The organism is Arthrobacter sp. UYEF20, from assembly GCF_040546335.1.
Taxonomy (GTDB): domain Bacteria; phylum Actinomycetota; class Actinomycetes; order Actinomycetales; family Micrococcaceae; genus Arthrobacter.
The window spans coordinates 112999-170669 of the sequence record NZ_JBEPNP010000005.1 but is presented as its reverse complement, the minus strand read 5'-3'; the positions used below and the strand labels follow the sequence as shown (position 1 = coordinate 170669).

Annotated in this window: 52 protein-coding genes (1 of these 52 running past the window's edge); 18 read left to right on the top strand and 34 right to left on the bottom strand. The window is 66.5% G+C overall.

Annotation, left to right across the window (positions count from 1 at the left end):
- The 3 genes from ABIB26_RS08100 to ABIB26_RS08090 form a co-directional block, all read right to left on the bottom strand.
- Positions 1 to 10: the beginning of a universal stress protein gene (locus ABIB26_RS08100; protein WP_354241212.1), read on the bottom strand. The gene continues 860 nt to the left of window position 1, outside the view; the window shows 10 of its 870 coding nt (coding positions 1-10); the start codon lies at positions 8 to 10; the stop codon falls past the left edge of the window.
- A gap of 145 nt (positions 11 to 155) precedes the next feature.
- Positions 156 to 1283 carry a hypothetical protein gene (locus ABIB26_RS08095; protein WP_354241210.1) on the bottom strand — a complete coding sequence of 376 codons (1128 nt, stop codon included), beginning with the start codon at positions 1281 to 1283 and terminating at the stop codon, positions 156 to 158.
- A 93-nt stretch (positions 1284 to 1376) separates the two neighbouring features.
- The gene (locus ABIB26_RS08090; RefSeq protein ID WP_354241208.1) at positions 1377 to 3575 is read right to left on the bottom strand and encodes a multicopper oxidase family protein; all 2199 of its coding nucleotides are present in this window, start codon (positions 3573 to 3575) and stop codon (positions 1377 to 1379) included.
- A gap of 363 nt (positions 3576 to 3938) precedes the next feature.
- Between ABIB26_RS08090 and ABIB26_RS23745 the strand changes: the two genes are divergently transcribed.
- Positions 3939 to 4211: a hypothetical protein gene (locus tag ABIB26_RS23745; RefSeq protein WP_502913638.1), complete on the top strand. Its 273-nt coding sequence runs from the start codon at positions 3939 to 3941 to the stop codon at positions 4209 to 4211.
- A 129-nt stretch (positions 4212 to 4340) separates the two neighbouring features.
- On the opposite strand, the gene ABIB26_RS08080 is transcribed toward ABIB26_RS23745, so the two are convergent.
- The 3 genes from ABIB26_RS08080 to ABIB26_RS08070 all read right to left on the bottom strand — a co-directional run bounded on the left by ABIB26_RS08080 (position 4341) and on the right by ABIB26_RS08070 (position 9269).
- Positions 4341 to 5192, bottom strand: coding sequence for a hypothetical protein (locus ABIB26_RS08080; RefSeq protein ID WP_354241206.1), 852 nt, complete (start codon positions 5190 to 5192; stop codon positions 4341 to 4343).
- Between the two features lies 1 nt (position 5193).
- Entirely contained in the window at positions 5194 to 6891 is a 1698-nt protein-coding gene (locus ABIB26_RS08075; protein WP_354241205.1) for a multicopper oxidase family protein, read from the bottom strand.
- Positions 6892 to 7010: 119 nt separating this feature from the next.
- Positions 7011 to 9269: a beta strand repeat-containing protein gene (locus ABIB26_RS08070; protein WP_354241203.1), complete on the bottom strand. Its 2259-nt coding sequence runs from the start codon at positions 9267 to 9269 to the stop codon at positions 7011 to 7013.
- A gap of 368 nt (positions 9270 to 9637) precedes the next feature.
- Here ABIB26_RS08070 and ABIB26_RS08065 point away from each other — a divergent pair, with 368 nt between their 5' ends.
- On the top strand, positions 9638 to 11995 hold the full coding sequence (locus tag ABIB26_RS08065) for an FdhF/YdeP family oxidoreductase (RefSeq protein WP_354241377.1): 2358 nt from the start codon (positions 9638 to 9640) through the stop codon (positions 11993 to 11995).
- Positions 11996 to 12208: 213 nt separating this feature from the next.
- Here the strand turns inward: ABIB26_RS08065 and ABIB26_RS08060 are convergent, their stop codons facing one another.
- On the bottom strand, positions 12209 to 14386 hold the full coding sequence (locus ABIB26_RS08060; protein WP_354241201.1) for an elongation factor G-like protein EF-G2: 2178 nt from the start codon (positions 14384 to 14386) through the stop codon (positions 12209 to 12211).
- Positions 14387 to 14543: 157 nt separating this feature from the next.
- Positions 14544 to 15020, bottom strand: a complete 477-nt coding sequence (locus ABIB26_RS08055; RefSeq protein ID WP_354241199.1) for a VOC family protein — start codon at positions 15018 to 15020, stop codon at positions 14544 to 14546.
- 130 nt (positions 15021 to 15150) lie between these two features.
- On the opposite strand from ABIB26_RS08055, the gene ABIB26_RS08050 reads away from it, so the two are divergent.
- The 3 genes from ABIB26_RS08050 to ABIB26_RS08040 all read left to right on the top strand — a co-directional run bounded on the left by ABIB26_RS08050 (position 15151) and on the right by ABIB26_RS08040 (position 16631).
- Positions 15151 to 15783, top strand: coding sequence for a LysE family translocator (locus ABIB26_RS08050; protein WP_354241197.1), 633 nt, complete (start codon positions 15151 to 15153; stop codon positions 15781 to 15783).
- Between the two features lie 36 nt (positions 15784 to 15819).
- Positions 15820 to 16248, top strand: a complete 429-nt coding sequence (locus ABIB26_RS08045; RefSeq protein WP_354241195.1) for a DUF3054 domain-containing protein — start codon at positions 15820 to 15822, stop codon at positions 16246 to 16248.
- Positions 16249 to 16349: 101 nt separating this feature from the next.
- Entirely contained in the window at positions 16350 to 16631 is a 282-nt protein-coding gene (locus tag ABIB26_RS08040) for an Lrp/AsnC family transcriptional regulator (RefSeq protein ID WP_354241193.1), read from the top strand.
- Positions 16632 to 16692: 61 nt separating this feature from the next.
- Here the strand turns inward: ABIB26_RS08040 and trpD are convergent, their stop codons facing one another.
- Positions 16693 to 17751 (bottom strand): anthranilate phosphoribosyltransferase, encoded by a 1059-nt coding sequence (gene trpD / locus ABIB26_RS08035; protein ID WP_354241191.1) that lies wholly within the window; start codon positions 17749 to 17751, stop codon positions 16693 to 16695.
- A 112-nt stretch (positions 17752 to 17863) separates the two neighbouring features.
- Here trpD and ctaE point away from each other — a divergent pair, with 112 nt between their 5' ends.
- The 4 genes from ctaE to qcrB all read left to right on the top strand — a co-directional run bounded on the left by ctaE (position 17864) and on the right by qcrB (position 22259).
- Positions 17864 to 18538, top strand: a complete 675-nt coding sequence (gene ctaE / locus ABIB26_RS08030; RefSeq protein ID WP_502913637.1) for an aa3-type cytochrome oxidase subunit III — start codon at positions 17864 to 17866, stop codon at positions 18536 to 18538.
- Positions 18539 to 18640: 102 nt separating this feature from the next.
- Positions 18641 to 19429, top strand: coding sequence for a cytochrome bc1 complex diheme cytochrome c subunit (gene qcrC / locus ABIB26_RS08025; protein ID WP_354241187.1), 789 nt, complete (start codon positions 18641 to 18643; stop codon positions 19427 to 19429).
- 102 nt (positions 19430 to 19531) lie between these two features.
- On the top strand, positions 19532 to 20602 hold the full coding sequence (gene qcrA, locus ABIB26_RS08020) for a cytochrome bc1 complex Rieske iron-sulfur subunit (RefSeq protein ID WP_354241185.1): 1071 nt from the start codon (positions 19532 to 19534) through the stop codon (positions 20600 to 20602).
- The gene (gene qcrB, locus ABIB26_RS08015; RefSeq protein WP_354241183.1) at positions 20580 to 22259 is read left to right on the top strand and encodes a cytochrome bc1 complex cytochrome b subunit; all 1680 of its coding nucleotides are present in this window, start codon (positions 20580 to 20582) and stop codon (positions 22257 to 22259) included. Before qcrA ends, qcrB begins: the two co-directional genes overlap by 23 nt.
- 150 nt (positions 22260 to 22409) lie before the next feature.
- On the opposite strand, the gene ABIB26_RS08010 is transcribed toward qcrB, so the two are convergent.
- Positions 22410 to 23198, bottom strand: a complete 789-nt coding sequence (locus tag ABIB26_RS08010; protein ID WP_354241181.1) for a GntR family transcriptional regulator — start codon at positions 23196 to 23198, stop codon at positions 22410 to 22412.
- A gap of 140 nt (positions 23199 to 23338) precedes the next feature.
- Here ABIB26_RS08010 and ABIB26_RS08005 point away from each other — a divergent pair, with 140 nt between their 5' ends.
- Positions 23339 to 23632, top strand: a complete 294-nt coding sequence (locus tag ABIB26_RS08005; protein ID WP_354241179.1) for an HPr family phosphocarrier protein — start codon at positions 23339 to 23341, stop codon at positions 23630 to 23632.
- 133 nt (positions 23633 to 23765) lie between these two features.
- On the opposite strand, the gene ABIB26_RS08000 is transcribed toward ABIB26_RS08005, so the two are convergent.
- From ABIB26_RS08000 to ABIB26_RS07980, 5 genes are all read right to left on the bottom strand, one after another.
- Complete coding sequence (locus tag ABIB26_RS08000) at positions 23766 to 24167, bottom strand: cytochrome c oxidase subunit 4 (protein WP_354241177.1); 402 nt, start codon at positions 24165 to 24167, stop codon at positions 23766 to 23768.
- Complete coding sequence (gene ctaD / locus ABIB26_RS07995; protein ID WP_354241176.1) at positions 24164 to 25888, bottom strand: aa3-type cytochrome oxidase subunit I; 1725 nt, start codon at positions 25886 to 25888, stop codon at positions 24164 to 24166. Before ctaD ends, ABIB26_RS08000 begins: the two co-directional genes overlap by 4 nt.
- Positions 25889 to 25898: 10 nt before the next feature.
- The gene (gene ctaC / locus ABIB26_RS07990) at positions 25899 to 26771 is read right to left on the bottom strand and encodes an aa3-type cytochrome oxidase subunit II (protein ID WP_354241174.1); all 873 of its coding nucleotides are present in this window, start codon (positions 26769 to 26771) and stop codon (positions 25899 to 25901) included.
- 204 nt (positions 26772 to 26975) lie between these two features.
- Positions 26976 to 27365: a HesB/IscA family protein gene (locus ABIB26_RS07985; protein ID WP_354241172.1), complete on the bottom strand. Its 390-nt coding sequence runs from the start codon at positions 27363 to 27365 to the stop codon at positions 26976 to 26978.
- 173 nt (positions 27366 to 27538) lie between these two features.
- Positions 27539 to 28969 (bottom strand): dipeptidase, encoded by a 1431-nt coding sequence (locus ABIB26_RS07980; protein WP_354241170.1) that lies wholly within the window; start codon positions 28967 to 28969, stop codon positions 27539 to 27541.
- A 105-nt stretch (positions 28970 to 29074) separates the two neighbouring features.
- Here ABIB26_RS07980 and ABIB26_RS07975 point away from each other — a divergent pair, with 105 nt between their 5' ends.
- Complete coding sequence (locus ABIB26_RS07975; RefSeq protein WP_354241169.1) at positions 29075 to 29674, top strand: DUF3043 domain-containing protein; 600 nt, start codon at positions 29075 to 29077, stop codon at positions 29672 to 29674.
- A 95-nt stretch (positions 29675 to 29769) separates the two neighbouring features.
- Here the strand turns inward: ABIB26_RS07975 and ABIB26_RS07970 are convergent, their stop codons facing one another.
- Positions 29770 to 30843, bottom strand: coding sequence for a quinone-dependent dihydroorotate dehydrogenase (locus ABIB26_RS07970; protein ID WP_354241168.1), 1074 nt, complete (start codon positions 30841 to 30843; stop codon positions 29770 to 29772).
- A gap of 67 nt (positions 30844 to 30910) precedes the next feature.
- Here ABIB26_RS07970 and ABIB26_RS07965 point away from each other — a divergent pair, with 67 nt between their 5' ends.
- The gene (locus ABIB26_RS07965) at positions 30911 to 31900 is read left to right on the top strand and encodes an alpha/beta hydrolase (RefSeq protein WP_354241167.1); all 990 of its coding nucleotides are present in this window, start codon (positions 30911 to 30913) and stop codon (positions 31898 to 31900) included.
- Between the two features lie 29 nt (positions 31901 to 31929).
- On the opposite strand, the gene ABIB26_RS07960 is transcribed toward ABIB26_RS07965, so the two are convergent.
- The 3 genes from ABIB26_RS07960 to leuA form a co-directional block, all read right to left on the bottom strand.
- Positions 31930 to 32787, bottom strand: a complete 858-nt coding sequence (locus tag ABIB26_RS07960) for an isoprenyl transferase (protein WP_354241376.1) — start codon at positions 32785 to 32787, stop codon at positions 31930 to 31932.
- 8 nt (positions 32788 to 32795) lie between these two features.
- Positions 32796 to 33551 carry a DNA repair protein RecO gene (gene recO / locus ABIB26_RS07955; RefSeq protein WP_354241166.1) on the bottom strand — a complete coding sequence of 252 codons (756 nt, stop codon included), beginning with the start codon at positions 33549 to 33551 and terminating at the stop codon, positions 32796 to 32798.
- Positions 33552 to 33648: 97 nt separating this feature from the next.
- Positions 33649 to 35388: a 2-isopropylmalate synthase gene (leuA, locus tag ABIB26_RS07950; RefSeq protein WP_354241165.1), complete on the bottom strand. Its 1740-nt coding sequence runs from the start codon at positions 35386 to 35388 to the stop codon at positions 33649 to 33651.
- 251 nt (positions 35389 to 35639) lie between these two features.
- Between leuA and ABIB26_RS07945 the strand changes: the two genes are divergently transcribed.
- Positions 35640 to 37592, top strand: a complete 1953-nt coding sequence (locus ABIB26_RS07945) for a M13 family metallopeptidase (RefSeq protein ID WP_354241164.1) — start codon at positions 35640 to 35642, stop codon at positions 37590 to 37592.
- Between the two features lie 29 nt (positions 37593 to 37621).
- On the opposite strand, the gene ABIB26_RS07940 is transcribed toward ABIB26_RS07945, so the two are convergent.
- From ABIB26_RS07940 to ABIB26_RS07895, 10 genes are all read right to left on the bottom strand, one after another.
- Positions 37622 to 38626, bottom strand: a complete 1005-nt coding sequence (locus ABIB26_RS07940; RefSeq protein WP_354241162.1) for an Rv1681 family radical SAM protein — start codon at positions 38624 to 38626, stop codon at positions 37622 to 37624.
- Positions 38620 to 39432, bottom strand: coding sequence for an Rv1680 family SBP-like protein (locus tag ABIB26_RS07935; RefSeq protein WP_354241160.1), 813 nt, complete (start codon positions 39430 to 39432; stop codon positions 38620 to 38622). The genes ABIB26_RS07940 and ABIB26_RS07935 overlap by 7 nt, the downstream gene beginning before the upstream one ends.
- Positions 39429 to 40580 carry an Rv1679 family acyl-CoA dehydrogenase gene (fadE16, locus tag ABIB26_RS07930; protein WP_354241158.1) on the bottom strand — a complete coding sequence of 384 codons (1152 nt, stop codon included), beginning with the start codon at positions 40578 to 40580 and terminating at the stop codon, positions 39429 to 39431. The genes ABIB26_RS07935 and fadE16 overlap by 4 nt, the downstream gene beginning before the upstream one ends.
- Positions 40555 to 40971 carry an Rv1678 family membrane protein gene (locus tag ABIB26_RS07925; protein ID WP_354241156.1) on the bottom strand — a complete coding sequence of 139 codons (417 nt, stop codon included), beginning with the start codon at positions 40969 to 40971 and terminating at the stop codon, positions 40555 to 40557. Before ABIB26_RS07925 ends, fadE16 begins: the two co-directional genes overlap by 26 nt.
- Positions 40968 to 41489, bottom strand: coding sequence for a DoxX family protein (locus ABIB26_RS07920; protein ID WP_354241155.1), 522 nt, complete (start codon positions 41487 to 41489; stop codon positions 40968 to 40970). The genes ABIB26_RS07925 and ABIB26_RS07920 overlap by 4 nt, the downstream gene beginning before the upstream one ends.
- Positions 41490 to 41648: 159 nt before the next feature.
- The gene (locus ABIB26_RS07915; RefSeq protein WP_354241153.1) at positions 41649 to 43217 is read right to left on the bottom strand and encodes an LCP family protein; all 1569 of its coding nucleotides are present in this window, start codon (positions 43215 to 43217) and stop codon (positions 41649 to 41651) included.
- A 121-nt stretch (positions 43218 to 43338) separates the two neighbouring features.
- Positions 43339 to 44298: a GTPase Era gene (gene era, locus ABIB26_RS07910; protein WP_354241151.1), complete on the bottom strand. Its 960-nt coding sequence runs from the start codon at positions 44296 to 44298 to the stop codon at positions 43339 to 43341.
- Positions 44282 to 45613, bottom strand: coding sequence for a hemolysin family protein (locus tag ABIB26_RS07905; protein WP_354241149.1), 1332 nt, complete (start codon positions 45611 to 45613; stop codon positions 44282 to 44284). The genes era and ABIB26_RS07905 overlap by 17 nt, the downstream gene beginning before the upstream one ends.
- The gene (ybeY, locus tag ABIB26_RS07900) at positions 45610 to 46083 is read right to left on the bottom strand and encodes an rRNA maturation RNase YbeY (protein ID WP_354241147.1); all 474 of its coding nucleotides are present in this window, start codon (positions 46081 to 46083) and stop codon (positions 45610 to 45612) included. The genes ABIB26_RS07905 and ybeY overlap by 4 nt, the downstream gene beginning before the upstream one ends.
- The gene (locus ABIB26_RS07895) at positions 46080 to 47168 is read right to left on the bottom strand and encodes a PhoH family protein (protein ID WP_354241145.1); all 1089 of its coding nucleotides are present in this window, start codon (positions 47166 to 47168) and stop codon (positions 46080 to 46082) included. The genes ybeY and ABIB26_RS07895 overlap by 4 nt, the downstream gene beginning before the upstream one ends.
- Positions 47169 to 47625: 457 nt before the next feature.
- Here ABIB26_RS07895 and ABIB26_RS07890 point away from each other — a divergent pair, with 457 nt between their 5' ends.
- Positions 47626 to 48525 carry a GerMN domain-containing protein gene (locus ABIB26_RS07890; RefSeq protein WP_354241374.1) on the top strand — a complete coding sequence of 300 codons (900 nt, stop codon included), beginning with the start codon at positions 47626 to 47628 and terminating at the stop codon, positions 48523 to 48525.
- Positions 48526 to 48548: 23 nt separating this feature from the next.
- Here the strand turns inward: ABIB26_RS07890 and ABIB26_RS07885 are convergent, their stop codons facing one another.
- The 3 genes from ABIB26_RS07885 to hrcA all read right to left on the bottom strand — a co-directional run bounded on the left by ABIB26_RS07885 (position 48549) and on the right by hrcA (position 51603).
- Entirely contained in the window at positions 48549 to 49355 is an 807-nt protein-coding gene (locus ABIB26_RS07885) for a 16S rRNA (uracil(1498)-N(3))-methyltransferase (protein ID WP_354241144.1), read from the bottom strand.
- Between the two features lie 2 nt (positions 49356 to 49357).
- A complete protein-coding gene (gene dnaJ / locus ABIB26_RS07880; RefSeq protein WP_354241142.1) occupies positions 49358 to 50485 on the bottom strand; it encodes a molecular chaperone DnaJ in 1128 nt (375 codons plus the stop codon).
- Between the two features lie 104 nt (positions 50486 to 50589).
- Positions 50590 to 51603, bottom strand: a complete 1014-nt coding sequence (gene hrcA / locus ABIB26_RS07875) for a heat-inducible transcriptional repressor HrcA (RefSeq protein ID WP_354241140.1) — start codon at positions 51601 to 51603, stop codon at positions 50590 to 50592.
- A 239-nt stretch (positions 51604 to 51842) separates the two neighbouring features.
- On the opposite strand from hrcA, the gene ABIB26_RS07870 reads away from it, so the two are divergent.
- Together ABIB26_RS07870 and ABIB26_RS07865 are read left to right on the top strand one after the other, a co-directional pair.
- The gene (locus tag ABIB26_RS07870) at positions 51843 to 52691 is read left to right on the top strand and encodes a DUF3097 family protein (RefSeq protein WP_354241138.1); all 849 of its coding nucleotides are present in this window, start codon (positions 51843 to 51845) and stop codon (positions 52689 to 52691) included.
- Between the two features lie 129 nt (positions 52692 to 52820).
- Complete coding sequence (locus tag ABIB26_RS07865; protein WP_354241136.1) at positions 52821 to 53240, top strand: DUF4870 domain-containing protein; 420 nt, start codon at positions 52821 to 52823, stop codon at positions 53238 to 53240.
- A 60-nt stretch (positions 53241 to 53300) separates the two neighbouring features.
- Here the strand turns inward: ABIB26_RS07865 and hemW are convergent, their stop codons facing one another.
- Both hemW and lepA read right to left on the bottom strand, forming a co-directional pair.
- The gene (hemW, locus tag ABIB26_RS07860; RefSeq protein WP_354241134.1) at positions 53301 to 54539 is read right to left on the bottom strand and encodes a radical SAM family heme chaperone HemW; all 1239 of its coding nucleotides are present in this window, start codon (positions 54537 to 54539) and stop codon (positions 53301 to 53303) included.
- A 42-nt stretch (positions 54540 to 54581) separates the two neighbouring features.
- Positions 54582 to 56435 (bottom strand): translation elongation factor 4, encoded by a 1854-nt coding sequence (gene lepA / locus ABIB26_RS07855; protein WP_354241133.1) that lies wholly within the window; start codon positions 56433 to 56435, stop codon positions 54582 to 54584.
- 184 nt (positions 56436 to 56619) lie between these two features.
- On the opposite strand from lepA, the gene ABIB26_RS07850 reads away from it, so the two are divergent.
- Positions 56620 to 57192: a type II toxin-antitoxin system PemK/MazF family toxin gene (locus ABIB26_RS07850; RefSeq protein WP_354241131.1), complete on the top strand. Its 573-nt coding sequence runs from the start codon at positions 56620 to 56622 to the stop codon at positions 57190 to 57192.
- A 182-nt stretch (positions 57193 to 57374) separates the two neighbouring features.
- Entirely contained in the window at positions 57375 to 57635 is a 261-nt protein-coding gene (gene rpsT / locus ABIB26_RS07845; protein ID WP_090581023.1) for a 30S ribosomal protein S20, read from the top strand.
- The last annotated feature ends 36 nt before the right edge of the window (positions 57636 to 57671 follow it).

The following is a 57671-nucleotide window of genomic DNA, read 5'->3' as shown; positions in this document are numbered from 1 at the left end:
GTTTACTCATTGCGAATCCTGCTCTTCCCGTGGCGTGACGGCTCCGCCAGCCCACGACCCGAGCAGCAGTGCCCAACGGTCCGCTGACACTTCAGTGTGCGCCGCCCGCCAAGGACCCGGTTAGGGCCTTAAGCCCCTCACATGCCTTGTGCGTCTCAATGCGGGGAAGTTCTCACCGATTCTTCCCCCGGGCTTCCCGGGTTGTCGAACGAGGCCAGGCCGGTTCCGGCGAGTCCCAGGACGCTGACGGCGATCGCCGCCACAACCGGGAGCGAGCGGAGGTGGGATGACGCCGGTGGGCGTCTGGGGAGCCGGCCTTTTTCGCGGAGCAGGACGACGGCGGCCACCAACGTGCTCAGCTCCAGGACGCCGGCAGCCCAGTCCGACGGTCCCGACGGTTCGGGTACGCCGGCTGCGGGTCCGAAAGGCAGTCCGACTGTACGGGAGCATAGCCACAGCGCCAGCGGCACGATCGAGACTGCCGCGACGGACAGGAGCATGGTGCGGTGCGGCCGTCCGATGGACAAGAGGCCAACGGCAAGCTGTGCTGCGGCGAGAATAATGAAGAAGGCACCGGCGGCGGCCCATTCGCCAAGATGCTCGGGTACGACGGCAGCATGGATGGCAGCGCTGCCGAACAGCGCGGCAGCCAGAAACAGCCGCCGGTGGTCAATCTGGCCGCCGCGGGCCGTTCGCCGTCGGGTCCTGCTGATGTCCAGCCGGCCGCCCCGGATCGCCGCGACCCAGCCGACGAGGACGAGGTTGGTGACCAGGAGTATCCCGCTGCCATAGCCCACGGCGCGCACCTGGAGCCCGAGCGACGCCTGCTGTTGCAGCGCCAGGCAGTTCCCTTCCGTGCAGGTACGACTCATCGAGTCCATCAGCTGCAGCTGGCTTGACTGCAGGTCATAGTCGTACGCCGAGCTGACCGCAATTTCTGCGATGCCGACGGCGGTGCCAGCCGCAGCGACCAGCAGCGCCGCCAGGACCGTCCTCGACGGGCGCAGCACCGGCCCGAAAAGATGGAGCGCCAGCGCCAGGGCCCCGAGCACAGCGAAGACGAAAACCGGCAGGACCAGGGTGGACTCACGCAACCAGCTCGCGAATGGCTCCTCCGTGCGTTCAATGGCGCCGACGGCACCCCGCAGAGTCATCATCCAGAAGCCGTCAGCGTAGGCCATCACGACAGCCATTGATGCAACCGTCAGCCACGGGACGGCTGGGCCCGGGATCGCGCCGCTGCGCTCGTTGACGGAGTTGCCGAGCATGGTGTTCTCGATCATCTTGCGTTGCCTCGCATATCAGTTGCCGGAGCCGGGGCTTGTCTGGTGCGACAAGCCCCGGCCGCTCGGTTCATTAGGGGAGGCGGCAGGCAGTCACGGTGTGATCTCCCAGCCGAACATCATGGCGTGGTCCTCGTGCGCCAGATTGTGACAGTGCGCCACGTACGGTCCGACGAAGTCGCGGAATCCGCGGTAGATGATCACCGACTCGTCCGGGTCGAGCGCCACCAGGTCCTCCCGGGAGACGTCGTCCGGATGGGAGGGGTCTCCGCCGCGGGTCACGTCCTTGCCATTGCGCATGACGGTGCGGTGTTCCTCCATGTGCAGGTGGAAGGGGTGTACCCAGCCGCCTCCGCCGTTGCGGACCTCCCAGAGGTTAAAGCTGTTCTTCTTCTGCTGGGCCAGCGGCGTCGCGCCGGCCGGGTTTTTCAGGCACTTCAGCACCGTCGTCGGGTCGAAGGGCTTGCCGTTGATGAGCCATTCGGTCTCCCCGCCCAAGCTGCCGCGCTTCACCTCGAAGATCAGGCGGTTGTCCAGAAGGTTCTTCCAGTTCCCCGGCAGCGGCGGGAGCGGACGAAGGGGCATTTGGGGCGCCGGGATCTGGCTGTCATCCGGGGCGTCGTCGCCGATCACGAACTTCAGCACCGGCACCTTGTACTTCGGATCGGGGAAGAAGCGGGACGAGTTGGACCACATCCGCCCGTTGGGCATCTTCATGACGTTCGTGAGGTAGATGACATCGCCCTTGGTAGTCGGCGTGCCGTCCTGGTATCGGGTGAAGTCGACGATCACCTCGCGGCGCTTGGCCGGCCACAGTTCGAACGAGTCCCGCTTGATCGGGAACGGCAGGAGCCCGCCGTCCGAGGCGATCTGGGTGAACTGAATGCACTGCTGGCCGTCCTCGATGCGGTACTGGCCCTCAAGCTCGTCATCCTTGTAGCCGAGTGACGCCGATGACTTCGGGCCCAGCGTCGAGCTCATCAGCTTGAACTCGTAGATCCTCGAGATCGAGGCGTCAAGGAACCGGAAGCGGTACTTGCGGCGCTTCACCTCCAGAACCGGGGAGGCCGTGCCATTGACAGTGCAGATGTCGCCGACAAAGCCGTGGTTGGGAAAGTGCTTGTAGAACGTCTTACCCCACCACTCGGGGTGCTTGGCCGGGTTCTTGGCGGCCGGGAACTGGCCCAGCCCGTCGTGGATGTCCTTGTGCACCGTGTCGCCGTCGTCAAGGCGGAAGTCGGAGAAGGCCAGCGGGATGTCGTATTTGACGTCGAAGGACCCGTCCGGGTTGTTGGTGCGGACGCCGGGCAGCCGGAGGCCCTGCCGCTCGTCGCCCATGTCCAGACCGTATTTCGGGTCGTAGATGGGGTACAGGCCGACCAGGCCCTTGTAGACGTTAGAGCCGGTGTGGTCCATCGTGTGGTCGTGGAACCAGAAGAAGCTCTGCTTCTCCCGGTCGTCTCCACCAGCCGGCCAGTTCAGGTACAGGTTGTCGACCCACATCTGCGGCCTGAAGCCCGGATGCTTCGGCCCGGCCACCATCGAGTAGTGCGGGTTGCCGTCGCTCTCCGGTGCGGTGTGGCCGTTGTGCAGGTGGGTGAGGAAGGACAGGTCCGGAGAGCCGAAGTCCTGGCGATCGAGGTTGAGCGGGTTCTCATCCAGGTGGTTCTCGAAGCGGACCAGCGCCGGCTTGCCGTATTCAGCGTTGATCATCGGCCCGGGGAAGGTGCCGTTGAAACCGTAGATCGTACTGAGAGGCAAGGTCCGCTTCGTGCCCGGGGAATAAGTCTTGCCGGCTGAGTCGAACGAGACAGTCGGCTTACCATCTGCGTCGATCGGCAGCACCTGCGACGTGGTGAAGGCGTGGGTCCGAAGCAGTACGTCGACCTTGTAGACGATCGGGTCTGGATAGCCGATTTGACCGGGCCAGATCTGGTGCCGCTCGTTGCGCAGCGAGTTCTGCTGGCCCGTCCCAGGTCCCGGCGGATTCCGCCAGGCGCTGTACACCGACCTCGGGACCGGGGCGAGCGCCCTCGGGATCGGCAGGGGATCGGTAAACGGGTAGATGATCAGCGGGCTCGTCGGGAACTTCTCAAGGTAGAAAAGCCCATCACTAAGCGCTGTCGATGTGGCGGCAAAAGCGCCGTCGGCCGAGAGCAGCCCCCTCTGAGCCAGTAACGGGGCTCCCCACCCCTGCGCGGCGACCAGCGCGGCTCCGGCTCCCCCAGCTGCCCCCAACCGCAACAGCGTGCGCCGGGACAGCCCGGCCGTCTCAGCAGATTTCTCGGCCATCAGTCCTCAGCTCCCCCGCGTACGGCCGATAGGTAGCCCTGCGGCCCCGGTTCGCCGTCGATCGCACAGCGTTCCCCAGTTTGAGGTTTGATCATGACGAAACTCCTTGCTTTGTCCACTCAGCTTCGTGATGCGGTTCCCCCGCGGACAGTGTGAGTCGCAGACCTTGGGAAAAACACTGGCCTTTTCCGGCCCGGATTCTTCCATAACACCGGATCGCGGCCGTGTCCGGGCGCACACCCGGGCCCCTCCTCCAGCTAGCAATGGGACCCCGGAGCACCTGCATGAGCCCTGGCCGACGCACGGATACCCCTATATACGGACCGGGAGCTGCGCCACCAGTCCGAAGACCACGGCGCCACCGTGGCGATCGTCTGGGACAAGGCGGTGCAGCGGGTGAGTCAGTTGCCGCCCGGCGGCGGCGGAGCGTGGCGTCGGGCCGGAGAGCATCCGCTTCTCCAGTCCGGGGCCATGAACCTCCCGACGGCGACAGTGCAGACCTGGGAGAAGGCTACCGGTGGGTACCAAGGCGGCTGGTTCCGCACCGGCGACATCGTCTCTGTAGATAAGGACTACTTCGTGACGATCCGGGACCGGATTAAGGAAATGATCTTCACGCGAGGGTTAAACGTCTAGCCCAGCGAGGTCGAAGACGTGCTCGTCACCTTCCCGGGCCTTGAGGAGGTTTCCGTCGTCGGGTTGCCCCGGGACAGGCTCGTGGCCGGCCGGTAGGCGGGTACTCCCTCCGGCCGGCCACGAACGCAGTCAATGCCCGGAATCGCCGTGGCCCGAAGCGTGCGCGCCCTCGGTCTCCGCCGGCTCGGGCTCCGCGGACAGGTCCACGCCTTCTCCGCTTGTTGAGCGTGGCGCCAGCTCGACCTCCCCAATGTCAACACCCGCGCCGCGGGCCATGCCGTCCCGCACCGCCTCCACCAGCGCGTCGCTGAGCAGCGGGCCGGTGTAGCCCACCGTCAAGGCGCCGCCGTCAAGCGACGTGGCGTAGTTTCCGAGCGCGTCCGAGAGGATCCCCTCGCTGGCGATCGTCTCCGCCAGCGCGGCCGGGTCCGCGGACCCGATCCTGAACTGCAGGTCGTGGACGAGCACCGACGCGACGTGGACATGCTCGACGCCGGCGAAGGAACCCTCAGTTCCGAAGGCAAGCCCGGCCAGCTCGTTGGCCTGCTCCGGGGTGCTTTCGGCTGGCAGTGCAACGATCACCTCCGGGACGACGTGTTCCAGGACGACGGGATCGAGTACATCGGGCGAGATATCGGACAGGGGCATGCCACGCTCCGCCGCGGCACGGTCAAGTTGCCGACGCAACGCCCCCAGATCTGCGTCCGGAGTGGGATGGACGGCGATGACCACGCGGCGCCGCACCATCAGCCCGTCATGGCTGCTGGCCGGGCGCCCGTTCCCGACGTCGGTACCGGTCTCGAGGGAGACAGCCTCGCCGCTCGCCTGCCCGGCCGGCTCCGCTGCGGTGGAGTTGACAGCGCCGGCCGGTGCCGCCGCCGTCGGGCCCGGAGATGCCGCCGGGTCCGGCGTCCCGCCTGTGCAGGCACTGAGTGCCGCCACGAGCAGGACCGCCGCTGCCGTTTTTAAAGTGCGGCCCATCTCAGGTCCCGGGCGGCAGGTCAGGCCGGTAAACCGGCGGGAACGAGCCTGCGGGGGTGGTGTCCAGTACGGGCGGATCGGACGTGATGGGGTCGTTGTTCCTCAAGTCGCCGACGGAGAACTGCGTCATCATGTCGTGGTCCTCGTGTACGAGGTTGTGGCAGTGGATCATGTACCGACCGCCCGCGTCGGCGCCGGTGTCGAATTGCATGAGTGCCGTGATCGACTCGTTCTCGCCCGCGTAGAAAACGTCCTTGGGCCCGGTTTCCCACGCGAACGGCTTGCCACCATTGGTGTTCCTGGCGATGATCTTGGCGTCAATCAGGTGGATGTGGACCGGGTGGAACCAGCCCCCGGAGGCGTTGGTGATGGTCCATTGCTCGATGTCGTAGGGTTTGGGGTTGCCGAACAGCTTGGTGAAGCCGGACTTCTCCACGTCCGCCCACGTGACACCGTTGATGGTCCACTGTCCGTTCGCCCGGAAGAATTTCAGCTCCCGCTTCGCCGTGGCCATCTCCGGCGTCAGGCTCATGGTGGCGATGCCGCCTCTGGACGCATTCAGCGCCCCGCCGTCGTCGAGCGTCGTCGGGATTCTCGTGTAGCTTGCTGCCGGCCCCGAGTCCTCTACGACCTGGAAGCGCATGATCTTGTTGGTATTCGCAAAGTCGATGTTGTTCTTATTGCTCAGGTTCCGCAGCTCGATCGTCTGACCCACCCGGTATTTGCGGAAGTCGATCAGGACCTCGTAACGCTCGGCGGTGCCCTGCCGCCAGGATTTCACCGCCTGTACTTTCGGTACCATGCCGGCGTCGGTCCCCACCACGTAGATCGGATCACCGGTGGAAAGGGTGGGGCGGTAGGAGCGCGAGATGGACGCGTCGAGCACCCGAAACCGGTAGATCCTCGGCTTGACCTTCATGGTGGGCCACGGCACGCCGTTGACCATGATGATGTCACCCCAGAGGCCCTTCCGGTCGTTGTCGTTGTAGGCCAGGGATCCGTCAGCGTTGAACATGGCGTCGGAGATCATCAGGGGCACGTCGAACTCCCCCTGGGGCAACTGGGCGCGCTCGAATTTGTCTGAAAGAGGATAGAAGGCGGCCAGTCCCGAATACACGTTTTGGGCCGTGACGTGGTGTTTGTGGTCGTGGTACCAGAGGGTCCGAGCCGTCTGCCAGTTGGGGTAGTGGTAGTTCTTGACATTGCCGGGGGCAGTGAAGTCATTGGCGTAACCATCGTACTGCGGCAGCGACGCCGAGCCGTGCAGGTGGGTGACTGTGTTAAAGGCACCGGGCTGCAGGAGCCCGAGCGGGGGCAGTCCGTTGCGGATCCGTACCTCGATCCTCGTGCCCTGGGTGGCGCGGATGGTGGGGCCGGGGAAGATACCGTTGTACCCGGCGACGGTCGTGTTCAGCCCGGGGACGAACTGCGCCTGGCCCAGCTGCTGGGTGAGGGCGTACCGTTCAAAGGGCCGTGCGGGGTCGCCGCCGTCGTAGCCCGTTTCAAAGGGAGTCAGCTCCGGCGGACGCCGGAAGACTCCGGCGTACGGGACGGGCATGTTCTGGGGTGCCAGCTGGCTGGCCCTCACCGGGGCGGTCGCCGGGGCCGTCGAGGGGGCGCCGTCGTCGCCGCCCTTCATTCCTGCCAGGCCGAGTGCGCCCACGGCACCCAGTTTCAAGAGTTCTCGTCGTGTCGTCATGACCCCTCCAATGTGGGGAATAGGACTGAATAACGTGCCGAACATGAACCTTCGGACAAGTGAGGATGCCGGCTGGCGGGCCGTTGGGGACCCGCCAGCCGGCAATCTCCTACTGCTGGTTAGAGCGCCGTTCCTGTTGTGAAGGTCCACGTCCGGGTAACCAGCGGGTTACCGGCTGTATCCCGTACCGCGGCCGTGCCACCAGTGACCTGGACGCGGTACTGCGTGGTCGCGGCCAGGGTTGCGGATGGATTGATCGTCAGCACCCTTGTGAGGGGGTTGAACGTTACCGTCGAGGTGACAACCGCCCCGGTAGCGACATTCGTGACCCGCACCGTGCTCGTCGAGTACCCGGTGACGATCTCACTGAAGGTAGCCGTCACGTTGCTGTTCCGGAGGACCCCGGTCAGGGCCGACTGGCCCGTGATCCTTGGCGCCGGGCCGGTGAGGAACGACCAACTGCTCGCCGTCATCGTGTTGCCCGCAACGTCACGGACTCCGGACACAGTGGCCGTGTACGTCCGGTCGGCAAGCAGCGTCACGGACGGGTCCAACGTTGCGACCCGGGTGGTGGTGTCGTAGGTCACGACGGCGGGGATCACCGTTGTGCCGAGCCGGAGTACGAAGCTGGTGCCATTGACTCCGGTGCCAAAGCCTCCGGTGACCGGCTCGCTGAAGGTTACCCTGAGGTTGCCTGCCTGGCTGACCGAATTGGCACCCGTTGCCGGGGTCCGTGCCGTAATCGTCGGAAGCACAAACTCGGTGCGGGGGGTTACGGCCGTAGCCGTCCGCCCCGAGGCGGCTCCCGTTCCGACGCCGTTGATGGCTGCCACGTCGAACGTGTACGCCGTGCCGTTGGTGAGCCCGATAACCACGACGGTGCCGACGTTCCCGGTGACCGTCTGCGTCCTGGCCGCCGTTATGCCGGTGCCGGTGAAGGCCCGTACCCGGTAGCCGGTGATCGCCGAACCGCCGTTGGAGGCCGGGGCGGTCCAGGTCAGGGATGCCGAAGCATTCCCGGCCGTAGCCGTACCGATCGTCGGGGTCCCGGCGATGGTCGCCGGAGTGACGAGGTTGGAAGCAGCCGAGGCGGCTCCCGTCCCCACGGCGTTGATGGCTGCCACGTCGAACGTGTAAGCCGTGCCATTGGTGAGCCCGGTGACCGAGACGGTGCCGACGTTCCCGGTGACCGTCTGGGTCCTGGCCAGCGTTGTTCCGGCGAAGGCCCGCACCTGGTAGCCGGTGATCGCCGAACCGCCGTTGGAGGCCGGGGCGGTCCAGGTCAGGGTAGCCGAAAGGTTTCCGGCCGTAGCCGTACCGATGGTCGGGGTCCCGGCGATGGTCGCCGGGGTCGCAAGGTTGGAAGCAGCCGAGGCTGCTCCCGTGCCGACGCCGTTGGTGGCGGCCACATCGAACGTGTACGCCGTGCCGTTGGTGAGCCCGGTGACGACGACGGTGCCGACGTTTCCGGTGACCGTCTGGGTCTTGACCACCGTGGTTCCGTCGAAGGCTTGGACCCTGTAGCCGGTGATCGGGTTTCCGCCGTCGGAGGCTGGTGCGGTCCAGGTCACGGTTGCCGAGGCATTCCCGGCCGTGGCCGTACCGATCGTCGGAGCCCCGGCGAGGGCAGCCGGTGTCGCAAGGTTGGAAGCAGCCGAGGCGGCTCCCGTCCCTACGGCGTTGATGGCGGCAACGTCGAACGTGTACGCCGTGCCGTTGGTGAGCCCGGTGACGACGACGGTGCCGACGTTCCCGGTGACCGTCTGGGTAGCGGCCACCGTTGCTCCGGCGGAGGCCCGGACCTGGTAGCCGGTGATCGGGGATCCGCCGTCAGAGGCGGGAGCCGTCCACGTCAGGGTTGCCGAAGCATTCCCGGCCGTGGCCGTACCGATCGTCGGAGCACCCGGGGCGGTTGCTTCCACAGTCGGCGCCGGAGTCACCGAGTTGGAAACCGCCGAGAACGGGCTGTCACCGACTGCGTTGGTGGCTAGGACCTGGAACTGATAGCTGGATCCGTTGGTCAGACCGTCTACCAGCAGGCTGGTGGCGCCGCCCGCGGCGGGACGGAGAGCCCCGACCTGGACGCCGGCCGGGTCCGTGGTTACGTCCAGTACCTTCACGGAGAAGCTGCTGGCAATGCCGACGGTCGGAGCCGTCCAGGTAGCCGTTGCCCGGCCGTTGCCGGCGGTTGCGACGCCGATGACGGGTGCGTTGGGAAGTACGGTGTCGGCGAACTGGAGGAATTCGATGTTGCGGAGGGTATCGGTACCATCGGTGCCGACGTTGTCGACCACCGTGGTGGTCGAGCCCGGCGAGCCCAGCGTACCGTCGCCACCGGTCGTGGTGACCGTGTAGTTCGCCTGCGGGCCGGAGAACACTGCGGTGTCACGGTTCCCGGCAACGTCGGCCGCGCTGGGAGTAATGATCTCCCGGACGGCTACCAGGTTCCCGGGGTCGATGACCGGCTACTTGGAGCCCGCGGCCCGGCCACGCGGGAAAGTTAATTGCCGTGGGGGTATCCGGATTCCGGAGCGCGGTGCTCAAATCGGTCGTCGGTGCCGGCACGGCGCCCGTTGCGAAACCAGGCATCCTTACGGAACCGCCGGCACGTCGTCGCCGTCGCCGGCGGATTCCTTGCGGCACTCCGGACAAGCTGGTAGGCCTGTAATAGCCCTGAAGGTAAGGTGCGTAGTGGTAGATGAGCGCACCATCCAAACCCGTGGTGTTTGCAGAAGGGAAGTTCGACGTGACGCGCAAGAACCCTCCGGTCGAGGAACCTGATGAAAAGGACCTGGTAGTCGGTGATGGCCCGAAGGACTGGGCCGCCGGTATCCCCGGGGTCCTGCACTCCATGAAGCCCGCGATCGAAGATATGGGCCTGAACCGCACCCGCAAGACCGTGATGGCGATGAACCAGAAGGACGGCTTCGACTGCCCCAGCTGCGCCTGGCCGGATCCGCACCACCGCAAGGCGTTCGAGTTCTGCGAGAACGGTGCCAAGGCCGTCACCTGGGAGGCAACACCGGTGGTCATCGCCTCAGACTTCTGGGCGGAGCACTCCGTCACCGAACTGCGCAGCCGCTCGGAGTACTGGCTCGGCATGCAGGGCCGGCTCACCGAACCGGTCCACAAGCCCGCCGGCGAGGACCACTACAAGCCGGTCAGCTGGGACGAGGCGATCCGGATCATCGCGGACAAACTCACCGGCCTGGACTCCCCGGACGAAGCCGCCTTCTACACGAGCGGGAGGACCTCCAACGAGGCCGCGTTCCTCTACCAGCTGTTCGTCCGCGGCTACGGCACCAACAACCTGCCGGACTGCTCTAACATGTGCCACGAATCCTCAGGCTGGGCAATGGGGCAGACCATCGGCATCGGCAAGGCCACGGTCTCCTTTGACGACTACGCCAAAGCGGACCTGATCATCATCATGGGCCAGAACCCGGGCACCAACCACCCGCGCATGCTCACCGAGCTGGAGGTGTGCAAGGAAAACGGCGGCGAGATTGTCGCCGTCAATCCCCTGCCGGAGGCCGGCCTTCGCCGCTACAAGAACCCCCAGAAAGTCAAGGGCATCATTGGCCGCGGCACCGAGATCGCGGACCAGTTCCTGCACATCCGCATCGGCGGGGACATGGCCCTGCTGCAGGCCATCTCCAAGCGCGTGCTCGACGCCGAAGACCGGAATCCGGGGACCGTCCTGGACCACGCCTTCCTCTCCGAACACTGCGAGGGCCTGGCGGAGCTCAAGGAGCACCTCAGCGAGCTGGACGAGCAGGCGGTGCTGGAAGCGACGGGGCTTCGCACTGAGGAAATCGATGAGCTCGCCGCCCGGTACCTGAAGGCAGAGAAGGTCATCATCACGTGGGCCATGGGCATCACGCAGCAGAAGAAGGGCGTGGCCACGATCAAGGAGATGATCAACCTGCTCCTGCTGCGCGGCAATATGGGCAAGCCCGGGGCGGGTGCCTCCCCCATTCGAGGCCACAGCAATGTCCAGGGCGACCGCACCATGGGCATCTGGGAGCAGATGCCGCAGTCCTTTATGGAGGCCCTGGGTGAGGAGTTCGGTTTCGATCCGCCGCGCGAACACGGCGTGGACGCGGTGGAAACCATCAACAAGATGGCCGACGGCGGGATCAAGGCCTTTGTCGCGCTCGGCGGCAACTTCGTCGGTGCCATCTCGGACACCAACGCGGCGGAGTCGGCCATGCAGAACACCGAGCTCTCCGTCCAGATCTCCACGAAACTCAACAGGTCCCATACCGTGACCGGTGCGGAAGCACTGATCCTGCCCACGATGGGCCGCACCGAGATCGATATCCAGGAGTCGGGGGAGCAGTTCGTGTCCGTCGAGGACACCGTCTGCGCCGTTCACGCTTCCAGGGGCAGCGTGGAGCCGGTGTCCCACCAACTGTTGTCCGAGCCGGCGATCGTCAGCCGCCTCGGCAAGGCGGTTGTGGGCAGCCGGATCAAGGCCGACTGGGACGGCTTTGAGAAGAACTACGACCTCATCCGGGACCACATCTCGCGGGTCGTGGGCGGCTGTGAGAACTACAACGAGCGGATCCGGCAGGAAGGCGGCTTCGTCCTGGCGAACGGGCCGCGCGATTCCCGTACGTTCCCGACGCCGACCGGCAAGGCCGTGCTCACCGTCAACGAACTCGAGCACGTGGAGAGGCCGGAGGGCACGCTGATTCTGCAGAGCATGCGCTCCCACGACCAGTTCAACACCACGATTTACGGCCACGACGACCGCTACCGCGGCATCAAGAAGGGCCGCCACGTGGTGTTTGTGAATCCGGACGACATTGTCGAGCTGGGCGTGGCCGACGGAATGTTCGTGGACATCCGCGGCGAGTACAAGGACGGCGTGGAACGCATACTCCGCAAGTTCCGGGTGGTCTCCTATCCCACCGCCCGTGGCTGCGCGGCCACTTACTACCCCGAAGCCAACGTGCTGGTGCCGCTGAACCATACGGCCGAAGGCAGCAACACGCCGGTTTCCAAGGCGGTGATTGTCCGGCTCGAGCCCAGCGAGGACCAGATCCCGGACGGTTCGGCCACCGTAGCGGCAGCGGCGGCGGCGCCGGCGTCGTCCTGACGCTCCGCGGGACATGCCCAGTCCCGGCCGCGTGCACTGGACATAATGCCAACATGCCCATCCCCCCGCCCGAGGGGAGGGCATGTCCCACCCGGCCACTCACCGGCTCCGCGGGACATGCCCAGTCCCGGCCACGTGCACCGGACATAATGCCAACATGCCCTTCCCCTCACCCGAGGGGAGGGCATGTCCCACCGGGCCCGCATGCCGGGTTCAGGCCTTCGCGGCGGCACGGGCCGTGGTTGCCGGCACCGGTTCGTGCCGCAGGTAGCTCCGGCTGAAGCGGCCGCTCCCGGACGTCAGGGCGCGTAGCTCGATCGAGTACCGCAGGAGTTCCTGGTCCGGAACTTCGGCTCCGATCTCGGTGACGTCTCCCCCGGCGGACGTCGTCCCGGTCAGGCGGGCACGGTGGGAGGACAAATTACTCATCACGGCACCCACGTGCTCGTCCGAGACGCTGATTGTCACGGCGGAGACGGGTTCCAGCAATTGGATGCGCGCGGCCGCTGCAGCCTCCCGCAAGGCCAGCGCCCCGGCAGCCTGAAAGGCCGCATCCGAGGAGTCCACACTGTGCGTCTTGCCGCCGACCAGCGTCACCCGGATGTCGACCACCGGAAAGCCGGCGGAGACCCCTTTCTGCATCTGGGTCCGCACACCCTTTTCCACCGAGGCGATGAACGGTCCCGGAATCACCCCTCCCACGGTCTTGTCGACGAACTCGAAGCCGGCCCCGCGTTCGAGCGGTTCGACTTCGATGTCGCAGACGGCATACTGGCCGTGGCCGCCGGATTGCTTGACGTACCGGCCGTGGCCCGCCGCCGGCGCGGCAAACGTCTCCCGCAGCGGTGTCACCACCTCGACCGTCTGCAGGCTGACACCCTGGTCCCGCAGCCTGCCGAGGACCACCTCCGAGTGAGCCTCGCCCATGCACCACAGGATCAGTTGATGGGTCTCGGAGTTGCGCTCCACCCGGAGCGTCGGGTCGCCGGCCGCGACCTTGCCCAGACCCTTGGCCAGGGCATCCTCGTCACCGTGCGAGGCCGCCTCGACAGCGACGGGCAGCAACGGTGCGGGCATCTCCCACGGCTGGACCAGGAGCGGCATCTCCTTGGCCGAAATGGTGTCCCCGGTCTCGGCGACACCCAGCTTGGTGAGCGCGCAGATGTCGCCGGCCACGCAGTACGGCACCGGACGCAGGCTCGAACCCAGCGGAGAGTACAGGTGCGTGACGCGCTCGTCGCTGTCGTGGTCCTCGTGTCCCCGGTCGGCCAGGCCGCGCCCGCCCACGTGGACGGCCGAATCTTCCCGCAGCGTGCCGGAGAAGAGGCGGACGAGGCAAACCCGGCCCAGGAACGCATCAGTGGTGGTGCGCACCACCTCGCCGGCGAGGGGCCCCCCAGGGTCACAGCCCAGGGGGCCCGCCGGGGCGCCGTCGAGCTCCGTCACCGGCGGCAGTTCCCGCCCAGCCGGGGACGGAAAGGCCCGCGTCGCCACCTCCAGCACTTCTGCCAGACCGACGCCGGTTTCCGCGGAGGTCGGCAGCACCGGGTGGAACGAGCCCCGGGCCACGGCCGTCTCCAAATCGCTGACCAGGGTTTCCGGAGGGATGTCCTCGCCCCCGAGATACCGGTCCATCAGCGTCTCATCCTCGCTCTCGGCGATGATGCCCTCAATGAGCGCGCTCCGCGCAGCCTCTGCGGCGGCACGTTCGGCGTCGCCGGCGTTCCGGAATGCCGGCATCGGATTGTCCGGCCGCTGCTCCGACACGGTGCCGGAGAGCAGCCCCAGCAATCCGGTAACGGCCGCTCCGGTGCGGACCGGCAGGTAGAGGGGCACCACTGAGTCGCCGAAGGCCCTGCGGCACCTGGCGAGGGCAGCGTCGAAGTCCGCCCGGGGATGGTCCAGGCGGCTGATCACGACCGCCCGCGGCATCCCCGCCCGCTGGCACTCGGCCCAGAGCGCGGTGGTGGCCGCGTCGATATCGTCCAGCGCCGAGACGACAAAAAGCGCCGCGTCGGCGGCCCGCAGTCCGGCGCGCAACTCGCCGAGGAACTCCACATACCCGGGGGTGTCGAGCAGGTTCACTTTGACGCCGCCGGCCCCGATGGGCACCACGGAGAGCGCGACCGAGCGTTGCTGGTGGATCGCGGCCGGCTCCGAGTCGCTGACGGTGGTGCCGTCCGCGATCGAGCCCTTGCGTGCGATGGCACCGGTGGCGGCGAGCAGCGCCTCGGTCAGCATGGTCTTGCCGGATCCTGAGCGGCCCACCAGGGCGACGTTCCGGATTTGTTCGGGCCGGTCCGGTGGGAGGCCCTCGGATGCGTCGGCCCGCCGGAGGTCGGCGCTGCGGCCGGGATTCTTCGCCGGGACCTTTACGTCTTTCGTCGGCATGAGTACCTCCTGGCGTTTGTATCCAGCATCCGCGGGGCGGGGGCCCCTCTTAAGGATTTGACACCCTGCGGGGCGCGGACAGCAAGATGCGCGGCCAATCTCCGGCCGCGGAACCCCCGGAGGTCCCGGTCCACCCGCGGCTCAGTCCACCCGCGGCTCAGCGCCCGTCGTAGGCCTTCTGCAGCGCGGCGATGTCAAGTTTCCCCATCGCGAGCATGGCCTGCATGGCCCGTTGGGAGCCTTCCGGATCGGGGCCGCCGATGAGCTGGCCCAGCACAGACGGTATGACCTGCCACGAGACCCCGTACTTGTCCTTGAGCCAGCCGCATTGGCTTTCGGAGCCGCCCTGGCTCAGCTCCGCCCAGTAGCGGTCCATTTCCTCCTGCGAGGAACAATCGACGACGAATGACACAGCCTCGCTGAAGGTGAAGGCCGGTCCTCCGTTCAGTGCCGTGAAGGAGCGGCCCTCGATCTCGAAGCGCACAGTTATCGCCTGGCCAGCCGGTCCCGGACCACCTTCGCCGTAGCGTGCCACGTCAAGGACCTTGCCGCCCTCAAAGACGGAAGCGTAGTACTCGGCGGCTTCCTCGGCCTGGTTGTCGAACCAGAGACAGGTGGTAATTTTTTCGCTCACGGCAAACTTCTTCCGTTCTGCCCGTGCCGCGCGGCGGTGTCCGGCGGCGATGCGGGTTTGAGCCCGAGCCTAGACGTGCCGGATTGACGGCACAACGGTTGCCCCATCCGGACGCCGCTACGATTGCCCTATGAGCATCCCCGACGCCCTCCTGCAGTTCGCCCTCGTGGCGGCGCTGTTGACCCTGATTCCGGGGATGGACACCGTCCTGGTGCTGCGCACGGCCATCAGCCAGGGCCATGCGCCCGCCTTCGCCACGGCGGCCGGGATCTGCACCGGAACAGCGGCGTGGGGCCTTGCCGCAGCCATCGGGGCTTCCGCCCTGCTGGCCGCCTCGGAAACAGCCTTCACGGTGCTGAAGATCGCCGGAGCCTGCTACATGGCCTGGCTGGGAATCACGATGGTCCTCAAGAGCTTCAGGAACGGATCGATACCCGACGCCCGGCCGGCCCCCGGCGCCGGAAGCGTCGGGAAGAACCTGCTCACCGGCGTCACCACGAGCCTGCTGAACCCCAAAGTGGGCGTCTTCTACATGGCGATGATCCCGCAGTTCCTGCCACCGGAGGCGCCGCCACTGCTGATGGGGGCGCTGCTCCCGCTGGTCCACAACGCGGAGGCGATGATCTGGTTCGCCGTCATCATCCTTGCCACCCACTATGCCCGGCGCTGGCTGCAGTCCCCCGCGGTGGGCAGGGCGACAGACCGGATCGCCGGCGTCGTCCTGCTGGGTTTTGCCGCGAGGATTGCGACGACGAAGGGCTGATGCGCTCAGCCCGGCCTGCCGGGCTAGGCTTGAACCATGACGTCGCCAACTCCCCCGCTCCCCCGTCCCACCGCCAGGAACTCAAGCATCAACAGGGCGGCCGTGGTGGCCGCTGTGGCCGACGTGGCGCTGATCCTCCTCTTTGCCGCCATCGGCCGGGACGCGCACCAGCGCGGCGGGATCCTTACGGGGGTCCTTGGCACGGCCTGGCCGTTCCTCGCCGGCGCCGCCGCCAGCTGGCTCGCGCTGCGCGTCTGGCGCGCCCCCCTGGCGGTGTGGCCGGCCGGCGTCGGCGTCTGGCTCGGCACGGTGGCCGTCGGCATGCTGCTGCGCGCCCTCACCGGCCAGACGGTGGTCCTGCCGTTCGTGATCGTGGCCCTGCTTGCCCTGGGTGTTTTCCTGCTGGGATACCGGCTGCTGGCAGCAGGGGTACGCCGGTTGCGGGCACGCCGCCGGCAGGGCTGATGTACTAGGCTTGCAGGGACATGGCCGGGTCCGCACCGGCCATTAAACACGGGCCATAAAACCGGCCCGCAACGGCGCAACAGATCCGGAAAGGAACAGACGTGGTCACCGCCTTCGTCCTGATCAAGACAGACGCTTCCCGCATCCCGGAAACCGCGGAAGAAATTTCCGCCATCCAGGGCATCAGCGAGGTCTATTCCGTGACCGGGGAATGGGATCTCATTGCCATCGCCAGGGTGCCGAAGCATGAGGATCTCGCCGACGTCATCGCGGACAAGCTCTCCAAGGTTCCCGGGGTTGGGCACACCACCACCCAGATCGCCTTCCGCGCCTACTCCCAGCACGACCTCGACGCGGCCTTCGCCCTCGGCTTCGAACAGTAACGCAGCCAGAACAGTAACGCAGCTCAGGCCCATTCCGGGGCCTGTCCAGGGCGCGCTAACGTCAGCTCTGCGAGAGAGCGACCCACCTGTCCAGCACGGCGGCCGCAGCACCGGAACCGATGGATTCTTCGGCCCGCTTCAGCGCCGCGGCCATCCGGTCCTTGAGCGGGCCCACCGCGTCGAGGTCGAACGCCACCAGACCGGCGGCAGCGTTCAGCAGCGCAGCATCGCGGGCCGGCCCCGGGGCTCCTGACAGGACAGCACGGACGACGGCGGCATTGGCCCCGGCGTCCCCGCCGCGCAGTTCTTCCAGCGTCGCCTGACGGATGCCCAGCTCACGCGGATCGAACATCACCTCGGTAACCCCGCCGCTCCGGATTTCCCAGACGTGGGAAGGGCCGGTGGTGGTCAGTTCATCCAGCCCGTCGCTGCCGCGGAACACCAGTCCGCGGCTGCCGCGCTTGGCCAGCACTCCGGCGACGAGGGGCGCCATCCGCTCATTGGCGACGCCGACGGCCGAGGCCTGGACATGTGCGGGATTGATCATGGGGCCGAGAAAGTTGAACGCCGTGGGCACGCCGAGTTCCCGGCGGGCGACGGCGGCATGCCGCATCGAGGGATGGAACACCTGGGCAAAGCAGAAGGTGATTCCGGCCTCGTCGGCGTTGAGGGCAACGCGCGGAATCGGCAGGTCCAGGCGGACGCCGAGGGCTTCCAGGACATCGGCGGACCCCGAGGTCGAGGACGCCGCGCGGTTGCCGTGCTTGACCACCTTGGCACCGGCGCCGGCGGCGATCAGGGCAGCCATGGTCGAGATGTTAACGGTGTCCTGCTGGTCCCCGCCGGTACCGACGATGTCCAGCTTCTCGCCGGCAATGTCGATCGGGTTGGCGTTGGAGATCATCGCCTCAACGAGCCCGGCCAGCTCATCCACGGTCTCCCCTTTGGACCGCAGCGCAACGAGGAATCCCGCTACCTGCGCCGGTGTGGCCTCCCCGGACATGATCGAATTCATCGCCCACTGCGTGCTGCCGGCCGTTAGGTCAGTGCCGTCTATGAGTGCGCCGATGAGCCGCGGCCAGGTGTTGCCTGCCGCCTGTGCGGATGCCTGAGAAGTCACCTGCTGATGCTATCGAGGTGCGTACTGCAATGACCAATGTGAACGGGGCCGGGAACTTTTCCGCGCGAATTCGCGTCTTTGTAGAAAAAGTCCTCCGAAAACGCGGTTTGCGTTGGGCAGGACGGACTTTTATAGACATAATGTCTATGTGACATCTGCGACCCATGCCCCCAGTACCCCGGCGCACCCGACGCTGAATCGCCCGAATATGGTTTCTGTTGGAACCGTAGTCTGGCTGTCCAGTGAGTTGATGTTCTTCGCCGGTCTCTTTGCCATGTACTTCACGCTCCGTTCGACTTCCGGACAGATGTGGGCCGAGGAGACAGCCAAGCTCAACTTCCCCTTTGCGCTCGTTAACACGATCGTCCTCGTGTCAAGTTCCTTTACTTGCCAGATGGGCGTCTTCGCCGCTGAGCGGCTCCAGCCGCGCCGAAGCGGCGGACCCCTCAGCTTCACCCGCTGGGGAATGAACCAATGGTTCACCCTGACCTTCATCATGGGTGCCTTCTTCGTTGCCGGCCAGGCGACCGAGTACGCCATGCTCGTTTCCGAGCATGTCTCGCTCTCGTCCAACGCCTACGGCTCAGCTTTCTACATGACCACAGGCTTCCACGGCCTGCACGTCATCGGCGGCCTGGTTGCCTTCCTGCTCATCATCGGCCGCTCTTTCGCAGCGAAGAAGTTCGGCCACTTTGAGGCAACGTCCGCAATCGTCACCTCGTACTACTGGCACTTCGTCGACGTCGTGTGGATCGGCCTCTTCCTGGTCATCTACGTCCTCCAGTAGCCGCAACTTGACTCTTTTTCTACAAAATCTTGGTCTACAAGAGGCAGAATTTCTAGAAGTGGCTCCCCGAGCCAACGCAGGATCGAATAAAGGAACCACCACGTGAAGGTACTCTCGCAGAAGCGACGTCACCCACTGGCAGCAATTGCACTGCTGCTGATGGGCCTCCTGGTCACTGGTGGGCTGTACGCCGTTGCCACCACCGTCAATCAGGCCAAGGCCGACACCACAAGCTTCAGCGCAAGCGACGCAGAAGAAGGCGGCAAACTCTTCGCCGCCAACTGCGCCACCTGCCACGGCATGGGTGCCAGCGGGTCGCAGGCCGGACCGTCGCTCGTCGGCGTCGGCGCTGCCGCCGTTGACTTCCAGGTTGGCACCGGCCGTATGCCCATGCAGATGAACGGACCGCAGGCCAACAAGAAGCCCGCCCAGTTCAATGAGCAACAGACCAGCCAGCTGGCCGCCTACGTTGCCTCCCTCGGCCCCGGCCCGTCCATCCCCGAAGCGGGTGTCCTCGATGAGAAGGGCGACGCCGCAAAGGGCGGCGAGCTGTTCCGGACGAACTGCGCCATGTGCCACAACGCCGCAGCCGCCGGCGGGGCACTCACCCGGGGCAAGTTCGCCCCGGCCCTGGCGGATGTCTCCGGCAAGCACATCTACGAAGCAATGGTCACCGGCCCGCAGAACATGCCGGTCTTCAATGACGCCAACGTCTCCCCCGAGGGAAAGCGCGACATCATCACCTTCCTGAAGCAGATCGAAGCCAACGGTTCACCCGGTGGTGCTGATCTTGGTGCTTTGGGTCCCACATCCGAAGGTCTGTTTGTCTGGATCGCCGGCATGGGCGTCATCATCGCCTTCACCATCTGGCTGACGTCCCGGACGTCCTGACAGACCCTGTTGCACCTGTAAGAATTTTCTGCTGACCCGTCAGCAGTTTGAATTGAAAGCTAACCCGGCACTTGCCGGAACGAGAGAGGGATGAGGCGAATTATGGGCAACCATAGTGACGGCAGTCCGAACCACTCGGGCACCGTAGCTACGGCTGGTCAGAATGAGGTGGAGAAGTTCCAGGATCCTGGAATTCCCCCGCATCGTTTGCGCCTGGCTGACACGGACCCGAGGGCCGCCAAGCGAGCAGAACGGCAGGTAGCCCTTCTTTTCGGGAGCTCGGTGGTCGGCACCCTGATATTCCTGGTGGCGTACTTCGCCATCGATCTGGGAGATGACTCCTCGATCGCCACCATCCGGCTGCAGAACGCACTGCTGGGCATCGGCACCGCCTTCGCGATGCTGGGCATCGGCACCGGGATCGTCCACTGGGCCAAGGCCCTCATGCCGGACCATGAAGTCTCGGAAGAGCGCCATGCCATCCGCACCGAGGAAGACCGTCTGGCTGCCGTCCGCATTGTCGACGACATCGTGGAGGAAACCGGCATCAAGCGCCGGCCGCTGATCCGCAATACCCTTCTCGGCGCCGTCGCGCTGGCTCCCCTGCCGGCACTGGCCGTCTTCGGTGACCTCGGTCCCCGCCCGGACGACAAGCTGGCCCACACCATGTGGGCCCCGCAGGAGGGCAAGCTCAAGCGCCTGACCCGCGACCCTGACGGAACCCCCATCAAGGCCTCGGACGTCACCATCGGCTCGGCCTTCCACGTGATCCCGGAAGGCCTCAACGAGCTGCACGAAGGCAAGCTGAACGAAAAGGCCAAGGCCGTCGTCCTGCTGATGCGCCTGAACCCGGATTCCCTCAGGCCTTCCGCAGGCCGCGAGGACTGGAGCTACAACGGCATCGTTGCCTACTCCAAGATCTGCACCCACGTCGGTTGCCCTGTTGCCCTGTATGAGCAGCAGACCCACCACCTGCTGTGCCCGTGCCACCAGTCAACCTTCGACCTGACCCAGGAATGCAAGGTTATCTTTGGCCCGGCCAGCCGTCCTCTCCCCCAGCTTCCCATTGCGGTTGATGCCGAGGGCTACCTGGTCGCTACCAGCGACTTCCATGAACCTGTTGGACCTAGTTACTGGGAGCGTGATGAGCATGAGCGCAACAACAACGCCTAATGCCCCCACCTTCGTCGCCAAGACCAAAGGCGGCCGCATCACCGACTTCGTTGACGAACGCGTTGGCGGATCCGGAATCCTCCGTGAATTTGGCCGCAAGGTCTTCCCGGACCACTGGTCCTTCATGTTTGGCGAAGTGGCCCTATACTCCTTCGTCATCCTGCTCATGTCAGGCACCTTCCTGACGTTCTTCTTCGATCCGTCCATGGTGGAAACCCACTATGCGGGCTCTTACACGCCGCTGAAGAACGTCGAAATGTCTGCCGCGTTCAACTCATCCCTGAACATTTCCTTTGATGTCCGCGGCGGGCTGTTCATGCGCCAGGTCCACCACTGGGCGGCGCTGCTGTTCGTGGCGTCCATCGGTGTTCACATGCTCCGTGTCTTCTTCACCGGTGCCTTCCGCAAACCCCGGGAAATGAACTGGGTAGTCGGCGGAGTCCTGCTGATCCTAGCCATGGCTGAAGGCTTCACCGGGTACTCCCTTCCCGACGACCTGCTGTCGGGCAACGGCCTGCGCATCATCGACGGTGTCATTAAGGCCATTCCGGTCATTGGAACGTACATTTCCTTCTTCCTCTTCGGCGGAGAGTTCCCCGGTACTGCCATCATTGGCCGCCTCTACATGCTGCACATCCTGCTGGTGCCGGCACTCATCCTGCTGATGATCGTGCTCCACCTGTTCATGGTGGTGGTGCACAAGCACACCCAGTACCCCGGCCCGGGACGCAACGACGGCAACGTCGTCGGCTACCCGCTCGGCCCGGTGTACGCGGCCAAGGCCGGCGGCTTCTTCTTCATCGTCTTCGGCGTGATTGCGCTCATGGCCGGCTTCTTCACGATCAACCCGATCTGGAACTACGGTCCCTATGACCCCTCCCCCGTTTCGGCAGGCACCCAGCCTGACTGGTACATCGGATTCGTTGACGGTGCTTTGCGCCTGATGCCGGGTGTCATTGGAAACTTCCATTTCGAGTACGTGATCTTCGGCCACGTGCTGACGCTGAACGTGCTGCTGCCGGCGCTCGTACCGGCAGGCATCATCTTCACCGTGCTGTTCACCTACCCGTGGATCGAACGGTGGATCACCAAGGACAACCGGGAGCACCACGTCCTGGACCGTCCGCGGAACGCGCCGACGCGTACCGCGATCGGCGTGGCCGGCTTCACCTGGTACTGCGTCATGTGGGCCGCTGCCAGCTCGGACCTCATCGCCACGACTTTCCACGTGTCCCTGAACGATGTCACCTACTGGCTCCGCACGCTGTTCTTCGTCGGCCCGGTCATCGCGTTCGCGGTAACGAAGCGAGTCGCCCTGGCCCTGCAGCGCAAGGACCGCGAGATCGCCCTTCACGGCCGCGAAACCGGCCGCATCGTCCGGCTGCCGCACGGCGAGTTCATCGAGGTTCACGCCCCGCTGGACGAGTACAAGCGGTACAAGCTGGTCGGTTTCGAATCTCCGTCCCCGCTCCCCGCTGTGCCGAACGCCAACGGCGTTGTCGACAGCAAGGAGAAGCGCCGTGCGAAGCTCTCCCAGTGGTTCTTCGAGGACCGGGTTGCCCCGGCCACCCCGGCTGAGCTCGAGGCGGCCCATGGCCACCACGGCGGGCATGAGGCAATCGAAGCGACGGAGTCGCAGAAGACCCTCAGCCACTAGATCCAAGGCATAGCGCAGAAAGGCCCGGCCCGCCAGGACCGGGCCTTTCCTGTACCCCAAGAACAGCACACCGCAAACAGCACCCCCGTGGTCACTTCTGACTCTTGATCCCTATCGGGATGGGCGCGACGTGACCCCCGCGTTACCCCTTTATGGACGGTACCCCGAGGCGTAGTTGCGCGTCGGCCGGACCCCGGGCCGCTGCAGGGGCACCCAGAGCTTGTAGCGGTCAGCCCGGTAGTAGGACACCGAGTAGTCCACCATGGCCCGTGCCACAAAGGCGTGGCGCTGGATCTTCAGCAGCGGCGAACCCACGTCGACATTCAGCAGCCTTGCCGTGGACGGTGAGGCCGCGGTTGCCTCGATCATGTCCTCGCCCCACTCCATCACTAGGCCGTAGCGCTCGCTCAGCACGTTGTAGAGCGAGGTGGGCGGTTCGCCATCAAGCAGGCCGGGCACCCGGTGTGCCGGGATGAAGTTCTCGTCCACGCTCATCGGCTCGTTGTCGGCCAGCAGCAGGCGGCGGAACCGTACCAGCGGCGTCCCCTCCTCCAGCTGCAGTTCGCGGGCCAGGAAGGCGCTTGCCCCGATCTGTTCAAAGCTAAGCACCTTGGCCGCCGGGACCATGCCGCGGCGCTGCATTTCCTCGCTGTAGGAGGTCAGCTTGACCTGCAGGTCCAGCTTGGGCTTTCGGACAAAGGTACCCAGGCCCACGACGCGCTCAATGACCTCTTCCCCCACGAGGGCATCGATGGCCTGGCGCACCGTCATCCGTGCCAGCCCGAAGCGTTCGGCGAGGTCCCGCTCGGACGGCAACGCCGAGCCGGGCGGACACGCCTTCGCGATGTGGGCCCGGAGGATTTCCCGGAGCTGGACATAGATCGGGGAGCCGCTGTGACGGTCAATCTCGCCCGCCATGGCCGATGCGTTAGATCCCATGGCTCCGCCTGGTGCTTTCGTACATGCATTAAGCGTAGGCCACCCAGGTATCAGGTCTAGACCACCGCATTCCCGGTTCGCCCGCTGCGGCACCCCCCGGCTAGGCTTAAATCACACCCGCCAGAAACGAAGGAGTCCCGTTGCCAGTACGAAAGGCAATCGTCCAGGCGGCCATCGGCCTGCACGCCCGGCCGGCGGCGGTGTTTGTCCGGGCCGTTACGGAAACGGGGCTTCCGGTCACCATCAGCAAGAACGGCAAGCCGGGCGTTGATGCCCGCTCACTGCTGGAGGTCATGATCGAGGATTTCTCCTGCGGCTGCGAAGTCGAACTCGCCGTTGCGCCGGACGCGATCCCTGCCCGTTACAGCCTCGCCGAGGCCGAGGACGCCTTGGAGGGCTTGCGGCTCCTGCTCGAGTCTGCACAGGCGCGCTGAGAGCCTCCGGGACCCTCCATACCTCTCGGGGAAGCTGCCGGTCCGGCAGAGTCCCCCGCGGAACGCAGACGACGGCGGGCCCCACCAAAAGGTGGGGCCCGCCGTCGTTGTTCGCGGCAGTGCCTACACGGCGTTAGTGCGCGTGGTCACCGCGGCTGTACTCGTAGACCCAGCCGATCAGGGCCACGACTGCCATGCCACCGGCGATGAACACGAGCCAAAACCCCAAGGCCAAGCCGAGGAAGCCGGTGGCGCAGGACAGACCCAGGACCATCGGCCACCAGCTCCACGGGCTGAAGTGACCCTGTTCGCCGGCGCCTTCGTGGATCTCGGCATCGTTGCGGTCCTCGGGGCGCATCCCGACGCGTTTGCCGGTGAAGCCGAGGTACGCGCCGATCATGCCGGCGAGGCCGCCGACAAGCAGCACACCGAGGATTCCAACCCATTCAGACCATTTCGTCAAGAAGCCGTAGACGAGGGCCACCGGGACGAAGAAGAAGACTCCGAGTCCAAAAATCCTTGATTCGATCTTCACTGGGCAGCGTCCTTCTGGTCGGCGTTACCGAGCGCTGCTGCTGCCGGGGCAGGAGAATCGACGGTGTAGAACTGGGAGAGCTCGGGGTGGTGCAGGTCCAGGGCAGGACGTTCCGAGCGGATCCGCGGCAGCGAGGTGAAGTTGTGACGCGGGGGCGGGCACGAGGTTGCCCATTCAAGCGAGGCGCCGAAGCCCCACGGGTCGTCCACTTCCACTCGTTCGTTGCTGCGCCAGGTGATGTAGACGTTCCAGAAGAACGGGATCAGCGAAGCGCCCAGGAGGAATGAACCGTAGGTGGAGAACTGGTTCATCCAGGTGAAGTTGTCCTGCGGCATGTAGTCCGCGTAGCGGCGGGGCATGCCGCTGACGCCGAGCCAGTGCTGGATCAGGAACGTGGCGTGGAAGCCCAGGAACAGCATCCAGAAGTGGATCTTGCCGAGGCGCTCGTTGAGCATCTTGCCGGTCCATTTGGGCCACCAGAAGTAGAATCCGGCGAACATGGCGAACACCACGGTGCCGAAGACCACGTAGTGGAAGTGTGCCACCACGAAGTAGGTGTCGGAGACGTGGAAGTCCAGCGGCGGGGAGGCCAGGATGATGCCTGTCAGGCCGCCGAAGAGGAACGTAGCGAGGAAGCCGATGCTCCAGAGCATCGGGGTTTCGAAGGTGATCGATCCCCGCCACATGGTGCCGATCCAGTTGAAGAACTTCACCCCGGTTGGGACGGCAATCAGCATCGTCATGAACGAGAAGAACGGCAGCAGCACGGAGCCGGTGACGTACATGTGGTGGGCCCACACAGTCACGGACAGGGCGGCGATGGAAATCGTCGCGTACACCAGGCCCTTGTAGCCGAAGATCGGCTTGCGGCTGAAGACCGGGAAGATCTCGGAGACGATGCCGAAGAACGGCAGGGCGATGATGTACACCTCCGGGTGGCCGAAGAACCAGAAAAGGTGCTGCCAGAGCACGGCGCCGCCATTTTCGGGGTCGAAGATGTGGGCGCCGAAGCGGCGGTCGGCACCGAGGGCGAACAGTGCGGCGGCAAACGGCGGGAACGCCATCAGGACCAGAATGGATGTCACCAGCGCGTTCCAGGTGAAGATCGGCATGCGCCACATGGTCATGCCCGGGGCGCGCATGCAGATGATGGTGGTGATGAAGTTGACCGCGCCGAGAATGGTGCCGAAGCCGGAGAGGGCCAGGCCGAACGTCCAGAGGTCACCGCCCACGCCGGGGCTGAAGGTCGTGTTGGACAGTGGCGCGTAGGCGGTCCAGCCGAACGACGCCGCACCCTGCGGGGTGATGAAGCCGGCGACGGCGATGGTGGAGCCGAAGAGGAAGAACCAGAAGGCCAGCGCGTTCAGCCGCGGGAAGGCGACGTCCGGTGCGCCGATCTGCAGCGGCATGATGACGTTGGTGAAGCCTGCGAACAGCGGCGTCGCGAACATGAGCAGCATGACGGTGCCGTGCATGGTGAACAACTGGTTGTACTGCTCTTTGGTCTGCAGGATCTGCATTCCGGGCTCGAACAGCTCGGCGCGGATCAGCAGCGCCATGACCCCGCCGAAGCAGAAGAACACAAAGGACGCAATCAGGTACATGTACCCGATGGTCTTGTGGTCGGTGGAGGTGATCCAGTTGACGACGATGCGCCCCTTGGACTTCGGTACCACGGGAGCACCAAGGATCCCGGTGGGCTGAGAATAGGTGGTTGCCACGTCGCTCCCCTTACTTGGTTTCGGCCGGGGCCGGGTTGCGGTCGTACTCTTCACCGAGCAGGCCGGTGTTGCCGTCCTGGCGCAGCTTGTCCAGATGCGTCATGAACTCCGATTCGGAGACAACCTTCACGCGGAACAGCATTTCGGAGTGGTATTCGCCACAGAGTTCGGCGCATTTGCCGTCGTAGGTGCCCTCTTTGGTGGGGGTGAACCTGATGTAGTTGGTCTTGCCAGGGATCATGTCCCGCTTCTGCAGGAAGGCAGGAACCCAGAAGGAGTGGATGACGTCGCGGGCGTTGAGCTCGAGGTCAACCGACTTGTTCACCGGAAGGTACAGCGTGGGCAGCTTTTCCTTGTCCACATCGTTGCCGGTGAGGTGCGCCTGGACGCCGGCCTCGTGGACGTCTCCGGTGATGACGTCGCCCTTTTTGTAGTTGAAGTCCCAGGACCACTGCTTGCCGCGGACGTCCACTACGACGTCGGCGGGCTGGGCGCGGTTGTCGATCGCCTGCTGGTCCCGGTCGGTGAAGTAGAAGAACACCAGGACCATGAACAGCGGGATCGTCAGATAGAAGACCTCAAGCGGCAGGTTGAAGCTGTTCTGGCGGGGGAAACCTACGGTGCCCTTGCGCCGCCGGTAAGCGACGATGCACCAGATCATCAAACCCCAGGTAATGATGCCGACGACCAGCGCGGCAATCCATGAGTTGACCCAGAGGTCCATGATGCGGTCAGTGTGATTGGTGGTGCCACGCTCGGTGGGCAACCACCCTTTCTGTACCTCTGGTGAACATCCAGTCAATGCCAACGCGCCGGCTAGTGCCAAGCCAGTGATCGTAGTGATCTGTTTGCGTCGGCTGCCGGTTCGGTTCTGCGAACTCACAGACGGCCCTTCCTACTTGTTGCTGTCGCCCGGCCGCCGATGGCGTTCCGGGCACACTAAAAGTTTTACTACTCGGTGTAGAGCTTACCGCTCCCCAGGAGTTTTCGCCCACATGTCCGCGCCGTGCGTCGGGACCTTTTTGCCGGGCCCCACGAATGCCTCCCAGACGGCACAAAGGCCGGGCTGGTTGCCCGGCCTGAGACCTTAGTGGAAGGAATCCCCGCAGGCGCAGGAGCCGCCGGCATTCGGGTTGTCAATCGTGAAGCCCTGCTTGGAGATGGTGTCCTCGAAGTCGATGCTGGCCCCGCTGAGGTAGGGGACGCTCATCTTGTCCACGACGACTTCGACGCCGTCATAGTCACGGACCGCGTCTCCGTCCAGGAGCCGCTCGTCGAAGTAGAGCTGGTAGATCAGGCCGGAGCAACCGCCCGGCTGCACGGCAACGCGGAGGCGCAGATCGGTGCGGCCTTCCTGCTCGAGCAGGCTGCGGACCTTGCCGGCGGCAACGTCGGTCAGCTTGACCTCGTGGGCGGCCAGTTCCTGTCCCGCAATGGCGGTGGTGTCGGCGCTGTTTTCATTGGTTGTAGTGCTCATGGCCTACCTTCTGACGACGGTGGTGGCGGCTCCGTTTGCGCGGTGCCCGCCCCTAACTTGAACGGTATGGGCTATAGCTACATGCTACGTCGATCAGACCTGTAGCTCTAACTCCTGACGTAACCATCCCAGCCGGCTGGCTGTTCCCCGCAAGGGCTGGGAGGGCAGGCAGCTCAGGCCAGTCCCTCCGCATTCAGGCTGGCCAGCAGGAACGCTTCGGCAATGACCGCGTTCCGGAAGTCTCCGAGGTGGAGGGATTCGTTGGCGCTGTGGGCGCGTGAGTCGGGATCCTCCACGCCGGTGACCAGGATCTGCACGTCCGGGTAGAGCTCGGTCAGGTCGGCGATAAAGGGAATGGAACCGCCGATCCCCATTTCAACCGCCGGCACGCCCCAGGCCTCGCCAAGAGCCCACATGGCGACGCTGGCGGCTTTGGACGAGGTATCCGTCAGGAAGGCATTGCCGCTCTCCCCCGGGGTGAAAACCACGTGGGCGCCGAAAGGCGCGTTGGCCTCAACGTGCTTCCGCACGGCGTCCATGGCTTCCGCGGGATCCTGGCCGGGGGCGAGCCGCAGGCTGAACTTGGCGCGCGCCCGCGGCAACAGGGTGTTGGAGGCGATGTCCACCGCGGGGGCGTCGAAGCCGATGATGGACAGGGCGGGTTTGGTCCACAACCGGGAGGCGATGCTGCCGGTGCCGGCAAGTCTGACGCCGTCGAGCACGGAGGCGTCGGCACGGAATTCGGCTTCGGTCAGGTCCACGGTGACGCCGTCGCGGCTGACCAGACCGGCGACCGCGACGCTACCGTCGGCGTCGTGCAGGGTGGCGATCAGGCGGGCGAGCAGGGTCGGGGCGTCCAGCACGGGGCCGCCGAACATACCGGAGTGGACCGCGTGGTCCAGGACCCTGACCTCGATAGTGCCGTCCACCAGTCCACGCAGGCTCGTGGTGAGGGCGGGAATGCCCACCTTCCAGTTGCTGGAGTCGGCCACGACGATCACGTCGGCCCGCAGCAGCTCGCGGTGGGTTTCAAGGAAGGACCGGAACGTCGGGGAGCCGGCTTCCTCCTCGCCTTCGAAGAAGAACGTCACGCCCAGGCCCAGATCGTCACCCAGGACCCGGGTCACGGCCGAGTAGGCCGCGATGTGGGCCAGGATCCCGGCCTTGTCGTCCGCGGCGCCCCGGCCGTACAGCCGGCCCTCGCGTTCGACGGCGGTGAACGGCTCCGTGTCCCACAGCGCCAGATCGCCCGTGGGCTGTACATCGTGGTGCGCGTACAGCAGGATGGTCGGCTTGCCTTCGGCGGCAGGACGGCGGGCGACCACCGCGGGGCCGCCGGGGGTGCCGTCCTCCTTGGCGCAGCGCAGGATCCGGACGTCGTCGAAGCCGGCCGCCCGGACCAGGGCGGCGACAGCGTCGGCGCTGGCGTTCAGCGGGGCCGGATCGAAACTGGGCCACGCGATGCCCGGGATGGCAACGAGTTCCTTCAGTTGGCTGATCGTGGCGTCGAACGATTCCGCGACGGCCTGGCGGAGGGCCTCGGCGTCGAAGTTTCCGATCGGGCCGGTGGCGGTTTGCGGGTTCCCCGCGGGTGATGAAGTCATGGCGGAAACACTACCGGTGCCGAGGATCACCATAAACAGCGCCTCAGCCGTCCCGGGGCGTGTGGGCTGGGTCCCGCGCCGGCAACCGCGGGGTATTCTGTAGGGGTGTTTGGACGTAAAAAAGAAGCGCCTTCGGCGCAGCAGACAGTTGACCAGCAGGCGGCCGCGGCCACAGCTCGGGACGCCGCCATCGGCAAGGGCGCACCCACGCCCAAGCGCAGCGCGCAGGTGGCCGCCCGCAAGCGGCCGCTCGTGCCGGAGGACCGCAAGGCCTCCAAGGCGGCCGAACGCGTGGCGATCCAGGACCAGCGGCTCAAGATGCGGCAGGCCATGGATACCGGGGACGAAAAATTCCTGCCGCTTCGGGACAAGGGCCCGCAGAAGCGTTTTGCCCGCGACTACGTGGACGCGCGCTTCAGCCTCGGCGAGTACCTCATGTTCGGTGCCCTCGTGTTCGTTGTCGTCTCACTCCTCGTGCCCGCTTCCAGCGAGCAGATGATCTACGTCCTGGGCGGTTTTTGGGTGATGTTCCTGGCGGTCTTCGTGGACGTCTTCATCCTCTCCAGGAAGCTCAAGAAGCGGCTGTCCGAGAAGTTCGGCGAGACCGAACGCGGCACGGTCTGGTACGGCTCCATGCGCTCCCTGCAGTTCCGCCGCCTGCGGCTGCCCAAGCCCCAGGTCAAGCGCGGCGAGTTCCCCGCCTGATATTCCTCATCAAGAAGCCCCGGCAGCCGGACTGCCGGGGCTTCTTCGTGTCCGGACCCCGGACCACGGACTCCGGACCATGACGTGCCAGGCGCCTATCGCCGGGACGGGTGCTTTGCGAGCAGCCGGTTGATGTGGGCGGCCCAGAAAGGGCCTTCGTAGAGGAACGCCGTGTAACCCTGGACGAGGGTGGCCCCGGCGTCGAGCCGCTGCTGGACGTCCTGCGCCGTTTCGACGCCGCCCACCGACACGAGCGTCAGCGCCCCGCCGGTTGCTGCCTTGAGCCGTGCCAGCACTTCGAGCGAACGCGTCTTCAGCGGGGCCCCGGAGAGCCCGCCGGCGCCGCAGGCTCCGACCTTGTCGGGGCTTGAGGCCAGCCCGGTGCGGGCGATGGTCGTATTGGTGGCGATGATGCCGTCCAGGTTCAGGTCCAGCGCCAGCCGGGCGACGTCGTCGATGTCCTCGTTGCTGAGGTCCGGTGCGATCTTGACGAGCAGCGGCACATGGCGGCCGGCCGCCTTGTCCGCTTCCTCCCCCACCGCCGTCAGCAGGGGGCGCAGCGTCTCCACATCCTGCAGCAGGCGCAGGCCGGGGGTGTTCGGGGAACTGACGTTGACCACGAGGTAGTCCGCGGCGGGCGCGAGGCTGCGGGCGCTGACGAGATAGTCCGCCACCGCATCCTCCAGCTCCACCGCCTTGCTCTTGCCGATGTTGACACCGATCACCGGGCGGATGCCGGGATGGCGGCGCTGCAGGGCGGCCCGGGCGGACTTCAGACGCGGCGCCACCGCGGCGGCGCCGTCGTTGTTGAAGCCCATCCGGTTGATCACCGCCCGGTCCTCGACGAGGCGGAAGAGCCGCGGAGCGGGGTTTCCGGGCTGGGGCTGGCCGGTGATGGTGCCGACTTCAATGTGGCCGAAGCCGAGCTCGGTGAGGGCCTCGATGCCGTGGCCTTCTTTGTCGAAGCCGGCGGCCAGCCCGAACGGCGAGGGGAAGGTCAGGCCGAACGCCTGGGTCCGCAGCGAGGCCGCCGGGGCGGTGAACTTCTGCAGCACCCGTCCGGCTCCGCAGCTGTGGACGAGGCGTATGGCCCGGAACCCGATTTTGTGGGCGCGTTCGGCGTCCATCCATGAGAAGGCCAGCCGGAAGAATGTCGGATATGCGCGCATGGCTCTAGTTTTCCCGTTCCAGCGGTCCAGACCAAACCGGCACGCTTCCGGGCGCTAGCATGAAGCCATGACCAGCGACCCTGACTGGCAGACCGACATCCTCGGAGCCGATTTCGAGGCCTGCGCCTTCCAAGCGGCAGGCGCGGACGGCATCGAACGGACCGCCACGCTGGTGCGGCACCTGCAACCGGGCCGCGGTCCTGCACGGGCTGTGCTGTTCCTGCATGGCTGGAGCGATTACTTCTTCAACGCGGAGCTCGCTGAATTCTGGACCGGCAGAGGCTTCCAGTTCTTCGCGATCGATATGCACAACCACGGACGGAGCCTGCGCCCGGACGCCCCCGGCGGCTATGTCGCCGACCTCGCGGACTACGACGCCGAGATCACCGCGGCGTTTCGCATCATCGGATCGCTCCGGCCCGAGGGCGCGGACCCGCCGTCCGTGACGCTGATGGGGCACTCGACCGGCGGCCTGATTGCCGCGCTCTGGGCGAGCCGCCACCCGGGACTGGCTTCGCAGTTGATCCTGGACAGCCCGTGGCTGGAGATGCATGGCAGCCCTGCCGTCCGGCGTGCGACCCGGACCGTGGTGGGCCCGCTTGCCAGGTTCCGGCCGGAGTCCGTGATCCGGCTCCCGGAGCGGGCATTCTATTGGCGCAGCATCAGCAGCGCGGCCGAGGGCGAGTGGAGCCTGGATGACAAGTACCGGCCTCCGCATGCCTTTCCCGTCCGCGCCGGCTGGCTCAGCGCCGTGCTCGCCGGCCAGGCCCGGGTGGCACGAGGCCTGAAGATCGAGATCCCCATCCTGGTTATGATCTCCGGTGCCAGCGCCAACGGGATGTTCTGGAAGGAGTCCATGCGGAGCACCGATGCGGTCCTGGATGTCAACATGATCGCCCTCCGCGCGCTGGGCCTGGGCCGCACCGTGACGCTGGAGCGGATCGACGGGGCGCTGCACGATGTGTTCCTCTCCGCGCCGCGCGTCCGCAAGGATGCGTACGCCCGGCTGGCCCGGTGGATCCAGGCCTATGTCCTGGACGACGGCCGGGCGGAATGATCGCACCGCGGGCCGCGACGCGAAAAGGACTAGGCGCCCGGGCCGCCCGCGCCCGGGGCCGCGGCGTCGACCGCTCCGCCGTAGCGGCGGTCCCGCTGGGCATAGATCTCGACGGCGTCCCACAGCGTGCGCCGGTCCACGTCGGGCCAGAGCGTGTCCAGGAAGACGAACTCGGCGTAGGCCGACTGCCAGAGCATGAAGTTGGACAGCCGCTGTTCACCGGAGCTGCGCAGGAACAGGTCGACGTCCGGGAGGTCTGGCTCATCGAGGTACTTCTGGATGGTCTTCTCGGTAATGGCTCCCGGCCTGAGGCGTCCGGCGGCGACCTCCTCGGCAATGGCGGAAACGGCGTCGGCGATCTCGGCACGGCCGCCGTAGTTAACACACATGTTCAAAGTGCAGGTGCTGTTGCCGCGGGTGTAGTCCTCGGCCTCTTCAAGCTCCCGGATGACCGAGCCCCAGAGCCTCGGACGCCTGCCGGACCAGCGGATCCGGACGCCCCATTCATCCAGCTGGTTCCGTTGCCGTCGCAGCACGTCCTTGTTAAACCCCATCAGGAAGCGGACTTCCTCCGGGGAACGGCGCCAGTTTTCGGTGGAGAAGGCATAGACGCTGACATGTTCGATGCCGAGCTCGATGGCCCCCGCCATCACGTCCAGCAGGGCCGGTTCCCCCGCCTTGTGGCCTTCGATCCGCGGCAGCCCACGCTGGTTCGCCCAGCGGCCGTTGCCGTCCATCACGATCGCGACGTGCCGCGGTATGAATTCCGCCGGGATGGCCGGAGGCGCCGCGCCCGAGGGGTGCGGGTACGGTGCCACCACCGGGGTGCTCCGCGGCCGGACCGGTCCGTTCTTCTTCGCCGGGTTCTTTCCGACGCTCCTGCCCAACACCACAGTTAACTTCGCTCCACATGTTTGAGGGATTTCAGGACACGTTCCAGATGCCATTGCAGGTAGCTCGCCACCAGGCCGGCGGCTTCGCGGCGGTGCAGCGACAGGGATGCGTCCGCCGTCGTCCAGTCCCCGGTCAGCAGGGCGCCGAGCAGCAGGACAGTCTCCGCGGCGGGAGCCGGGGAACCCGGCGGCCGGCACTCGGCGCAGACCATGCCGCCGAGCGGTGCAGAGAACGCGTTGTGCGGCCCGGGGGCCCCGCACCGTGCGCAGCCGGTGAAGCTCGGCGCCCAGCCGCCGGTGGACAGGGCGCGCAGCAGGTACGAATCCAGGATCAGTTCAGGGGTGTGGTCGCCGCGGCTCAGCGAGGCCAGGGCACCCACCAGCAGGTTGTACTGGGCGGTGCCGGATTCGCCGTCGACGTCGGTGAGCTTTTCCGCGGTCTCCGTCATCGCGGCGGCCACCGTGTAACTGCCGTAGTCCGCGGCGATGTTGCTGCCATACGCGCCCTTCGCGACGGCCTGGGTGACGATGTCCAGGCTGCGGCCGGAAATCAGCTGCAGGTCCGCCACCATGAACGGCTCGAGCCGGGCACCGAAGCGGCTGCTGGTGCGGCGGACCCCCTTGGCCACGGCGCGGATCTGGCCGTGGTGCTTGGTCAGCAGGGTGATGATGCGGTCCGCCTCGCCCAGCTTGTGGGTACGCAGCACGACGGCGTCATCGCGGTAGGCGCGGGCTGCAAAGGAAGATGGTTGGGCCACGGTTAATCTTCGCACTCTATTTTGGTCGAACGACACTGCGCCGCCGGATGATCCGGCGGCGCAGTGAAGAACGGCGTGCTGAACAGTGCAGAACAGCCTAGGCGCGGGCGTCCCGGATGGCCCGGTTCACGGCCGAGATGACGGCCTTGAGCGAAGCCGTGCTGGTGTTCGCGTCGATCCCGACACCCCACAGCACGCGCTCCCCCACGGCGCATTCGACATAGGCTGCGGCCAGGGCGCTGCCGCCCTCGGACAGGGCGTGCTCGCTGTAGTCCAGCACGCGGACGTCGACGCCGTCCTGGCGCAGGATGCTCAGCAGGGCCGCGATGGGGCCGTTGCCGGTGCCGGTGCGGCGGACCTGGGTGCCGTCGACCTTGAGCGAGGCGGTCAGGGTCATCGCCCCGTCCTCGTCCGTTTCGGTGCTGATGGCCCCGAGAGCGTAGCGTCCCCACTGCGTGCCTGCAGCCGCGGAGGGCAGGTATTCGTCCTGGAAGACCTGCCACAGCTGGGCGCCGCTGACCTCGCCGCCGACCGTGTCCGTCTGCTTCTGGATGACACCGGAGAATTCGATCTGGGCGCGCCGCGGCAGGTCCAGATTGTGCTCGTTCTTCAGCAGATAGGCCACGCCGCCCTTGCCCGACTGGGAGTTGACCCGGATGACGGCCTCATAGCTGCGGCCGAGGTCCTTCGGATCGACCGGCAGGTACGGGACCTGCCAGGCGTAGTCGGCGACCTCCTTGCCGGCGGCCGCGGCATCCTTCTCGAGGGCTTCCAGGCCCTTCTTGATCGCGTCCTGGTGCGATCCGGAGAAGGCCGTGAAGACGAGGTCGCCGCCGTAGGGGGTGCGCTCGGCCACCGGCAGCTGGTTGCAGTACTCCACGGTGCGGCGGATTTCGTCGATGTCGGAGAAATCGATCATCGGGTCGATGCCCTGGACGAACATGTTCAGGCCCACCGTCACCAGGTCCACGTTGCCGGTCCGCTCGCCGTTGCCGAAGAGGCAGCCTTCGATCCGGTCCGCCCCGGCCAGGTAGCCCAGTTCGGCGGCCGCGACGCCGGTGCCGCGGTCATTGTGCGGGTGCAGTGACAGGATGATTCCCTCACGCGGGTGCAGGTTGCGGCTCATCCACTCGATGGAGTCGGCGTAGACGTTCGGTGTTGCCATTTCGACGGTGGCCGGCAGGTTGATGATGACCTGGCTGTCGGCGGACGCCTCAAACACGTCGGCGATGGCGTTGCAGACGCGGACGGCGTATGCGAGTTCGGTCCCGGTGAAGGATTCCGGCGAGTACTCATAGGTGATGCGCGTGTCGGCGAGGGTTTCCTCGTACTTCTTGCACAGCCGGGCCCCCTGCAGGGCGATGTCGAGGATGCCGTCCTCGTCCTGGTTGAAGACCACCCGGCGCTGCAGGACCGACGTCGAGTTGTACAGGTGCACGATGGCCTGCTTGGCACCGACCAGGGACTCGTAGGTCCGCTCGATCAGGTGCTCGCGGGCCTGGGTCAGCACCTGGATGGTGACGTCATCGGGGATGTGGTTGCCCTCGATCAGCTGCCGGACAAAATCGAAGTCGGTCTGCGAGGCGGACGGGAAGCCGACTTCGATCTCCTTGTAGCCCATCCGGACCAGCAGCTCGAACATCTTCATCTTGCGGGCGGGGCTCATGGGGTCGATCAGGGCCTGGTTGCCGTCACGCAGGTCAACCGCGCACCAGCGGGGGGCCTTCGTGATGACCTGGTCGGGCCAGGTGCGGTCCGGCAGTTCGACCGTGATCAGGTCCTGGAAGGGGACGTAGCGGTGGACCGGCATTCCTGAGGGTTTCTGTGCGTTTCGCATTACTATCGGGGCCTTTTCTGTGGTTCCTGGTGAAAGGGTGGCCGGGCAACACAAACTCCGCAGCGAGGGTGGGCCTTGCGCTAGATAGCGTCTGAAGCCTCGCCGCGGCAGCTAAGAAGGAGCAGTTCTGCGCGCACCATTTCACAGTAACACGCGTGCGTAAGATGAAGGAGCCATACCTCCGCAACGTCCACCATGCAGACCCTGTACCGGCGCCAACCCCGGTCAGGCTGCCTCTCAAAGGAGCATCCGTGCCACTTTCGGGGATCGCCCTGTCCAATCTCGACTCCACCGTGCGGCCGCAGGACGACCTGTACCTGCACGTCAACGGCACCTGGCTGAAGAACACGGCTATTCCGGATGACCGGCCGCTGGAGGGCACATTCACGGCCCTGCGTGACGGTTCGGAGCTTGCGGTGAAGGAGATCATTGAGGATGCCGCCGCCCGCGGCGGGGAAGCCACCGGGATCGAGCGGAAGATCGGCGGGCTGTACAACAGCTTCATGGACGAGGCCGCGGTGGAGGCCAAGGGCCTGGACCCGATCCGGCAGCGGCTTGCCGAGGTGTTTGCCACGGAGTCCACCGCCGGCCTGGTGGCGCTGGCCGGACGCCTGTTCCGCGCCGATGTGGGCGGCCTCTTCTACATCTATCCCGCTCCCGACGCCGGCAACCCCGACCGGGTCCTGCTGTACACCGGCCAGGGCGGGCTGGGCCTGCCGGACGAGTCCTACTACCGCGAAGAGAAGTTCGCGCCGATGGTCCAGTCCTACCGCGGGCATGTGAAGGCCATGTTCGATCTGGCCGGCGTCGCCGATCCGGAGGCCGCGTCCGGCCGGGTGGTGGAGCTGGAAACCGCCCTGGCGTCACACCACTGGGACAACGTCACCATGCGCGATCCGCAAAAGACCTACAACCTGAAGTCGGCCGAAGAGGCGGCACAGCTCTTCCCGCTGCTCGGGGACTGGTTCGATGCCGCCGGCATCGCGCCGGACAAGCGCGCCGAACTCGTGATGAGCACCCCGGACTTCTTCGCCGGGACGGCCTCCCTGCTGGAGACGGTGCCGTTGGCCAGCTGGCAGGAATGGCTCGCCATGCGCGTCGTCAGCGCCGCCGCCCCGTACCTGTCATCCGCGTTCGTCGACGCCAGCTTCGCCTTCTACGGGACCACCCTCAGCGGCACGCCGCGCAACAAGGACCGCTGGAAGCGCGGCGTCGCCGTCGTCGAGGCCGGACTCGGCGAGGCTGTCGGCCAGATCTACGTCGCCCGGCACTTCCCGGAGGCCCACAAGGCCCGCATGCAGTCGCTCGTCGCGAACCTGATCGAGGCGTACCGTCAGTCCATCACCGGGTTGGCCTGGATGGGCGCGGAAACGAAGCAGGAGGCGCTCAAGAAGCTCGACTCCTTCCGGGCCAAGATCGGCTACCCGGACAAATGGATCGACTACTCGGCGGTAGAAATCGATCCGGCCGACCTGCTCGGCAATGTGGAGCGCGCCCACAGCGCCGACGTCGACCGCCACCTGGACGAAGTGGGCCAACCCGTGGACCGCGAGAAGTGGCTCATGACGCCGCAGACCGTCAACGCCTACTACCACCCGCTGCTCAACGAGATCGTGTTCCCGGCCGCCATCCTGCAGCCGCCGTTCTTCACCGCCGAGGCTGACGACGCCGTCAATTACGGCGGCATCGGGGCGGTGATCGGCCACGAGATCGGCCACGGTTTCGATGACCAGGGCTCCCAGTACGACGGCAGCGGACTGCTCCGGAACTGGTGGACCGAGGATGACCGCAGCGCGTTCGAGGCGCTGACCTCGAAGCTCGTGGCCCAGTTCGAGGTGCTCTCCCCGAGCGCCGCTCCCGGCCACAACGTCAACGGAAAACTGACCCTGGGCGAGAACATCGGCGACCTCGGCGGCCTGACGATCGCCTACAAGGCGTACCTGATCAGCCTCGACGGCCAGGAGCCGCCCGTGCTGGACGGCTTCACCGGGGCCCGGCGGTTCTTTGCGTCCTGGGCCGCGGGCTGGCGGCAGGTCATGCGGACCGAGGAAGCGGTCCGCCGGCTCGCGACAGACCCGCACTCCCCCAACGAGTTCCGCACCAACCAGATCAGCAAGAATCTCGACGCGTTCCACGTGGCCTTCGGCACCGCGGAGCAGGACGGCATGTGGATGCCGCCGGCGGAGCGCGTCAGCATCTGGTGATGTCTGTTGCTGATTCGTGTCGGGGGCGCTCAGGCGCAGGGAAACCATTGGCTGGCGGCGTAGGCGCGGGCCCGCTGGTCTGCGTACCGTCGGCGCACCTCGTCGATCGCCGTGGCCAAGGGGAAGATCTCCGCAGTGACCAGCTGGTCTGAGTCGTCGGCTCCGATCGGGTGCCAATAGACGCCCTCGGCGGTCACAGTGACTTCGGGGATCAACGATTCAACCGTTAACTCGATGCCCGCGTCGGCGTTGCCGCGGTGGGCCAGCGCCCGGATGACCTGGTCAAAGGGGTCGATACCGAGCGAGTCGAGGAACTCGTGGAACGGCTCGAGTTCGTGGCTTTGAGCGGCAGGCAGCGTCGCCGCGACCCTCACCCGGAAGCCCTCGTCCTGGGCAATCCGGATCCCGGCAACGGCGCGCTCCCACGATCCTTTGCCGCGGTGGCTATCGTGACCCTCCGGAGTGGCGGAGTCAAGGCTGATTTGCAGCGTGAGCCTGCTGCGGTCCATCCGGCGCAGCCGTTCGAGACGGTGCCCGCGGAAGAGCATCCCGTTCGTCAGTAACGTGGTCGGGAGCGCCGCCGTGCAGACGGCGACGAGCTCGTCGAGGTCCGGCAGCAGGAATGGCTCACCGCCGGTCAGGATGAGCTCGCTCACGCCCGATTCAACAGCCTCCGCCGCCAGCCGGCGGATGCGGTCGATACCGAGGGCGCGCCGGGCGGTCTGTGGTGAGGACCTGGCGCAACAATAGTCGCAGGCCAAGTTGCAATCGAAGTTCGTGTACATCCACAGCCGGGTCCCGGGCAGCCGCCCGTCCTGCACTCCTGCGAGCGGGTCGGGGGCGCGGCCGCGCCGGACAGTGACATTACCGTCGCGGACGTCAACGAGTTCGTTGCCGGTCCGGGCGCACCAGGCGGCCACTGTATGCGTTGCCTCGTCCTGGTCACCCGGCCCAAGCGGCACGGTGACAGTGGAGCCGCCGGGCACGCCGGCGATCCGTTCCAGGAGTTCCAGTATGACGACGGGATTTACCATCGAGACCCGATCCTTTGCTCGTGGACGGCGTCGAACAATACCTCGTAGCCTTCCAACCGGGGGACCACCCAGCGACGGAGTCCTTCCAATTCCAGGATCGGACGGTGCGACGGGTTGTCCCAGTCCATCGCGAACAGGTGCTCGACCCAGGCCGAGGCACGTTCCTCCGAGAGCGCGGGCAGCGCCGTGAAGTTGCAGTGGCTGTAAACGGGCGACGCCCACAACACCTCGAAGGCCCCGGGCATCAACTCGTCGCGTCCAATTGCCTCCCAGGTGTTGATGCCGATCGCGGCGGCGTCGGCGCTGTCATCCAACACGGCCCGGAGGGCATCCAGTTCGCTGCGGCCCGTGTCGCCGTGCTTTCCGACATCGCTGTCCAGGCGCAACAGGTCCACCGTTCCATCGCCGAGCCCGGCCTGGGTTAGGAAATGGACTGGCAGGATCGCAGCCTGGGCGGAGTCCCGCGAGCCCAGTGCCAGCCGCCGCCCTCGCAGGTCCGCCAGCCCTGACATGCCGGAACCGGCACGGGTCACGAAGACGGTCCGGAAGACGGCGTCAGTGTCCCGCATGGCCAACGCGCGGCACCCGCCCTGGGTCTGTGCGACGGTACGCACCCACGCCAGGTTGGTGTTCCAGGCGATGTCGATGGTGCCCTCCAGCAGTGCGTCCACCTGGCGTCCGTAGTTGGAGAACAGCACGAAATCCATCTCGGCCGGCGTCCCGGCGAAGTAGTCCCGGATCCCCTCCCAGACGGTGACCACGGTAGGTGTGTAGGCCACCGAGCCCACCATCATTGGGGCGCTCACGCCGGCTCCTTCACCGCGGCGGAGGGACTGTCGAACAGCGGCTGGCCGGTAATCGCCCTCCCGTAGAAGTCGTACAGCACGTCGGCCGTCGGGGCCATCACGTGGCCGGCCCTGGCATCGCGGAAGTAACGGTCAATCTGAAGATGCTCGGAGAACGCCGCACCGCCACAGACGCGCATCGCGGCATCGGTGATACTGAGGGCCGCGTCGTTGGCCGCTGCCTTGACGCCCAGCACATGCAGCATCGTGTCCTCCTGTGGCTCGGCAATCCGGCCCGCGGTCTGATGCAGGTAGGCCGTTGTGACGGCCAGTTCGATCGACATTTTCGCCAGCCGGGCGCGGATGGTCGGCAGCGCGGACAAGCTTTCGTCAAGGTGTTCGAGGCGGGCGGCGCTGGTGTGCCGGATCGCTGCTTCGACGGCGGCGCGCGCCAGCCCCACCGACACGGATGCGTTGCCCAGGTTGAACCACGGCAGCACCGTCTGCAGCATCAGGTCCATTCCGCCGCCCGCGACGCCCAGCCGCGTGTCCTCCGGCACTTCGACCACAAAGGTCATCGGCGTCGAGGCATTGCCCCGCAATCCCATGCCCCGCCACGCGCCGGCCACCTCGACGCCCGGATAGCCGGCCGGGATCGCGAACAGGTCCACGGTGTCCGCGGCGGCGGTCCGGGTGGAGACGATGTAGACGTCAGCGTGTCCTGCCGAGGTCACCCAGCTCTTACGCGCGTTGAGCACTATGCCTGCACCGTTCTGGCCTGCCTGCGAAACGGGCGCCCAGAAATGCGACCGGGACCCTGCTTCGGAGAATGCCAGCGACCCGAGGACCCGGCCGCTGGCCATGTCGGCCACCAGACCGGGCGACCCCGGTGGCGGTGCGGCCGCCACGGGCATCGCGGCGCTAATGTGCATGAGGTAGATCATGGCTGTTGAACCGCAGGCACCGGCGAGGGCGCTCAGGACTTTGACCAGTTCGTGCGGGCCGCCGCCAAGGCCACCGGCTTCCTGCGGCAGGGTCAGGCCGAGTAACCCGGATTCGCGCAGGGCCACCACGGCCTCGGCGGGGAACCGGGCGGCCGCGTCAACGTCGTGGGCGTTGGCGCCGGCAATGGCGATTACCGGTTCAAGCCGCTCGGTCAGATTGATCATTCGTAGTCCTGTCCTCGGCAGTAGAGGGATGCGCGGCAGATGAAGGGCGCGGCGTCAGCGTCACGGCAAGCAGTCCGATCCCCAGGCCTCCCATAAGTGCCACGGTGGAACCGTCGCCGGCGAGCCAGTTGACGCTCTGGCCAGCCTGCAGCAGCTGAAGCAACGCGGCCGCCACGAATCCTGCCCCGGACGCGACCGCCAGGACGCCCACGCGCAGGATCCCGGCGATCACCGCGGCAACTCCGAGGATAAGGAGCAGGACAAGTCCCGCCCCCCGGATGTGGATGAACTCGAGCTGAGCCGGTCCACCGCTGGAGAAGGTGAACGCAGAGCTCAGGAGTGCGGCCTCGCCCAGGGCGAGCACGGGTTGATCGAAGTGGCGCCCGGTCATGAGAGCCTCGCGAGGAGTTTTTCGAAGCGTCCGGTGGATTCCACCCAGCGGGGCCGGAGGACTCCGTCGACCCCGTAGGCGCGCCCGGCCGCGGTGGCAAAAATGGCTGTGTGGGCCAGGATCATCAGATAGTACGCCCAGTGCCATTCATTCGGGGCGTTGAGGACGGACAGGGTGATCGCCAGCGACTGGACCACTCCGACGACCGCCCAGAAGCGGGTGGCGAGACCGATGAGCAGGAACGCGCCCAGGCCCGCTTCGACAAGAAGGGTCATCCACCCGAACAACGGGAAAGCGGGCAGCACTATCTGTTGAATGAACCATGTGAAAGGGGGAAACACGGGGTAGTCAACGGCGAAGCGGGTGAATAGATAGAGTCCGGTGTTCCCGCGTTCGCCGAAATCCGGCGGTACTTTCCAGGCGACGTTTTGGATCCACAGCAACGCCACCCCGGCCCGGAGCACGAAGATCCCTCCGCGGGCCAGCCGGCCGTCCACCGTCTCAAATGGGGCAGACAATGCAGCCGTCGCAGAACGATCCCTGCTCATGGAACCCATTAAGGACCCATGGGCGGAGCGGCGCAAGACGAGAGTCCTTACGTTTCCGGAACGGTCCGGGGCACCTGCCGGCGGGATGACTGGCGCAGGCCGGCCCTTCGCCCCAGGTGTGGGCCTGCGTCAGCGGGTGATCAGGAACGGATTGGCCTGCTGGCACACGGTGTCCCCGGCCGTCTGGTTGACGATGTCCGGCGGCAGAGCCACCTGGGCGTCCCCGGTGGCCGTGCCGCCGACGAGGTCACTGCCCAGGTAGACCTGGACGCCCGTGACGCCGGCGACCGGGGCGACCTGGCTGGCCGGAATCCCCAGCAGCGCGGCAACGTCCGCGGCCACATCGGCGAACCCCGCGCCGTAGTAGACGCCGGTGGTGGCGGCGGGCCTGGCCGCGAGCTGAGCCAGCTGGGTGAAGCCGCCGGCCGTCAGAGACTGCAGGATCTCCTGGGTCCGGGCCGGAACCCCCGAGCCGTTGGCTACAGCGACGGGCTGCAGAGTCTTGTCGTAAGCCGGGGTCGTCTCGGTGGCAGTGGGTGCCGCACTGGCGCTCGGGCTGGCGGAGGCGCCGGCCGCCCCCGTCGGGTCGGTGAGGTCCACGTTCTTGCGCATCGCGGCAAAGAGCTGGGACGCGCCAGGCTCCGCCAGCTGCAGCCTGTTCTCGTCACTGGCGGCCGGCTCGGTCGGCACGGCAACAAACGCGACCTTCCCGACGTCGATATCCTTCAGCCGGTTGCCCACGGTCAGCAGCGTCGGGATGGAGGCCAGTCCCTCGTCGATCGTGAGGTTCTTGGTGATCGCATCGGCGATGCCCAGCATCCGGGAAGGGTTGGTGAGCGTGCCGTCCGCCTTGATCTTCCGGGTCAGCGAGGACAGAAAGCTCTGCTGCGCCTTAACCCGGCCGAGGTCGCCGCCGTCGCCGAAGGCGTGCCTGGTCCGCACGAAGGCCAGTGCCTGCTCGCCCTGCACCGTGGAGGTGCCCTTGGGGAGCCGGAGCTTCGAATCGGGGTCGTACACCGCGTCGCTGATGCAGACATCGACGCCGCCGACGGCGTTGGAGAGTTCTTTGACCGCGTTGAAGTCGGCCATCATGAAGTGGTCAACCTCCAGGCCGGTGATCTTGTTGACCGTGTCGACGGCGCAGCCGATTCCGGCTTCCGACATCGCCGCGTTGATCATGACGTTCTTCTGCGCGGGATACACGGCCTTGGTCTTCTGGTCGGTGCATTTGGGGATGTCCACCAGCAGGTCACGGGGGAAGCTGACGACGTTCACGCGTTTGTTGTCGGCCGAGATGTCCATCAGCATCATGACGTCCGAGTGCCCGTAGCCCGTGGAGTCATCGGCGGTGCCGTACTGCGCGTTCTTGCCGTCGCGTGTGTCCGAGCCAAGGATCAGGATCTGCATCCTGTCGTGGGAGTCGTTCACCGCGGCCTCGGTCTTGGAACTCCCCGCACTCAGCGAGGCCTTCGAGATGTTTCCCTCCAGCCGGATGACCCAGTAGGCGCCGAAGGCTATGACGCCCACGAGGAGGACGGCGACGACGGCGGTGCCGATTTTCAGCCAGGCCGGCAGCCGCCGGGGCGCACCCAGGTGCCGGGCCGGGCCGACGGCGGGATCATCCGAGTGCCGGGCAGCACCGGCTGACCGAACCGGCGGTTGGATGCCGTCTGCACGGTCTGGGCGGGGTCGAGCCACTTGTTGAGCCTTCCTTTACGAACGGGAGTCCGCCTATTTTAGTGTCCGTATCTGGGAAAAGCCCGATGGCCGATGCCATGGGAGTGGCGGCCCCGCCGGACACCCCTCTCGGGAGCCCGGCTCAGAAACCGAGTTTCACCAGCTGCTTGGGATCCCGCTGCCAGTCTTTCGCGACCTTGACGTGCAGGTCGAGGTAGATCCGGGTGCCCAGCAACGCCTCGATCCCCTTGCGTGCCGTGGTGCCGACTTCGCGGAGCCGCGCCCCGCCCTTGCCGATGATGATGGCCTTCTGCGAGGGCCGTTCGACGTACAGGTTGACCCGGACGTCCAGGAACGGGCTGTCCTCGGGCCGGCCTTCACGGGGCACGATTTCGTCGACGACGACAGCCAGCGAGTGCGGCAGCTCGTCCCGGACGCCTTCGAGCGCGGCTTCGCGGATGAGTTCGGCAACCATGACCGCTTCCGGCTCGTCCGTCAGGTGCCCGTCGGGGTACAGCGGGGGCGACGCCGGCATGTGGCTGATCAGTACGTCGGCCACGGTTCCGACCTGGAAGCCGTCCGTCGCGGAGACCGGAACGATGTCCTTCCAGCCCTCCTCGCCCAGGACCTCACGGCCCAGGGCGGCGACTGCCAGGAGCTGCTCGGTGAGGCCCTGGCGGTCCACCGTGTCTGCCTTCGTCACGATCGCAATGATCGGCTTGTTGCCGACGGCGGCCAGCTGCGCGGCGATGAACTTGTCACCGGGGCCGATCTTCTCGTTGGCCGGAAGGCAGAAGCCGATCGCGTCGACCTCGGCGAGGGTGTCGGCGACGAGCTCGTTGAGGCGCTTGCCGAGCAGCGTGCGCGGCCGGTGCAGGCCCGGGGTGTCCACAAGGATCAGCTGGGCGTCATCCCGGTGGACAATGCCGCGGATGGTGTGCCGGGTCGTCTGGGGCTTGGCCGAAGTGATGGCGACCTTCTTGCCGACCAGGGCGTTGGTGAGCGTGGATTTGCCGGCGTTGGGCCGGCCCACCAGCACCGAGAAACCGGCGCGATAGCCGCCGTAGGCTGCTTCGCCGTCGGACTTATTCTGCTTGCTCACGTGGTACTCCCTGTTGGTTTGGTGCGGCCTTGTCGAGAAGCTCTTCAAGGTCAGTTTCTTCCTTTGGAACGGCCGCCGCAATGATGTGGCTGACCCGGTTCCGCCGGCCCTCGAGCCGGTCCGCGCGGAGGGACAGCCCGTGGACCGCGACGGTGCTGCCGACGATCGGCACCCGTCCGAGCGCCTTGGCGAGCAGCCCGCCCACGGTGTCCACTTCGTCGTCGTCGAGCTCGAGGTCGAACAGTTCGCCGAGGTCCTCGATGCTCATGCGGGCGCTGACCCGGTAACTGCCGTCGCCCAGCTCCACAGCCTCCGCGCTTTCGGTGTCGTACTCGTCCACGATCTCGCCGACGATCTCCTCGATGAGGTCCTCGAGGGTGACCAGTCCGGCGGTTCCGCCGTATTCGTCGATCACGATCGCGACGTGCGTCGACTCTTTCTGGAGTTCGCGCAGCAGCTCGCTGACCGGTTTGGAATCGGGAACGTAGCGGACCTCCCGGGCCAGTTCGTCCACGACCGGGGGTTCCTCCCCCGGGCCGAGGTTATGGAGCACCGCGGCCACGTCCTTGAGGTACACGATGCCGAGGATCTGGTCCGTGTTCTCGCCGATGACGGGAATGCGCGAATACCCCGAGCGCAGGAACAACGACATCGCCCGGTGCAGGCTGGAGCCCGAGTCGATGCAGAGGATGTCAGTCCGCGGGACCATGACCGAGCGGACCAGGGTGTCGCCGAAGTCGAATACCGACTGGATCAGTTCGGCCTCGTTGTCCTCGATGACGTCGGACTCGGAGGCGCGGTCCACGAGTTCACGGAATTCCTCTTCGCTGAAGAAGGCCTCGTTGTCCGCCGGCGCCCCGGGGGCCACCGCGCTGCCCAGCGTGACCAGCCAGCCCGGGATGGGGCCGAGCACACCGCAGAGCCAGCGGATGAGCGGGGCCGTGAAGCGGACCAGGGCGGCGGAGTGGACCCGTCCGAGCTGCCGCGGGGACACCCCGACGATCACGAAGCCGATGAGCGCCATGATGCCGGTGGCCGCCAGCCCGGACAGCCAGACGTTGTCCAACAGGCTGTGCAGCAGCACCGTCACGGCGACGGCGGAGGCCATTTCGAACCAGATCCGCCAGAACCGGAGGGCACGCATGTGCGCCACAGGCTGCGCCATGATGCGCTTCAGCGCCGTGCCGCGGCTCTCCAGGATGGCCGCTTCGGCGTCGTGCCGGGGGAGGTAACTGAAGGCAGACTCGGCGGCGGTGAGCAGAGCGGCAAAGCTGAGGAACACCAGCGCCATGCCGGCAAGGATCAGTGGGGTCACTGAATCGTCTCTGACGGGGCCTCTTTGCCGGTGAAGGCGGAGAGCAGTTCGCGCTGGAGGCCGAACATTTCTTCCTTCTCCTCCGGTTCGGCGTGGTCATAGCCGAGCAGGTGCAGGATGCCGTGCGTAGTGAGCAGCAGCATTTCGTCCTGGGTGGAGTGGCCGGCGTCCTTCGCCTGGATCTGGGCCACCTGCGGGCAAATGGCAATGTCGCCGAGCATGCCCTGCGGCGTCGGCTTGTCCGGGGTGCCCGGGGTGAGTTCGTCCATGGGGACGGACAGCACGTCGGTGGGGCCGGGTTCGTCCATCAGTTCGATGTGCAGCTTCTCCATGGCGGGTTCATCCACCAGCAGGATGGACAGCTCCGCCTGCGGGTGGATGAAGAGCCGTTCGAAGATGAACCGGGAGAGCGAGACCAGCTGGGATTCGTCGACGGCCACGCCGGATTCGTTGTTGACTTCGATGCTCATGCGTGCCCTCCCCGCTTTTCCCGGGCGACGGACTGCTTGACCCGGTTTCTCTGGATGTCGTCCCAGATGCTGTACGCATTGACGATGTCGCCCACCAGACGGTGGCGGACGACGTCGGACGAGTCCAGAACCGTGAAGTTGACGTCCTCGATGCCCTGCAGGATCTCTTCGACGATCCGCAGGCCGGAGCGGGTCCCGAACGGCAGGTCCACCTGGGTGACGTCACCGGTGACCACCATCTTGGAACCGAAGCCAAGCCGGGTGAGGAACATCTTCATCTGCTCGGGCGTGGTGTTTTGCGCCTCGTCCAGGATGATGAAGGCGTCGTTGAGGGTGCGTCCGCGCATGTACGCCAGCGGGGCGACCTCGATGGTGCCGGCGGCCATCAGCCGCGGGATGGACTCGGGGTCCATCATGTCGTGCAGGGCGTCATAGAGCGGCCGCAGGTAAGGGTCGATCTTGTCACTGAGGGTGCCGGGCAGGAAGCCGAGCCGTTCCCCCGCCTCGACGGCCGGACGCGTCAGGATGATGCGGCTGACTTCCTTCTGCTGCAGCGCCTGGACGGCCTTGGCCATGGCCAGGTACGTCTTGCCGGTGCCGGCGGGACCGATCCCGAAGATCACAGTGTTCGCGTCGATGGCGTCCACGTAGTTCTTTTGATTCAGGGTCTTCGGGCGGATGGTCTTTCCGCGGCTGGAGAGGATGTTGTGCGTGAGGACGTCAACCGGGTTCTGCAGGGACTGGCTCCGGAGCAGCGACACGAGCTGCTGCAGCACGGCGGGGGTGATAACCGTGCCCCGGGCGACGAGGCCGCGCACCTCGTTGAGCAGACGCATGATCCGGGGCACATCGGCGGACGACCCGCTGATCGAGAGCTCGTTGCCACGGACATGGAAGTCCACGGCCGGGAACTGGCTCTCAATGAAACGCAGGGCTTCGTCATGACTGCCGAGGGACTGAACCATCTGGTCGGAGTTGTCGAACAGGACCACCTCCGTCCGCAACCCTGGGAGGGAGTGTGGAAATTCGCCTGCGGGGCGCCTTGCGGCGCTGATCCGGGCTTTGCCGTTCGCTGCTTCAGTCATGGTGTTGGCCCGCGGGCCTCTGGTCCCCTCCAGTTCGGAATTGATCTGTCCCGCTGATCCGGCCCGACGGCGGTGCTCGCCAACAGCGTGCTCGCCTTCTGGTTCCGGTCTCTCCGGGTCCTTCCATCTTACGCCAGCGCAGGACGCTGCACGCCGCGGCGGGCCGCCATTGGGCCGCGATTGGGCCGCCGTCGAGCCGCGAATTCCGACATTAGGTATCAACTTTGTATCGGCCTCATATCGTTCCCGTTGCAGTTCCGGGACCCGGGCCCAAACCCCGGTCCTGCGCGTGGACCATATGCCATGCTGGGAATCGGCCGCCCCGGGAGCAGTGCTTCCGGCCGTCTCGGCGGACATGGCGAGGGCAGGCCCGGAGACCGATGGAACAGGAAAGGAAGCAGCTATCAGGCAGCGTGGCACCAGCCAGACGTCGACAGTCGGGCGCATTCGCCCCGGCATGTTGCTGCTGGTGCTGCCCGCGGCGCTTGTCCTGTCCGGCTGCGTGGCCACCCCCCAACCCGGTATCACCAACTCGAATGCCCCCTCGCAGCGGCTGTCCAGTCCGGCCTCCCCCGGCGCCCCGACCACCAGCGCCCCGCTGGAAACAACCCAGGCGTCCAACAAGGCCCCGGTCTACTGGATCGGCCGCAGCAATAACAACATGTTCCTTTACCGTGAGTTCCGTGACGTTCCGGACCAGGACAACCCCGTGACGCGTGCGCTCCGGGTGATGATGTCCGAGAAGCCGCTCGATCCGGACTTCTTCACCCCCTGGCAGAACCCAAAGAAACTGGCCACCTCCATTTCCGGGAAGAACGTCATCACCGTGGACCTCTCGGATGACGCCTTCAACTCCAATGTGGATGCGGCAATGGCCGAACGCGCCATCCAGCAGCTTGTCTACACCGCGACGGCAGCCGGTGCCAGCGCGGGCCTGATCGATTCCGGGCAGCAGATCCAGGTGGTGGTGCTCGTGGACGGCCACACGGACTATGTCGCCTTCAATCATGTCCGCCTCGGTTCCCCTACGTCCCGCAGCTCCGGCATGGTTGCCCCGGTGTGGATCATCGACCCCCAGGAAGGCACCTCGATGGAGGAAGGCGCTGTCAAGGTCAGCGGCCGGAGCACCGTTCCGGGTGGGAAGCTCCGCTGGGAGATCCTGCGGGTCGACGGCAGCGTCAAGACGACTTACTTGAACGGGAACACCCCGGCCTCCGCGGACGCCGGCCAGTCCGGACTGTTCAGCCTTTCGGTGAAGCTGGGCCCCGGGAACTACGAGGTCAAGGTCTCCCAGCTGCAGGACGGCAACCCGTCGCAGGACCTCAACGTCGACACTCGCGGCTTCACAGTTAAATAGAGCCTGCTAAATAGGGCCTGCCGCTACCAGCGGCCCAGGATGTCGCTCGCCAGCACGGTCGCGGCGGGGCCGGCGGTGGACGAACGCAGCACGTGGTGGCCGAGCAGGGCGGTGACGGCGCCGGCGTCGCACAGCCTCCTCACTTCACGGGGGCTGATGCCGCCTTCCGGGCCCACGATCAGCAACACCTCACGGGCGGCGTCCGGCGCGTCTGGGGCCGGCCGGCTGGCCTGTGTGGCCGGCGCGTCCGGCGTCGCCTGCCAGGACTCCAGCACCTGCCGCAGGGGACGTACGGCGTCCTCGTGCAGGATGATGGCGAGACCTGCAGCGGCGACAGCCGCCTGAAGTCCGGCGCTGTCGACGGCGGAGCGGACCTCCGGAATCCAGGCGCGGCGTGCCTGCTTGGCGGCTGCCGTCACGACGGACTGCCACTTTGCATGGGCCTTCGCCGCCCGCTCCGCTTTCCAGCGCACGATCGAGCGTTCCGCCTGCCAGGGGATGACAGCGTCGATCCCCAGCTCCGTGGCGGTTTCGGCCGCCAGCTCGTCCCGGTCGCCCTTGGCGAGGGCCTGCACCAGGACCAGCCGGATGTCCGGCCGCGGTTCCGCGGTCAGTTCGGCGCACTCCACCGTCAGTTCGCCGGGCGCGACGGCCGTCACCGTTCCCGTGAGCCGCTTCCCGGCACCGTCGGCGATGTCCACCGGTTCGCCGACGCTGAGGCGTTTCACCGTGACCGCATGGCGGGCCTCGGCGCCGTCAAGGACGAAGGCGGAACCGGGGACCTGCTGGTCCAGTGTTCCCGGGGCGGTGAAGAAGACCGGATTGCTCACCGCTACAGGTTACCGAGCCGGTCCCGGAGCTTGGCGAAGACCCCGCCGCTCGCCGCGAGTTTCCCTTCGGTGAACTGTTCCCCGCGCAGCTTCGCGAGCTGGCGGAGCAGGTCCTCCTGGGCGGAGTCGAGCTTGCCCGGGGTCTCCACCTGCAGGTGGACCTTGAGGTCCCCGCGGCCGTAGCCGCGCAGATGGGTGACGCCGAGTCCGCGCAGGGTGATGACCTCGCCCGACTGGGTGCCAGCCTTGACGTCGATCTCCTGCTGCCCGTCAAAGGTATCGAGGGTGAGCTCGGTGCCGAGCGCGGCGGCGGTCATCGGGATATTCAGGCTCGCGTGCAGATCGTCGCCGTCGCGCACGTAGGTGGCGTCGTTGTTGACCCGGATCTCCACGTAGAGGTCGCCCGCGGGTCCGCCGGCGGGACCCGCCTCGCCCTGGCCGGAGAGCTGGATGCGGGTGCCGGTGGCGACGCCGGCCGGGACCTTGACGGTCAGGGTCCGGCGGCTGCGGATCCGGCCCTGGCCGGCGCACTCGTTGCAGGGATCCTTGATCACGGTGCCGAAGCCTTCGCAGCTGCCGCAGGGAGCCGTGGTCATGACCTGGCCCAGGATGGAGCGGACGGCACGCTGGACCTGGCCGCTGCCGCCGCAGATGTCACAGCGCTCCGGGCGGGTGCCCGGCCGGCAGCAGGAGCCGTCACAGGTGGGGCAGGTGACGGCGGTGTCCACCTCAAGCTTCTTGTTCACGCCGAACACCGCGTCGCGGAGCTCGATCCGGACGCTGATCAGCGCGTCCTGGCCGCGGCGGACCCGGGACGCCGGACCGGCCTGGCCGCCTGCGCCGAAGAAGGTCTCGAAGATGTCCTGGAACGCGAAGCCCTGGCCGGCGTAGCTGCCGCCGCCGAAGCCGTTGTCCGTGCCGTTCTCATTGCCGGTGGTGTCGTAGACCCGGCGTTTCTGCGGGTCGGAGAGCACCTCGTAGGCGTGCGTGACGGCCTTGAAACGGTCTGACGCGTCGTCGCCGGGGTTCACGTCCGGGTGCAGGGTCCGCGCAAGCTTGCGGTAGGCCTTCTTGATCTCTTCCCCCGTTGCTTCGCGGGAGACTCCAAGAACGTCGTAGTGGCTGCTCAAAGTTTGTATCTCTTCCTGGTTGTACTTCTGTTAGGGGCAAGAAGCCTGGCTGTTAGGGGCAAGAAGCCTGGCCAACAGCGGCGCGGCGGCCGCTGCCTGGGCGGTCAGGGCCCGAGGATCCTGGAAAGGTAGCGGGCCACCGCACGGACGGCGGCCATGGTGGTCGGATAGTCCATCCGGGTGGGACCCAGCACACCGACCTTGGCTGTGGCGTCCGGGCCGTAGCCGGTAGCCACCACCGACGCCTCCGCGAGCCCGTCGTACGGGTTCTCCCGGCCGATGCTGACAGTCACTCCGCGCGGGTCCGCTGCCATGTCGCTGAGCAGGCGCAGCATGACCACCTGCTCTTCGAGTGCTTCCAGCACGGGACCGATGCTCAGCGGGAAGTCCACGTTGGACCGGGCAAGGTTGGCTGTCCCGGCCATGACCATGCGCTCTTCGCGGCTGCTTGCGGCGAGGGCTTCGAGCCCCCTGGCCAGTGCCTGCGCTGCGCTGCGCCGCGCCGGCGGGCAGCTGACCACCACGGCCTGCAACGGCTGCGGCAGCAGGTTCAGCGGCGTCCCGGAGAGGCTGCCCAGGAACCGTGACCGCAGTTCCGCGACGGCCTCCTCCGGAAGGTCCTGGCCGACGTCGATCACCCGTTGCTCCACCTTGCCGGTGTCCGCGATCAGGACCGCCAGCACCTTCCGGGGCGCCAGCAGGACAAATTCGATATGCCGCACTTTGGCCCGGCTCAGATGCGGATACTGCACGACGGCGACCTGGTTGGTCAGCTGCGACAGGAGCCGCACCGTCCGGTCGAGGACGTCGTCGAGGTCATCGGACCCCTCCAGCAGCGCCTGGATGGCCCGGCGTTCCGCCGGGGAGAGCGGCTTGACGGCGGAGATCTGGTCCACGAACAGCCGGTAGCCCTTGTCCGTGGGAATCCTTCCGGAACTCGTGTGCGGCGCCGTGATGAGGCCTTCATCTTCCAGTGCGGCCATGTCATTGCGGATGGTGGCGCTGGACACGCCCAGATGGTGCCGTTCCACGAGGGCTTTGGAGCCGACGGGTTCCCGCGAATGGACATAGTCCTCCACGATGGCGCGCAGCACTTCGAGCTTGCGTGGTTCGCTCACGCCGCACCTCCAATCGACTGTCCCGCATCCGGTGCCGCCCGTCCGGCCGCGCCCGGGAGGCGGTCCGCACGGGGCGTGGTTAGCACTCGACATGCCTAAGTGCTAACCAGTCTAATATGAGTCGCCGCGTTGTTAGCATTGGATTCGCTCCAGGCGTCGTTTCCGGGGCCGGGGTTTTCGGGCACAGCCCGCCGTATCATTTCGAGCGCCAGGCAGTGTAAAAGAAGGCAGTGTAACAGATGTCATACCAGAACTGGGGCCCGCAGGACCTGTCCGCGCCCGCCAAGCCCCAGCTGCCCGAAGTCCCCGTGGAACGCGGAATGGTGCTCGAGGACGTGCAGTCCGGCTGGGTGGGGGCCGTCACCCGGGTGGAGAAGTCCGGCGGGATGCATGTGGTGGCCCTGGAGGACCGCCGCGGCAAGTCGCGGTCCTTCCGGCTCGGCTTCGGCTTCCTCCTGGCGGGCCAGCCGATCCGGCTGATGCCGCCGGCCCCGCGGCCTGCTGCGGCCGCTGCAGGCACCCGCACCGCCTCCGGCTCGGTCCGGGTCGAGGGCCGGCGCGCGCAGGTGGCCAAGGCCAGCCGGATCTGGGTGGAAGGCAAGCACGACGCCGAGCTGGTGGAGAAGGTCTGGGGTGACGATCTCCGGGTGGAGGGCATCGTCGTCGAGCCGCTGCACGGCATCGATGACCTCTCGGCCGCCGTCGCCGCGTTCCGGCCCGGCCCAGGACGCCGGCTCGGCGTCCTGGTAGACCACCTGGTCCCGGATTCCAAGGAGTCCAGGATCGCCGAGGCCGTGATGTCCTCCCCCGGCGCGGCCGGGAACGTGCTGATTGCCGGGCACCCGTACGTGGACGTGTGGCAGGCCATCCGTCCCGCCGTGCTGGGGATCGAGAAGTGGCCGGTCATCCCCCGGGGCGGGGACTGGAAGACCGGCATCCTGATGGCCTTCGGCTGGCCGCACAGCAGCAAGGAGGATGTCGGTCTGGGCTGGCAGAAGCTCCTCGGCGCCGTCCGCAACTACGCCGATCTGGAAGCCTCACTGCTGGGCCGCGTGGAAGAGGTCATCGATTTCCTCACGGTTCCCTGAGGGCCCGATCCTCGATTCGGCGTCCGAGCACGTATTCTTGGAGCGGTGGCTGCGCACCCTGCGCGGCTCCGGCACTACTGGCAACAACTTCCAGCAACGACGCATCACAGCAATCCGAAGGACTAAACCGTGGCAGAAGACGCACGCGAGCACACGGGCAATCAGGCCGGCCATGGCCAGCCCCCGTATCATGGCGTTCCCGCCAATGCGCTGCCCCTGACGGCCAGCGAGGACCGGCAGTGGGCCACGCTGGCGCACTTTGGCGGCATCCTCGGCTGCGTTCCTTCGCTGCTGATCTACCTGATCTTCAAGGACCGCGGCCCGTTCACGGCGCAGGAGTCCAAGGAAGCCCTCAACTTCACGCTGCCCCCGACGATCGCCGCCGTGCTCGCGAACCTGCTGGTCTTCGTGCCGGTGGTGGGAAACCTGTTTGCCGTCCTCGCCACCGTGATCTGGATTGCCGTCACGTGCTTCTCCGTCGCCGCGGGCATCCATGTCAACCGTGGCCAGCCGCACCGCTATGAGTTCAACCTGCGCTGGATCAAGTAGGGGCATCCCCAGCCCGGCAGCCCAGCAAGTCTGCCCGGCCCGGCTGGTCAGCTAGTCTGCTCAGTCAGGCAGGATCCGGCGGACCACGGCGTCGGCGAGCAGCCGCCCCTTGAGCGTCAACACCAGCCGGCCCTTGAAGGCCGCCAGCGGATCAACCAGGCCGTCGGCAATCAGCCCCGCCACGGCGTGCCGCCCGGTGTCCCCCAGGCCGCCCAGGCTCGGGATGTCCAGCCCGGTACTCAGCCGGGCTTCCAGCATGACGCGCTCCACGTTCCGGGTCTCGGAGTCGAGGGTTTCCCGTCCGGCAGCAGGCGAGAGCCCGGAACCCAGCCGGTTCGCGTAGGCCGCGGGGTGCTTCACATTCCACCAGCGGACGCCACCCACATGCGAGTGCGCCCCGGGACCGATCCCCCACCAGTCCTCGCCCCGCCAGTAGGCGAGGTTGTGGCGGCAGGCCTGTTCCGGCGTGCGCGCCCAGTTGCTGACCTCGTACCAGCCCAGGCCGGCAGCGGAGATGAGCTCGTCCGCGAGCTCGTACTTGGCGGCGTGGTCGTCGTCGTCGATTCCGGGCACCTCGCCGCGGCGGATCTGGGCGGCGAGCTTGGTGCCTTCCTCGACGATCAGCGCGTAGGCGCTGATGTGGTCGGGTCCGTAGGACAGCGCAGTCTCCAGCGAGTAGCGCCAGTCCTCGAGCGATTCCCCCGGGGTGCCGTAGATCAGGTCCAGGCTCACGGCGAGGCCCGCCTCCCGGGCCCACTGGACCACCTGCGGGACACGGCTGGGCGTGTGGGTGCGGTCCAGCACCTTCAGGACATGCGGGACGGCCGACTGCATGCCAAAGGAAACCCGGGTGAACCCGGCGTCGGCCAGCAGCTGCAGGGATTCGGGCGTGACGGAGTCCGGGTTCGCTTCGGTGGTGACCTCGGCCCCGGGCTGCAGACCCCACGCCGCGATGGCGGCGGTCAGGATCCGGCCCAGATCCTCGGCGGGGAGCAGCGTCGGTGTTCCGCCGCCAAAGAAGACGGTCCCGAGCGGCCTCGCGGGCAGGCCACTGTCCCGTAGCGCCGCGGCGGCGAAGTCGACCTCCGAGATGGCCGTGCTGGCGTAGGCGTCCTGCGAGGCGCCGCCGCCGAGCTCGGTGGCGGTGTAGGTGTTGAAGTCGCAGTAACCGCAGCGGACGGCGCAGAACGGGATGTGCACGTAGAGCCCGAAGGCCCGCCCGGCGGCGCCCTCCAGTGCCTGGGCCGGGAGGAGGCCGTCCGGCGGAGCCGGGTCGCCCAGGGGAAGAACGCTAGGCACGGGCCCGGCCCGCCTGCATGGGGACAGTCATATCCGGCACCGCTACTTCTTGGCCTTGTCCTTGGACTCGTCCGTGGTCAGGGCGGCGATGAACGCTTCCTGCGGCACTTCCACACGGCCCACCATCTTCATCCGCTTCTTGCCTTCCTTCTGCTTTTCCAGCAGCTTGCGCTTTCGGGTGATGTCACCGCCGTAGCACTTGGCAAGGACGTCCTTGCGGATGGCGCGGATGCTTTCGCGGGCAATGATCCGGGAGCCGATGGCGGCCTGGATGGGCACCTCGAACTGCTGGCGCGGGATGAGTTCGCGCAGCTTGCCAGTCATCATCACACCGTAGGCGTAGGCCTTGTCACGGTGCGTGATGGCGGAGAAGGCATCAACCTGCTCGCCCTGGAGCATGATGTCCACCTTGACCAGATCGGCCACCTGCTCGCCGTCGGCCTTCCAGTCCAGCGACCCGTAGCCACGGGTCCTGGACTTGAGGATGTCGAAGAAATCGAAGACGATTTCGGCCAGCGGCAGGCGGTACCGGATTTCCACCCGGTCCTCGGAGAGATAGTCCATGCCGCCCATCACGCCGCGCCTGCTCTGGCACAACTCCATGATGGCGCCGACAAACTCGTTCGGCGCAAGGATGGTGGCGGACACCATCGGCTCGCGGACTTCAGCGATCTTGCCGCTCGGATACTCGCTGGGGTTGGTGACGTGGATGATCTTCTTGTCCTCCAGCGTCACCTCGTATTCCACATTGGGGGCGGTGGAGATCAGGTCCAGGTTATATTCGCGTTCGAGCCGCTCCCGCGTGATTTCCAGGTGCAGCAGGCCGAGGAAACCCACCCGGAAGCCGAATCCCAGCGCGGCAGACGTCTCAGGCTCATACACGAGCGCGGCATCGTTGAGCATCAGCTTCTCCAGCGCATCGCGGAGCGCCGGATAGTCCGTTCCGTCCAACGGATACAGGCCGGAGAAGACCATGGGCTTGGCATCCGCGTAGCCGGCAAGGGATTCCGTGGCCGGCTTGGCGAGGTTGGTGACGGTGTCGCCGACCTTGGACAGGCGGACGTCCTTTACACCGGTGATGAGGTAGCCGACTTCGCCGACGCCGAGGCCCTTGGACGGGGTGGGCTCCGGAGAGCTGACACCGATCTCGAGGAGTTCGTGGGTGGCGCGGGTGGACATCATCTGGATGCGTTCGCGGGGGTGCAGCATGCCGTCTACCACACGCACGTAGGTGACCACGCCGCGGTAGGTGTCATAGACCGAGTCGAAGATCATGGCACGTGCGGGGGCGTTGGGGTCGCCCACCGGGGCGGGAAGGTCGCGGACGATCTTGTCCAGCAGGACCTCGACGCCTGCGCCGGTCTTGCCGGAGACGCGCAGCACGTCCTCCGGATCGCCGCCGATCAGGTTGGCCAGTTCCGCCGCGTACTTCTCCGGCTGGGCGGCCGGGAGGTCGATCTTGTTCAGCACCGGGATGATCGTGAGGTTGTTTTCCATCGCCAGGTAGAGATTGGCGAGAGTCTGGGCCTCGATGCCCTGGGCCGCATCCACGAGCAGCACCGCGCCTTCGCAGGCGGCGAGTGAACGTGACACCTCATAGGTGAAGTCAACGTGCCCGGGGGTGTCGATCATGTTCAGGGCGTAGCTGGTGCCCTCCAGCTCCCAGGGCATGCGGACGGCCTGGGACTTGATGGTGATGCCGCGTTCGCGCTCAATGTCCATGCGGTCCAGATACTGGGCCTTCATGTCGCGGGACTGTACGACGCCGGTGAACTGGAGCATCCGGTCCGCCAGCGTGGATTTGCCGTGGTCAATGTGCGCAATGATGCAGAAGTTCCGGATGATGGCCGGATCTGTTGCGGCGGGCACCGGGGCGGTGCGGGCCATGGGAGACACGCAGGGTCCTTACTGTTGGCTGTACTGCTGGACTATTGGCTTTCACGGACCCGTGCGGATGGTGGTGCCATCCCGCGAGGTGCCGCATATCTGAACCTAGTCTCCCACGTCCGGGGCCGTCGGAGCGCATTCCTGCCGTCGGCGGGCACCCCGCTGCGCCGGGCGGTGCCGGTACAGTTTCCCCATGGCCTTGAACTTTCGCTCGATCGGCAACGCGGTCCGTACCACCCTGCGCCTCCTGGACCGGCTTGGCGGCGCGGCACCGCGGAGCCCCGGCAGGCCGGCGACGAAGGTGCGGCCGGAACGGCCTGGCACCGGTCGCCCGGCTTCCGGCCGCACCGCCGTCGGCCTCTCCGCTACCTACCCCGGTGATTTCCGCGGAACCACGGCGGTCCGCTACGCGCCCTCCCCCAACGGCCTGCCCGAGCCGGGCGAGATCGTCTGGACCTGGGTGCCCTATGAAGAGGACTATTCGCAGGGCAAAGACCGCCCGGTGCTGCTGGTGGGCAACAACGGCCGCCATCTGCTGGGGCTCATGCTGACCAGCAGGGACCACGACGCCGACGCGCGCCGCGCGGACGACTACGTGGACATCGGCACGGGACCCTGGGACCCACAGAGGCGCCCCAGCGAGGCAAAGCTGGACCGCGTCCTGCAGATCAACCCTGCGGACATCCGGCGGGAAGGAGCCATCCTGGACGCCGGGCGGTTCGGGCTGATCGCCACGGCCTTGCGGACACGGCACGGCTGGTCCTAGGCACTGTGCCTGCGAAATCGCCACGGCGGCGGCGTCTCTTCTGCTATTATTGACAGCTGTGTGTCCGTGCAGGTCGACGGCCACATATGGTTGGTCGCCATAGGTATCCCCACGCCGCTCAGTCAATGGCCAATCTGAAAGCCCTCTAGACCATTTTCCGCATTGAAAAAGAGAGTTCACACGTGGCTAATATCAAGTCCCAGAAGAAGCGCATCCTCACCAACGAGAAGGCTCGCCTGCGTAACAATGCAGTCAAGTCCGAGCTGAAGACGGCCATCCGCGCCGTCAACACCGCCGTTGAGTCCACCGACAAGGATGCCGCCGCTGCTGCACTGGTTGCTGCCGGCCGCAAGCTGGACAAGGCTGTCAGCAAGGGTGTTCTTCACAAGAACAACGCAGCAAACCGCAAGTCCGCGATCTCCAAGAAGGTCAACGCGCTCTAAGGTTTCCAGTTCAACTGAACTGATGATTGTGGCCGG

What these genes read in the sequence shown, in the direction of transcription:
- ABIB26_RS07985 (WP_354241172.1), bottom strand. Translation starts at nt 27,365, where the DNA reads ATGAGCACTACAACCAATGAAAACAGCGCCGACACCACCGCCATTGCG.
- ABIB26_RS08060 (WP_354241201.1), bottom strand. Translation starts at nt 14,386, where the DNA reads ATGCCGACGAAAGACGTAAAGGTCCCGGCGAAGAATCCCGGCCGCAGC.
- ABIB26_RS07970 (WP_354241168.1), bottom strand. Translation starts at nt 30,843, where the DNA reads ATGCGCGCATATCCGACATTCTTCCGGCTGGCCTTCTCATGGATGGAC.
- qcrA (WP_354241185.1), top strand. Translation starts at nt 19,532, where the DNA reads ATGGGCAACCATAGTGACGGCAGTCCGAACCACTCGGGCACCGTAGCT.
- leuA (WP_354241165.1), bottom strand. Translation starts at nt 35,388, where the DNA reads ATGCGAAACGCACAGAAACCCTCAGGAATGCCGGTCCACCGCTACGTC.
- ABIB26_RS08080 (WP_354241206.1), bottom strand. Translation starts at nt 5,192, where the DNA reads ATGGGCCGCACTTTAAAAACGGCAGCGGCGGTCCTGCTCGTGGCGGCA.
- ABIB26_RS07870 (WP_354241138.1), top strand. Translation starts at nt 51,843, where the DNA reads ATGTCATACCAGAACTGGGGCCCGCAGGACCTGTCCGCGCCCGCCAAG.
- ABIB26_RS07890 (WP_354241374.1), top strand. Translation starts at nt 47,626, where the DNA reads ATGTTGCTGCTGGTGCTGCCCGCGGCGCTTGTCCTGTCCGGCTGCGTG.
- ABIB26_RS07850 (WP_354241131.1), top strand. Translation starts at nt 56,620, where the DNA reads ATGGCCTTGAACTTTCGCTCGATCGGCAACGCGGTCCGTACCACCCTG.
- ABIB26_RS07980 (WP_354241170.1), bottom strand. Translation starts at nt 28,969, where the DNA reads ATGACTTCATCACCCGCGGGGAACCCGCAAACCGCCACCGGCCCGATC.
- ABIB26_RS07940 (WP_354241162.1), bottom strand. Translation starts at nt 38,626, where the DNA reads ATGGTAAATCCCGTCGTCATACTGGAACTCCTGGAACGGATCGCCGGC.
- ABIB26_RS08075 (WP_354241205.1), bottom strand. Translation starts at nt 6,891, where the DNA reads ATGACGACACGACGAGAACTCTTGAAACTGGGTGCCGTGGGCGCACTC.
- qcrB (WP_354241183.1), top strand. Translation starts at nt 20,580, where the DNA reads ATGAGCGCAACAACAACGCCTAATGCCCCCACCTTCGTCGCCAAGACC.
- ABIB26_RS07965 (WP_354241167.1), top strand. Translation starts at nt 30,911, where the DNA reads ATGACCAGCGACCCTGACTGGCAGACCGACATCCTCGGAGCCGATTTC.
- ybeY (WP_354241147.1), bottom strand. Translation starts at nt 46,083, where the DNA reads ATGAGCATCGAAGTCAACAACGAATCCGGCGTGGCCGTCGACGAATCC.
- ABIB26_RS08050 (WP_354241197.1), top strand. Translation starts at nt 15,151, where the DNA reads ATGAGCATCCCCGACGCCCTCCTGCAGTTCGCCCTCGTGGCGGCGCTG.
- ABIB26_RS07895 (WP_354241145.1), bottom strand. Translation starts at nt 47,168, where the DNA reads ATGACTGAAGCAGCGAACGGCAAAGCCCGGATCAGCGCCGCAAGGCGC.
- ABIB26_RS08045 (WP_354241195.1), top strand. Translation starts at nt 15,820, where the DNA reads ATGACGTCGCCAACTCCCCCGCTCCCCCGTCCCACCGCCAGGAACTCA.
- ABIB26_RS07925 (WP_354241156.1), bottom strand. Translation starts at nt 40,971, where the DNA reads ATGACCGGGCGCCACTTCGATCAACCCGTGCTCGCCCTGGGCGAGGCC.
- ABIB26_RS08010 (WP_354241181.1), bottom strand. Translation starts at nt 23,198, where the DNA reads ATGGGATCTAACGCATCGGCCATGGCGGGCGAGATTGACCGTCACAGC.
- fadE16 (WP_354241158.1), bottom strand. Translation starts at nt 40,580, where the DNA reads ATGATCAATCTGACCGAGCGGCTTGAACCGGTAATCGCCATTGCCGGC.
- ABIB26_RS08095 (WP_354241210.1), bottom strand. Translation starts at nt 1,283, where the DNA reads ATGATCGAGAACACCATGCTCGGCAACTCCGTCAACGAGCGCAGCGGC.
- ABIB26_RS08090 (WP_354241208.1), bottom strand. Translation starts at nt 3,575, where the DNA reads ATGGCCGAGAAATCTGCTGAGACGGCCGGGCTGTCCCGGCGCACGCTG.